The 48,152-nt window shown below is 38.8% G+C and carries 52 protein-coding genes; 14 read left to right on the top strand and 38 right to left on the bottom strand.

What is annotated here, in order from left to right:
• A partial coding sequence (locus ACERJO_RS19045) for a permease prefix domain 1-containing protein (protein WP_373648536.1) occupies positions 1-473 on the bottom strand: 473 nt, incomplete at its 3' end.
• Positions 470-1,444, bottom strand: a complete 975-nt coding sequence (locus tag ACERJO_RS19050; RefSeq protein ID WP_373648537.1) for a sigma-70 family RNA polymerase sigma factor — start codon at positions 1,442-1,444, stop codon at positions 470-472. The genes ACERJO_RS19045 and ACERJO_RS19050, both read right to left, overlap by 4 nt.
• Before the next feature lie 289 nt (positions 1,445-1,733).
• Between ACERJO_RS19050 and ACERJO_RS19055 the strand changes: the two genes are divergently transcribed.
• The 3 genes from ACERJO_RS19055 to ACERJO_RS19065 all read left to right on the top strand — a co-directional run bounded on the left by ACERJO_RS19055 (position 1,734) and on the right by ACERJO_RS19065 (position 4,118).
• Entirely contained in the window at positions 1,734-2,819 is a 1,086-nt protein-coding gene (locus ACERJO_RS19055) for a rhamnogalacturonan acetylesterase (RefSeq protein ID WP_373648538.1), read from the top strand.
• 146 nt (positions 2,820-2,965) lie between these two features.
• Positions 2,966-3,391, top strand: coding sequence for a MarR family winged helix-turn-helix transcriptional regulator (locus ACERJO_RS19060; RefSeq protein ID WP_373648539.1), 426 nt, complete (start codon positions 2,966-2,968; stop codon positions 3,389-3,391).
• Between the two features lie 100 nt (positions 3,392-3,491).
• Positions 3,492-4,118 (top strand): FMN-dependent NADH-azoreductase, encoded by a 627-nt coding sequence (locus ACERJO_RS19065; RefSeq protein ID WP_247104445.1) that lies wholly within the window; start codon positions 3,492-3,494, stop codon positions 4,116-4,118.
• Between the two features lie 255 nt (positions 4,119-4,373).
• Here the strand turns inward: ACERJO_RS19065 and ACERJO_RS19070 are convergent, their stop codons facing one another.
• The 3 genes from ACERJO_RS19070 to ACERJO_RS19080 all read right to left on the bottom strand — a co-directional run bounded on the left by ACERJO_RS19070 (position 4,374) and on the right by ACERJO_RS19080 (position 7,322).
• Entirely contained in the window at positions 4,374-5,396 is a 1,023-nt protein-coding gene (locus ACERJO_RS19070; RefSeq protein ID WP_373648540.1) for a DUF3231 family protein, read from the bottom strand.
• A gap of 47 nt (positions 5,397-5,443) precedes the next feature.
• Positions 5,444-5,962: a YetF domain-containing protein gene (locus ACERJO_RS19075; RefSeq protein ID WP_373648541.1), complete on the bottom strand. Its 519-nt coding sequence runs from the start codon at positions 5,960-5,962 to the stop codon at positions 5,444-5,446.
• A gap of 70 nt (positions 5,963-6,032) precedes the next feature.
• Positions 6,033-7,322: an ArsB/NhaD family transporter gene (locus ACERJO_RS19080; RefSeq protein WP_247104448.1), complete on the bottom strand. Its 1,290-nt coding sequence runs from the start codon at positions 7,320-7,322 to the stop codon at positions 6,033-6,035.
• Between the two features lie 146 nt (positions 7,323-7,468).
• On the opposite strand from ACERJO_RS19080, the gene ACERJO_RS19085 reads away from it, so the two are divergent.
• On the top strand, positions 7,469-7,843 hold the full coding sequence (locus ACERJO_RS19085; protein ID WP_373648542.1) for a TIGR04086 family membrane protein: 375 nt from the start codon (positions 7,469-7,471) through the stop codon (positions 7,841-7,843).
• Positions 7,844-7,939: 96 nt separating this feature from the next.
• On the opposite strand, the gene yajC is transcribed toward ACERJO_RS19085, so the two are convergent.
• From yajC to nadB, 12 genes are all read right to left on the bottom strand, one after another.
• Positions 7,940-8,203 (bottom strand): preprotein translocase subunit YajC, encoded by a 264-nt coding sequence (yajC, locus tag ACERJO_RS19090; RefSeq protein WP_247104450.1) that lies wholly within the window; start codon positions 8,201-8,203, stop codon positions 7,940-7,942.
• Positions 8,204-8,236: 33 nt separating this feature from the next.
• Positions 8,237-9,376, bottom strand: coding sequence for a tRNA guanosine(34) transglycosylase Tgt (gene tgt / locus ACERJO_RS19095; protein ID WP_247104451.1), 1,140 nt, complete (start codon positions 9,374-9,376; stop codon positions 8,237-8,239).
• 12 nt (positions 9,377-9,388) lie between these two features.
• A complete protein-coding gene (gene queA, locus ACERJO_RS19100; protein ID WP_373648543.1) occupies positions 9,389-10,414 on the bottom strand; it encodes a tRNA preQ1(34) S-adenosylmethionine ribosyltransferase-isomerase QueA in 1,026 nt (341 codons plus the stop codon).
• An 82-nt stretch (positions 10,415-10,496) separates the two neighbouring features.
• Positions 10,497-10,706: a DUF2905 domain-containing protein gene (locus tag ACERJO_RS19105; protein WP_247104453.1), complete on the bottom strand. Its 210-nt coding sequence runs from the start codon at positions 10,704-10,706 to the stop codon at positions 10,497-10,499.
• Complete coding sequence (gene ruvB / locus ACERJO_RS19110; protein ID WP_373648544.1) at positions 10,703-11,701, bottom strand: Holliday junction branch migration DNA helicase RuvB; 999 nt, start codon at positions 11,699-11,701, stop codon at positions 10,703-10,705. The genes ACERJO_RS19105 and ruvB overlap by 4 nt, the downstream gene beginning before the upstream one ends.
• Positions 11,702-11,719: 18 nt before the next feature.
• Complete coding sequence (gene ruvA, locus ACERJO_RS19115; protein WP_373648545.1) at positions 11,720-12,322, bottom strand: Holliday junction branch migration protein RuvA; 603 nt, start codon at positions 12,320-12,322, stop codon at positions 11,720-11,722.
• A 162-nt stretch (positions 12,323-12,484) separates the two neighbouring features.
• On the bottom strand, positions 12,485-13,024 hold the full coding sequence (locus ACERJO_RS19120) for a BofC C-terminal domain-containing protein (protein ID WP_373648546.1): 540 nt from the start codon (positions 13,022-13,024) through the stop codon (positions 12,485-12,487).
• A 202-nt stretch (positions 13,025-13,226) separates the two neighbouring features.
• Entirely contained in the window at positions 13,227-14,399 is a 1,173-nt protein-coding gene (locus tag ACERJO_RS19125; RefSeq protein WP_247104457.1) for a YhcN/YlaJ family sporulation lipoprotein, read from the bottom strand.
• Between the two features lie 251 nt (positions 14,400-14,650).
• Positions 14,651-15,769, bottom strand: a complete 1,119-nt coding sequence (safA, locus tag ACERJO_RS19130; protein WP_373648547.1) for a SafA/ExsA family spore coat assembly protein — start codon at positions 15,767-15,769, stop codon at positions 14,651-14,653.
• Positions 15,770-16,442: 673 nt separating this feature from the next.
• Positions 16,443-17,546, bottom strand: coding sequence for a quinolinate synthase NadA (gene nadA / locus ACERJO_RS19135; RefSeq protein ID WP_373648548.1), 1,104 nt, complete (start codon positions 17,544-17,546; stop codon positions 16,443-16,445).
• Complete coding sequence (nadC, locus tag ACERJO_RS19140; RefSeq protein WP_373648549.1) at positions 17,543-18,388, bottom strand: carboxylating nicotinate-nucleotide diphosphorylase; 846 nt, start codon at positions 18,386-18,388, stop codon at positions 17,543-17,545. The genes nadA and nadC overlap by 4 nt, the downstream gene beginning before the upstream one ends.
• 28 nt (positions 18,389-18,416) lie before the next feature.
• A complete protein-coding gene (gene nadB, locus ACERJO_RS19145) occupies positions 18,417-19,949 on the bottom strand; it encodes an L-aspartate oxidase (protein WP_373648550.1) in 1,533 nt (510 codons plus the stop codon).
• Positions 19,950-20,081: 132 nt separating this feature from the next.
• On the opposite strand from nadB, the gene ACERJO_RS19150 reads away from it, so the two are divergent.
• Positions 20,082-21,200: an IscS subfamily cysteine desulfurase gene (locus ACERJO_RS19150; protein WP_373648551.1), complete on the top strand. Its 1,119-nt coding sequence runs from the start codon at positions 20,082-20,084 to the stop codon at positions 21,198-21,200.
• Positions 21,201-21,213: 13 nt separating this feature from the next.
• The gene (locus tag ACERJO_RS19155) at positions 21,214-21,756 is read left to right on the top strand and encodes a transcription repressor NadR (RefSeq protein ID WP_247104467.1); all 543 of its coding nucleotides are present in this window, start codon (positions 21,214-21,216) and stop codon (positions 21,754-21,756) included.
• A gap of 380 nt (positions 21,757-22,136) precedes the next feature.
• Here ACERJO_RS19155 and pheA read toward each other — a convergent pair whose 3' ends face one another.
• The 4 genes from pheA to ACERJO_RS19175 form a co-directional block, all read right to left on the bottom strand.
• Entirely contained in the window at positions 22,137-23,000 is an 864-nt protein-coding gene (pheA, locus tag ACERJO_RS19160) for a prephenate dehydratase (RefSeq protein ID WP_373648552.1), read from the bottom strand.
• Positions 23,001-23,017: 17 nt separating this feature from the next.
• Complete coding sequence (locus ACERJO_RS19165) at positions 23,018-23,464, bottom strand: ACT domain-containing protein (RefSeq protein ID WP_260505878.1); 447 nt, start codon at positions 23,462-23,464, stop codon at positions 23,018-23,020.
• A gap of 350 nt (positions 23,465-23,814) precedes the next feature.
• Positions 23,815-25,098: a GTPase ObgE gene (gene obgE, locus ACERJO_RS19170; protein WP_247104471.1), complete on the bottom strand. Its 1,284-nt coding sequence runs from the start codon at positions 25,096-25,098 to the stop codon at positions 23,815-23,817.
• A 12-nt stretch (positions 25,099-25,110) separates the two neighbouring features.
• The gene (locus tag ACERJO_RS19175) at positions 25,111-25,632 is read right to left on the bottom strand and encodes a Spo0B C-terminal domain-containing protein (protein WP_373648553.1); all 522 of its coding nucleotides are present in this window, start codon (positions 25,630-25,632) and stop codon (positions 25,111-25,113) included.
• Between the two features lie 461 nt (positions 25,633-26,093).
• Between ACERJO_RS19175 and ACERJO_RS19180 the strand changes: the two genes are divergently transcribed.
• Genes ACERJO_RS19180 through ACERJO_RS19190 form a run of 3 tightly spaced genes read left to right on the top strand, consistent with a single transcriptional unit; the run spans position 26,094 to position 28,695 of the window.
• The gene (locus ACERJO_RS19180) at positions 26,094-26,939 is read left to right on the top strand and encodes an ABC transporter ATP-binding protein (RefSeq protein ID WP_247104473.1); all 846 of its coding nucleotides are present in this window, start codon (positions 26,094-26,096) and stop codon (positions 26,937-26,939) included.
• Positions 26,872-27,627, top strand: a complete 756-nt coding sequence (locus tag ACERJO_RS19185; protein ID WP_247104474.1) for an ABC transporter permease — start codon at positions 26,872-26,874, stop codon at positions 27,625-27,627. The genes ACERJO_RS19180 and ACERJO_RS19185 overlap by 68 nt, the downstream gene beginning before the upstream one ends.
• A 36-nt stretch (positions 27,628-27,663) precedes the next feature.
• The gene (locus ACERJO_RS19190) at positions 27,664-28,695 is read left to right on the top strand and encodes an aliphatic sulfonate ABC transporter substrate-binding protein (protein WP_373648554.1); all 1,032 of its coding nucleotides are present in this window, start codon (positions 27,664-27,666) and stop codon (positions 28,693-28,695) included.
• Positions 28,696-28,769: 74 nt separating this feature from the next.
• Here ACERJO_RS19190 and hemY read toward each other — a convergent pair whose 3' ends face one another.
• The 10 genes from hemY to ACERJO_RS19240 all read right to left on the bottom strand — a co-directional run bounded on the left by hemY (position 28,770) and on the right by ACERJO_RS19240 (position 39,506).
• Entirely contained in the window at positions 28,770-30,179 is a 1,410-nt protein-coding gene (gene hemY, locus ACERJO_RS19195; RefSeq protein WP_252120674.1) for a protoporphyrinogen oxidase, read from the bottom strand.
• A 5-nt stretch (positions 30,180-30,184) separates the two neighbouring features.
• Entirely contained in the window at positions 30,185-31,117 is a 933-nt protein-coding gene (hemH, locus tag ACERJO_RS19200) for a ferrochelatase (protein WP_247104479.1), read from the bottom strand.
• A gap of 12 nt (positions 31,118-31,129) precedes the next feature.
• On the bottom strand, positions 31,130-32,167 hold the full coding sequence (gene hemE, locus ACERJO_RS19205; protein ID WP_373648555.1) for a uroporphyrinogen decarboxylase: 1,038 nt from the start codon (positions 32,165-32,167) through the stop codon (positions 31,130-31,132).
• Between the two features lie 229 nt (positions 32,168-32,396).
• A complete protein-coding gene (locus ACERJO_RS19210; protein WP_483867213.1) occupies positions 32,397-34,544 on the bottom strand; it encodes a transglycosylase domain-containing protein in 2,148 nt (715 codons plus the stop codon).
• 475 nt (positions 34,545-35,019) lie between these two features.
• Positions 35,020-35,652 carry a response regulator transcription factor gene (locus ACERJO_RS19215; protein ID WP_247104481.1) on the bottom strand — a complete coding sequence of 211 codons (633 nt, stop codon included), beginning with the start codon at positions 35,650-35,652 and terminating at the stop codon, positions 35,020-35,022.
• Positions 35,649-36,701, bottom strand: coding sequence for a HAMP domain-containing sensor histidine kinase (locus ACERJO_RS19220; RefSeq protein ID WP_247104482.1), 1,053 nt, complete (start codon positions 36,699-36,701; stop codon positions 35,649-35,651). Before ACERJO_RS19220 ends, ACERJO_RS19215 begins: the two co-directional genes overlap by 4 nt.
• Positions 36,698-37,447, bottom strand: coding sequence for a cell wall-active antibiotics response protein LiaF (gene liaF / locus ACERJO_RS19225; protein ID WP_247104483.1), 750 nt, complete (start codon positions 37,445-37,447; stop codon positions 36,698-36,700). The genes ACERJO_RS19220 and liaF overlap by 4 nt, the downstream gene beginning before the upstream one ends.
• Positions 37,448-37,470: 23 nt before the next feature.
• Positions 37,471-38,340 carry a DUF4097 family beta strand repeat-containing protein gene (locus ACERJO_RS19230; RefSeq protein ID WP_373648556.1) on the bottom strand — a complete coding sequence of 290 codons (870 nt, stop codon included), beginning with the start codon at positions 38,338-38,340 and terminating at the stop codon, positions 37,471-37,473.
• A gap of 106 nt (positions 38,341-38,446) precedes the next feature.
• Entirely contained in the window at positions 38,447-39,094 is a 648-nt protein-coding gene (locus ACERJO_RS19235; RefSeq protein ID WP_373648557.1) for a PspA/IM30 family protein, read from the bottom strand.
• Positions 39,095-39,110: 16 nt separating this feature from the next.
• Complete coding sequence (locus tag ACERJO_RS19240; protein WP_373648558.1) at positions 39,111-39,506, bottom strand: LiaF transmembrane domain-containing protein; 396 nt, start codon at positions 39,504-39,506, stop codon at positions 39,111-39,113.
• Between the two features lie 325 nt (positions 39,507-39,831).
• Between ACERJO_RS19240 and ACERJO_RS19245 the strand changes: the two genes are divergently transcribed.
• Positions 39,832-40,548: a cytochrome c biogenesis CcdA family protein gene (locus ACERJO_RS19245; RefSeq protein ID WP_247104516.1), complete on the top strand. Its 717-nt coding sequence runs from the start codon at positions 39,832-39,834 to the stop codon at positions 40,546-40,548.
• Positions 40,549-40,614: 66 nt separating this feature from the next.
• Here ACERJO_RS19245 and ACERJO_RS19250 read toward each other — a convergent pair whose 3' ends face one another.
• The 6 genes from ACERJO_RS19250 to ACERJO_RS19275 form a co-directional block, all read right to left on the bottom strand.
• The gene (locus ACERJO_RS19250) at positions 40,615-41,184 is read right to left on the bottom strand and encodes an EAL domain-containing protein (RefSeq protein WP_373648565.1); all 570 of its coding nucleotides are present in this window, start codon (positions 41,182-41,184) and stop codon (positions 40,615-40,617) included.
• Entirely contained in the window at positions 41,159-41,308 is a 150-nt protein-coding gene (locus ACERJO_RS19255) for a hypothetical protein (protein ID WP_373648559.1), read from the bottom strand. Before ACERJO_RS19255 ends, ACERJO_RS19250 begins: the two co-directional genes overlap by 26 nt.
• 145 nt (positions 41,309-41,453) lie before the next feature.
• Entirely contained in the window at positions 41,454-42,203 is a 750-nt protein-coding gene (locus ACERJO_RS19260) for an EcsC family protein (protein ID WP_247104490.1), read from the bottom strand.
• Positions 42,204-42,217: 14 nt separating this feature from the next.
• On the bottom strand, positions 42,218-43,426 hold the full coding sequence (locus tag ACERJO_RS19265) for an ABC transporter permease (RefSeq protein WP_373648560.1): 1,209 nt from the start codon (positions 43,424-43,426) through the stop codon (positions 42,218-42,220).
• Positions 43,423-44,166 carry an ABC transporter ATP-binding protein gene (locus tag ACERJO_RS19270; RefSeq protein WP_247104492.1) on the bottom strand — a complete coding sequence of 248 codons (744 nt, stop codon included), beginning with the start codon at positions 44,164-44,166 and terminating at the stop codon, positions 43,423-43,425. Before ACERJO_RS19270 ends, ACERJO_RS19265 begins: the two co-directional genes overlap by 4 nt.
• Before the next feature lie 266 nt (positions 44,167-44,432).
• The gene (locus ACERJO_RS19275; protein ID WP_373648561.1) at positions 44,433-44,903 is read right to left on the bottom strand and encodes a PCYCGC motif-containing (lipo)protein; all 471 of its coding nucleotides are present in this window, start codon (positions 44,901-44,903) and stop codon (positions 44,433-44,435) included.
• A 136-nt stretch (positions 44,904-45,039) separates the two neighbouring features.
• Here ACERJO_RS19275 and ACERJO_RS19280 point away from each other — a divergent pair, with 136 nt between their 5' ends.
• Together ACERJO_RS19280 and serC are read left to right on the top strand one after the other, a co-directional pair.
• Complete coding sequence (locus tag ACERJO_RS19280) at positions 45,040-45,474, top strand: HIT family protein (RefSeq protein ID WP_373648562.1); 435 nt, start codon at positions 45,040-45,042, stop codon at positions 45,472-45,474.
• Between the two features lie 135 nt (positions 45,475-45,609).
• Positions 45,610-46,692 carry a 3-phosphoserine/phosphohydroxythreonine transaminase gene (gene serC / locus ACERJO_RS19285; protein ID WP_373648566.1) on the top strand — a complete coding sequence of 361 codons (1,083 nt, stop codon included), beginning with the start codon at positions 45,610-45,612 and terminating at the stop codon, positions 46,690-46,692.
• A 53-nt stretch (positions 46,693-46,745) separates the two neighbouring features.
• On the opposite strand, the gene ACERJO_RS19290 is transcribed toward serC, so the two are convergent.
• Positions 46,746-46,937, bottom strand: coding sequence for a hypothetical protein (locus ACERJO_RS19290; protein ID WP_247104496.1), 192 nt, complete (start codon positions 46,935-46,937; stop codon positions 46,746-46,748).
• Between the two features lie 89 nt (positions 46,938-47,026).
• On the opposite strand from ACERJO_RS19290, the gene ACERJO_RS19295 reads away from it, so the two are divergent.
• Together ACERJO_RS19295 and ACERJO_RS19300 are read left to right on the top strand one after the other, a co-directional pair.
• The gene (locus ACERJO_RS19295; protein ID WP_247104497.1) at positions 47,027-47,374 is read left to right on the top strand and encodes a YtxH domain-containing protein; all 348 of its coding nucleotides are present in this window, start codon (positions 47,027-47,029) and stop codon (positions 47,372-47,374) included.
• Between the two features lie 172 nt (positions 47,375-47,546).
• Positions 47,547-48,134: an HTH-type transcriptional regulator Hpr gene (locus tag ACERJO_RS19300; RefSeq protein ID WP_373648563.1), complete on the top strand. Its 588-nt coding sequence runs from the start codon at positions 47,547-47,549 to the stop codon at positions 48,132-48,134.
• Positions 48,135-48,152: the final 18 nt, after the last annotated feature.

Below are 48,152 nucleotides of genomic sequence, written 5' to 3' on the forward strand. Positions count from 1 at the left end.
CTTAAATAAAAAAAGAAAAAGGATAAAATAATTCCCACTACCAAAAGATACATCCAATATCTTTCCATTTTACGATAATCCAAAAACATAATCCCAGTCATTACAACCAAAGCAATGATGCTTGAAATGAGTTGAACTCGAACATAATGTAAACTTGAGATTCCAGAAAATGTTGGCAGAGAATATAAAGTCACCATTCCAATGCTAATAACAGCCAGCAATAACCCAATCGTCCACCAATCGATTTTAGGTTTATGAATTTGATGCATTTTCTTTCCAAGTGTTAACGGATTTCCTAATTGTTCAACTGCCTTTTTCTCTGATTCTATTTCAGATAACCCTTCTGTCAACATTTCTTGTTTACGCTCTATAAAGTGACTCGTCAATTCAGCCTCTACAAACTGTTGCGCTTCTTTTGAACGGATTTGTGCTTTTACTTCGTTTATAAATTGTTTGAACACTTGCCTACTCATCCTCTTAAACCACCTTCCCAATCTAGACGGAAAGATGTTTTATTTCCCTCTTCATTTTCTATTTCTACTAAACGTTTTCTTCCTTTGTTTTCGATATGATAGTATTTAATTTTTGCCCCTTTGTTATCTTCCCATTGTGATTGAATATATCGTTTGCTTTCTAATTGATGTAACAAAATGTACACGGAACCTTCATTGTTTTGAAAATCCTCTTTCCCTATTCTCTTCTTTAGATCGTTCAGAATCGCAAACCCCGTTTTAGTTGAATCATATAACGTTTGTAAAATCATAATTTCTATTTTTTTTTGCTTCAATGGATCGACTTGTATCAATGTTTTCTTTTTTTGATTTTCTGTAAATTGCACACGTTCAAATACCGTTTTGTCAAACGCATGTTTTACGTTCATTAGTGGATCATTCATTCGCTCTCCTCCTGCACTTAATAAATTTTTAATCAGCTTTCTAGCACGGTTTAATCTCGTTTTAATCGTATTTTCATTTTTTTGAGTCATTTGACTAATTTCTCTAGTCGTCCATTCCTCGTAATAATACAAATAAACAACTTCTCTATATGCTAAAGGTAGCTTCAATACTGCATTCGCAAGCCTTTTCTCTTCAGACTGTTGCATGAATCTTTGCTCAATTTGAACTTCATTGGCGATCGTATTATGAACGAAATCGTTATCTAATACAATTTGACGGTAATGCCAACTTTTCAAATAATCTTTGCAATGATTCATGGCAATCCGAAACAACCACGTTTTAACTGAAGCTTGATGCCGAAAAGTATGTAGCTTTTTAAAAGCTTTAATAAATATTTCTTGAGTTAAATCTTCTGCTGTTGCGTAATCTTTCACATATGTATACACAAGCTGCTGTATAGCTTGTCCGTAGCAATCCATCATTTCATCAAGTAGCTCATACTGTGATGAAACGGACTGATGATTCGTAAATCGTTCGACACGGTCCATTCTCTCACCCCTTCCTCACCACTTTGACGAGTCTATCTTGCTTTTCGTTTCATTATTTCCCTTTTTTCAAAGTTATTTCTCATCCCATTATGTCGATAGACGATCAAATGTCACTATGTTGAACAAAATATGTACTTTGACCCTTATTTGGATTCTTAGTAACAATTGTTTGGTTTGAAATGAGCATCTGCATAATAAGTTGATTATAACTTAACTAATTTAGGAAAATATTAAAAAATCAGTATAAATCAGTTATACTAATTGTAAGCACAAATGAGGAGGAATTTATATGGCTTTGTTAGAAGGCTTTGAACTAGCATGTAATAATAACGTTGTTTTTTTATCTCCAGATACACTCTTTTCCCCTTACAAAGGCTATGGGTTTCTATTTGATACACCTATTTCAAACAATGAAGACAAACATGACTCTTACCCAGGGAACTATACACTTCCGTTCGCTCCTAGCTTAATCATTCAAGTAGAAAACGGAAACTATCAAATGAAAATCACATTCGGTTCAGATCACTATGATTCGTGCACGACTGTTATTGCAGGAGCTGGTCAAAGAATTCATCATCTCATTCATGTTGATAAAGGGCAGTCGAAAACGATACTTGCCGCAGTTCCTGTTCATTCAAAAGAGCTCCGTCTCGCTTTTACAGGTATACACCCAGCTATCCGCTCCATTGAATTATCACGTCATCATGATATTCGCACGATTTTCCTTTGTGGAGATTCTACGGTTGTGAACCAACCATCCAGCCAATACCCCTACACAGGCTGGGGGCAATTTCTACCAAACTTCTTAACCGAACACGCCGTTGTTTCAAACCATGCCCGTTCAGGCAGAAGTACGAAAAGCTTTATTGAAGAAAAACGACTGGAAGAAGTCGAGAAGCAACTACAAAAAGGTGACATTATGATGATTCAATTTGGTCATAATGATGAAAAAGATCATGAAGGTGGAACACAACCTTATACATCCTTTACAGATCATTTGAATATGTTCGTACATATTGCTAAAAAGTATGGTGCACATCCTACCCTTGTAACTCCAGTGCATCGCCGTAAATTTGATCAGAGCGAAAAAGTTATAAACACACATGGTGAGTATTTGCTAGCTATGAAAGAATTTGCCTCTATGCAGCACGTTAGTTATATTGATCTTGCTATGAAAAGCAAATCTCTGTTTGAACGATTAGGACCACGCACCTGCAAGAGTCTCTTTATGTGGCTTGAACCTTCAGAATTTGGATTTCATCCTGAACGAGTAATGGACGATACTCACTTTTCAGAGCTAGGTGCTTTTCATATAGCAAAGCTTGTAGCAGAAAGCTTAAAAGAAATACATGACGACAAACACATCGTTGTTTAATTGAAAATGTAATTACGCATTTCTATTCAAACGCCTATTAGCTTTTTTATAATTGAGAATGATTCTATTTGACAATTCTATTCATTATTCGTTATACTAACTTTTGTTACTTAGTATGTATAGCAACCAAATAGTGAGGGATGCACATGAATCTAACCTTTCAGGATTACATTAGTATTTCCATTCATAGAACAGACTTAGTCCTAACAAATGTCATAAAATCTAAGCTTGCACCCTTTAACCTTGCACCAGAGCAGAACCTTATTATGATGCTGCTATGGGAGAAAGACGGCTTATCACAAAATCAACTAGTCGAAAAGCTAAATAAAGATAAAACGAATATTGCACGAATGGCGGCAAGTTTAGAGTCAAAAGGCTTTGTTAAAAGGGAGCACTGTCCTAATGATAGACGACTAATGAAGCTCTATTTAACAGCTTGTGGACAGAATTTAGGCAATGAAATCATTCCAATCGCCGAACAATTTAATAATCATGTCACAAATGGTCTGTCCCGAGATGAGATTCATGAGCTTGAACGGTTACTTTTGAAAATTAGAGAAAATGTTCAGTAATGAACGAGCACCTTACGCTCTTTTTTGTTGCTATAACAACTTAAACAATAAAAAAGGTTGCTACAACAACCATTTACATTCAGTTGGAGGTTTTTTATTCATGGCAAACGTATTATTTATTAAAGCAAATTCTCGACCAGTAGAACAAGCAGTTAGTGTACAATTATACGAAGCGTTTCTTCAGGAGTACAAGAAAACTCATCCCGAAGATGAAATCATTGAGCTTGATCTATTCAAAGAAAATTTACCTTATTATGACACAGATAAAATTAACGGAATGTTCAAATTAGGTAACGGAATCGAACTAACAGCAAATGAGCAAGAATCAGCAAATTTAGTAACCCACTACCTTAATCAATTTTTAGATGCAGATAAAGTCGTTTTTGCATTCCCTCTTTGGAACTTTACGGTTCCTGCCGTGTTACACACTTATCTAGATTATTTAGCTCAAGCAGGCAAAACATTCCGTTATACACCTGAAGGTCCAGTTGGGTTACTACCTGAGAAGAAGGTTGTTCTATTAAATGCTCGTGGTGGTGTTTATTCAGAGGGGCCAGCACAAGCAAATGAAATGGCCGTCAACTATGTTACAGCACTGCTACAATTTTGGGGTGTTACTGACCTTACAAAGGTTATTATTGAAGGTCACAATCAATTCCCTGATGAAGCTGAAACTATTATCTCTAAAGGAATTGAACAAGCGAAAAAAGTTGCTCAGCAATGGTAATTGTGCAATGCGTTACCTATTTTTAAAAGTTTGATACGATTTGGTTTTCCCGTAACAAGCGAGCAACTACAAAGACACTGAAAAAGTACTCATTTACTTTTTCAGTGTCTTTTTAATTTCTTTGTGTGGAGAGTCGTTACAAAAAGGCTAAGCTTTTCTAAGAAGTGAATTCCTATTTCCTATTTCCTATTTCAAAAATACGTGAACATAGGTAGGGATACAACACCCTCCTCAAAAAAAACTTACTTACATAAATTACTTTTTAGCAGCTAACTTATTGCGATTTACAGCAAGTGGTGGTTGCTCCATCCAGCCTTTTCCTATTAGTAACTTCATCCCATCCCCACCATACGTAGCAACCTCCATCATAATTCTAGCAAAATGAGTTGCTAAATCCTTTCTTTGGTCCGCGGCTAAAGCTGCTCCATAATTGCCAATTCCTTTTGTAATTAATAAGTTCGTTTGAATAAGCATAAAGCGATCTGAGAACGGCGAAACTTGACAATCTGTTATTTCATTATCATACGTTTTTACGGTTGAGATGTCTTCCTCCAATAGAATATCATTAAAGATGTGAATATATTTATGAGCAATCTCTTTTCCTCGTAGCAAATATTGTTTAACTTTCGTATCCTCTGCGACTTGCGAAAATGCCATCAATGTTGCCTTTCCAAGAGCATTAGCCTCCGCAACAGTAAATAAATTGGCAACTTCAGTGACATTTAATGGCCTACTCGAATGAATCATGTTTCCTATAAAGCTTTGATCCTTAACGAAATCAATCGTTTCTGGTACAGGGACCAATGGTGGATGTGTATATAATCCTTTAGACAGCATTAAATCCGTTGCTTGTAGCTCAAGCTTTTTCAAATTACTAATAAAATTACTAAATACCTTCTCTAAATCATCTCTTGTCACTTCTGTAAAAGAGTTCGTATATTCTAAAATCATAAATTTCGTCATCGTTTTAATATAATTAATATAATAGGCATCTGTAAATAATCTTGGTGCCTGTAGGTTGACATCTTCTAAAAGGATCGCTCTTGGATCTGGAAAATGTTCTTTTTTAAATAAGCTCTCATATAGCTCAACTTGCTCCTTCGTCATCTTGTGACAAGTTTGTATTAATTTCTTAATATCACGGTCTTCAACGTGCACAAGAAAATACTCAAACATGTAATGAGCCACCGTTTCAATCGTATAACCGCGCCAAAGACTCGACATTTCAACTGAATTTAATTTCGTATTTTTATGCGTAGTTGCGTATTTAGCCGCCATCCTATTCTCCTTTATTACAGACATCTTCTTTAACACTTTTATTCCTTTCATGAATAATCCTGAGAACTTTCTTCTATATAAAATGTGCCTTCATCCTTAAGCGAGCAGTAAGAAATATCCTTAACACTACGAAAACCAAGCTGTTTTAGCTGCTTTCTTAGCCAAAATTCTGTTTTTTTCAAGTCTTGAAGAGATTGAAACTGAATTTGACCATCAATGATTAGTACAACCGTTCGTCTTCTTACATCCTCTTTCATCGAATGACTGCTTTCGATCATTTGTTGGAGCAACTGCTGTTTCTCACCGTTATCTTGAAAACGCTCAACCATTTCCTCCTCTTTCTTCACAAGCCACATATATAATAAATGAATAAGAAGTAAGGTAAGAGTCGGAAGCAAAAAGAGTAATAGGGGCTTCTCAACATAAATAAGAAACACGACACCGAGCTGAGCGATCATAAAGACGACAACGATATTTAACCATTCACGCTTCTGACACAATCGTATCGCGAAAAGCACAATGAAATAAATGAACACTGCCCTAACGATGATTGTTAAATAATCCATCAGCACGCTCTCCTTTTAAATTGCCTTATAATTGTAGTATGACCTAATTTACATCTTATTCAGATGGTAGTTAAAGGAACTCAACTAAATAGCGAAAATATAAATAAATAGTCGAAATGAAAAAGGAAACAAAGGCAATCGGTGCACCGACCTTTAGAAATTCCCAATAACTAAATGGACATTTCGCTCTCAGTGCCATACCGGCAACAATTACATTAGCTGTCGCACCGATAATCGTTGCGTTCCCACCTAAGCAAGCACCTAACGCCAATGCCCACCAAAGTGGATCTAACTCATTCATCCCAAACTCTTGGAATTCCAATATGACTGGAATCATTGCGGCTACAAAAGGAATGTTATCAACAAAGCCTGATAATATTCCAGATCCCCACAAAATAAAAATCGCTGTTTTCGGTAAGTCCCCTTCTGTATAATAAATAATCGCCTTCGCCAGTTCATCTATAATTCCAACTTCCTTAAGACCACCAACAAGTAAAAAAAGGCCGACAAAGAAAAACAAGGTTACCCATTCAACCGAGCGAAATACATCCTCCATATCCTGTTCATCATGTGTGACAAGCATTAATAATAATGCCCCTACCATTGCAATGCTTGTTAAATCCACATGAATAAAAGGTTGAATGATAAAGCCAATCGTCGTAATCGTTAATATCGAGACAGATTTAACGAGTAACGTCTTATTTTTAATATAGAGAGCAGGATTAATCGCCATTAATTTCTTTCGATCTTGATCCGATACAAGCAATTGTTTGCGATACATCCAAAGCAGTCCAAACATTACAACGAAAAAGATCAATATGACAACAGGGCTTAAATTTATTAAAAAATCATTAAAGGTTAAATGTGACACTGCTTGACCAATCATTAAGTTCGGAGGATCACCAATGAGCGTTGCTGTCCCTCCAATATTAGATGCCATCACAACGGTTAGTAAAAAAGGAACTGGTGGCAACTTCAATAATGACGTTAATGTAAATATAATCGGTACTAGCAATAATACAGTCGTCACATTATTTAAAAATGCTGAACCGACAGCTGTTAGACTCGCTACAGCAAAAAGTAACGGAAGCGGACGACCTTGAACTTTCTTTGCTAAAGAGACAGCTATATATTCAAAAAAACCACTCTGACTCGTAATAGAAACTAAAATCATCATTGCTAATAGCAACGTAATCGTATGCCAATCAATATGATGTAAAAAAGCGATGTTAATATCATATACACCGAAAACGAGCATAAGAACTCCACCAAAACAAGCAATCACCGCTCGATTAAACTTTTCAATGATGATAAAAAAATAGCTCGCTAAAAAAATGACTAAGGCTAAGGTGACGGCCATGAAATGAACTCCCTTCCACTCATTTCTACCATCGTATGACTTGTCTTACTTAAACATGTCTACCTTTTCTTTTAGGAAATACGTCTATTTTGAACAAGCCTGAATAAGCTTTAATAAAATATAATCAGAAAGGTGTGTCTTACTTTATGAATAACCGAGGATTTTTCCCCGCAATTTTATTCGGTTTCATGACTATTCTCGTCCTTATCTTGACGACGAGCCTTGTTATTTCGCTTATTCTGTCATTTAGCTCGTTAACAGAAAAATCCGTACATTGGTTTATTATTACGATTGCCTTTTTAGCGATGTTTACTGGAGGCTTAATAGCTGGAGGACGTGCGAAAGAGAAAGGCTTATTAGTAGGGGCAATAACGGCACTTATGTTCTCTTTGCTCACATTTCTTATTCAATTTTTAGGTTTTGATGTTAGTTTTTCAAATGAACAATATCTATTCCATGGATTATATATATTAACAGGAGCAATAGGCGGAATCGTCGGAGTTAACCTTTCAAGTGAATAATCGAGCCATTATAATAAAAAAGATTCCCACCCGAAAAGGTTGAGAATCTTTTTTTGATTCATGTTCACACATGGTTTCGTTACCCCTTACTATGTATCAATCTGGGTTAACAATTTCACGAATAGCTGTGCGATCAAAAGTAAGCTTACGGTTGTCATTTACAAGGATCACAATACGATCTTCATCGATGGCATCAATTGTACCGTGTAAGCCACCAATTGTAATAATTTTATCTCCACGTTGTAATGCACTATGCATTTCATTAATCGCCTTCTGTTTCTTTTGCTGTGGACGAATTAAAAGGAAATAAAAAATCGCAAACATTAAAATAAGTGGTATGACTGTAGCCATTAGTTCCATTTTGTTCCCTCCCTTCATTCAGTTAATCATTCATTAGAAGTTTTTGGCATTTGGTTTATTAAAACCATATTGCTCAAAAAAATCTTCTCTAAAGTCAAGCAAACGATCATCTCGAATCGCTTGTCTTACTTGCTCCATTAAGTTTAACAGGAAATAGAGATTATGATAAGAGGTAAGTCTAAATCCGAACGTTTCTTCACATTTTATTAAGTGACGAATGTAAGCTCTTGTGTAATTTTTGCAAACATGACAATCACAATTTTCATCGAGCGGCCGGAAGTCACGCGCATATTTCGCATTGCGAACGACGAGTCTTCCTTCACTTGTCATTAACGTCCCATTTCGAGCAATTCGTGTCGGTAGCACACAATCAAACATATCAATACCTCGGATTGCTCCATCAATAAGTGAATCAGCTGAACCGACTCCCATTAAATAACGGGGCTTATCAAATGGTAAGTGTGGAGTCGTAAACTCCAATACTCGATTCATGACATCTTTCGGTTCACCAACCGAAAGACCTCCAATTGCATAGCCTGGAAAATCAAGCGAAACAAGATCACGAGCACTTTGCTTACGAAGCTCTTCGTATTCACCACCTTGAACAATCCCAAACAACCCTTGTGCATCTGGACGCTTATGCCCTTCTAAACACCGTTCAGCCCAACGGCTCGTTCGCTCAACAGACTCCTTCATATAATCATATTCAGCAGGATATGGTGGACATTCATCAAAGGCCATCATAATATCAGAGCCTAATGCATTTTGAATCTCCATTGCTCCCTCAGGACTGAGAAATAACTTGTCACCGTTCAAATGGTTTCGAAAATGAACACCTTCTTCTTCAATTTTACGCAAATCACTTAAACTAAATACTTGAAACCCACCGGAATCTGTTAAAATGGGACGATTCCAGTTCATAAATCGATGTAAGCCCCCTGCTTCTTGCACAATATCATGACCAGGACGAAGCCAGAGGTGATACGTATTACTTAAAATAATTTGTGCATTCATTTCTTTCAAATCTTCTGGACTCATAGTCTTTACTGTTGCCAGCGTCCCTACTGGCATGAAGATTGGCGTTTCAAAGGAGCCATGTGGTGTATGGACACGACCGAGGCGCGCTCCTGATTGTTTACATGTTTTTAGATGTTCATATGTTATGGCCGCCATCAACGTTCCTCCTTATATTATAAGCATCGCATCACCGAAGCTAAAGAAACGATAACGCTCTCGTATCGCATGAGCGTATGCTCTCATCATAAAGTCTTTTCCACCAAACGCACTAACGAGCATCATTAGTGTTGATTTCGGTAAATGAAAGTTCGTTAGCAAGCCATCGATTCCTTTAAATTCATAGCCTGGGTAAATAAAAATGGATGTCCACCCTGAGCATTCCTTAAAAGCACTATGCTCACTCATAATGGTCTCTAGTGTTCTGGCAGACGTCGTTCCAACCGCAATAATTCGTCCTCCCTGCTCATGAACAGAGTTTAACAATTGAGCGGTCTGTTCACTCATTTGGTAAAACTCAGCATGCATTTTGTGCTCTTCTATTGTACCCACACTAACAGGGCGAAATGTACCAAGTCCAACATGAAGAGTGACAAACGCGACATGTACACCCTTCGCTTTTACTTCTTCTAGTAGCTCATTTGTAAAATGAAGTCCTGCTGTTGGAGCTGCTGCAGAGCCACTATGTTTCGAGTAAACCGTCTGATAACGCTCTTGATCCGGTAGCGTCTCCTTAATATACGGTGGCAACGGCATTTCTCCTAGCTCTTCTAATACTTCATGAAAAATACCCTCAAATTTCATTTCTAACATCCGACCACCATGATCCGCTTCACCTACACATGTTGCTCGCAGTTGACCATTACCAAACATAATGACAGTGCCCTCTTTCACTCGTTTGGCAGGCTTCACCAACGTTTCCCACACGTGACCTTCCTCTTGCTTCAGAAGTAAAACTTCAATATGGGCACCCGTTTCGTGCTTTGTTCCATAAAGACGAGCAGGTAACACACGGCTATCATTTAATACTAAGCAATCACCAGCTTGAATTTCATCAAGTACATTCATAAACGTACGATCCTTCATGTCTTCTCGGTTGCGATCCAACACAAGCAAACGAGACGCCGTCCGATCAAGTAGCGGCGTCTGCGCAATTAATTCCTCTGGTAAATCAAAATCAAAATCTTCAACATTCATTAGTCTCTCACCTTTAATCTGTCTTCGTCATCTTTTCCTACGTTATCATATCGAAACCGAAGCAAAAGAGCAATGTCTTTCACTATCTTCGAAAAAGGAGGAAAAGCAGTGACAAAACAATACTAACAATAATGCTTGTCATAATTGGAAAATAAACAGTCATATTTTCTCTCTTTATAACAATGTCACCAGGTAGCTTCCCCAATGGTAAAAAACGTCCAATCAACATCCACAGCACACCAATGATAATAAACAAAACACCTAAGCTGATTAAGACTTTTGCTATATTCATTTTGGCTCCTCCAAATGAAAATGTTTATAGCAAATAGGACTAACGATACGTCCACGCGGTGTTCGTTGCAAAAAGCCTATTTGCAACAAATACGGTTCATACACGTCTTCAATCGTTTCCGCTTCTTCACCGATTGTCGCAGCGATCGTTTCTAAGCCAACGGGACCTCCTCTAAACTTTTCGATCATCCCAAGCAGTAGCTTATGGTCAATATGATCAAGTCCTAACTCATCAACTTGGAGCTGTTCAAGTGAATGTGCAGCTATCGCCAATGAAATCGTACCATCACCTTGAACTTGCGCAAAGTCACGGACTCGACGGAGCAAGCGATTAGCAATACGAGGTGTTCCACGTGAGCGGCGCGCAATTTCAACAGCTGCCTCCCCATCAATATCAGCTTGAAAAATCTCGGCCGTTCTTAGGACAATCTGTGTTAACTCAGATTCTGTATAATACTCTAACCTTGCCATCACGCCAAATCGATCACGTAATGGTGCAGAGAGCATCCCTGCTCTTGTTGTCGCCCCCACTAATGTGAATGGAGGTAAATCAAGACGGACAGACCTCGCTGTCGGACCTTTTCCAATGACAATATCGAGACAGAAATCCTCCATCGCAGGGTATAGCACTTCTTCTACCATCCGGTTTAAACGATGAATTTCATCTATAAAAAGGACATCCCCGGGCTCTAAACCAGAAAGAATAGCTGCTAGATCACCGGGACGTTCGATTGCTGGACCAGATGTTGTCCGCATATTCACACCCATTTCACTAGCTATGATCGCTGATAACGTTGTTTTTCCTAGCCCTGGAGGCCCATAAAGTAAAACATGATCCAAGCTTTCCTCACGCATTTTCGCAGCTTCCATAAATACGTTTAGATTTTGCTTTACTTTTTCTTGTCCAATATATTGAGCAATCTGCTGTGGGCGGACTTGTTGATCAAGTGAATCCTCATAACCTTGCTCCTCCGCTGAAACGACTCGTTCCTCCACCAACACTTCCTCCCTTCCCTAGCTTTTTAACATATATTGTAGCGCTCTTTTAATATAACCATCTGTTGTAAGCTCTTCGTTCTCTAAATACGGTCGAACCTTTTTAAGCTCTTTCTCAACATAACCTAATGCCCGTAATGCTTCTAAAGCCTCTTCTAGCTCAGAAGGTGCTGTGCTTACTCGTTCAATAACTTCCTGATTAGATGTTAAATTAGTTGTTAGTTCTTCAAGCTTTCCTTTCAAATCAAGAATCATTTGTCGAGCTGTTTTTTTACCGACACCAGGAAAACGAACGAGAAACGCCTCATCCTCTTGCTCAATGGCAGCAATGACATTTTCAGGCTCCCCTGAGGCTAATATAGCCAATGCTCCTTTTGGACCGATACCTGAAACATTTAAAAGCTTCTCAAATAGTATCCGCTCTTCCTTAGCAGCAAAACCGTATAAACGCAAAACATCCTCACGAACATAATGATATGTATAAATTTGAATCGCTTCACCTACATTAGCTTGAAATCGAAACGGATTCGGACAATAAATTTGATAACCTAAACCTTGATGATCAATGACAATATAAGACAATTCTATTTCAACCAACGGACCACGAATGTAATCAATCACTTTCATATTCCCCTCTCAACACAGTACATTCTATTTTACCATAACTTACTTGTAGTCTCTATGAAGATATAAGAAAAACTGCTCAGTGATCTTTTCTTATTTTGCACTATACTGAATAAACAAAAAAACCAAAGGAGAAATCAACCTTCCCCCCTTGGTTTGTCATATTTCCTTCGCCTTATATTGACTAAATACTTGCAACACTTCTTCATAGTTCCGTAAATCCTTTACAGGTATCCCGTTTTCAAGCTCCGTATAATGATGACTTTTTAATTTTGATGTATCGATATAGAAAAATGTTTGAATCACCTTCTCGTGACTAGGCTCTCCCTCAAAAATGGTCAATACACCTTCCTCCGTCAAACCAAAATAGCCGTTTATTTTTAACAGTGGTGAAATATCATACATCTCTTTTCGAAAAATAATTTCTTCACCGCTTTGATTAATTAACTCCCAATCTTCATAGAAAGCCCAAAAGTCCTCCATCGATAATATCGTTTCTTCTACATATTCCTTGCTTTTTTCTCCATCTAAATAAACTCTTTCTAAAACAACTTGGACTGTTTGTGGAGCAAGAACCTCATATGCTTCTGACTCACTTTCAACATGTTCTTCTTGAATGGTACCTGTTGAATTCTTCATATAGAAAAAAGTTCCGATTAAAACAGCTAATAATATGAGCTGATAAGATTTTATTCTCATACGTGTTCACCACCGTATTTTTCTTAAATTGTGTATACAACATAAGCATTACCAAAGTAGTAATTTTTTATTCAGTAAGAAAACCTTAAAAATTGCTTCATGCTTTGCCGTTGTCTTTCAACCAACCTTCTCTCTATGATGTTAATTCACAAAATTAAAAGGCTACTGAACGTATCTTCAGTAGCCTTTTTAAAACATATACTTAACGCGAACGTTCAAAAGGACGTTGAACAGCATTTCCTAAATCACGTAACATATCTTCGAAGGTTGCTCCGACTTCTTCAAATGCAGCTCCTCCACGAAGCTCATCATCCATCGTACGAATACGACCAAACGCATCAGAATCAGATACAACACGAACATTCTTTCCATCTGCGATATCGTTTACTCGATCCTCTACACGATCACGTACATCATCGCTATTGCGTTCAGCTTGTACACCGACGACGATATCATCATCATGAACAATAACACGTGAATCATTTAATCCTTTAATTCCTCTTAATTCTTTATTAATCTTCTCGACTGTTTGACTATCGTAACTACGGTGGTAGTTGGCCTTTTGACCTTGATTATTTTCTGTCGCACGAGTCGTTTGTTGACGATCTTGACGATTTACACCAGTTTCAACACCAAATTCATTATTAAGCGCATCGCGATAACCACGGGTAGCACTATTTTCCATACCAACAGCTCTCGAACGCTCTTGCTTATGTCGAGGGTTTAAGTTTAAAGCACCCATTCCTTGACGTTGATTCGATTGATGACGGTTTTGCATTCCTACACGATTGCCTCCACGTTCACGAAGAACACCATCCTCATCAACCATCCCTGGACGATCATTTCCAGTAATTCCTCTTGCTCCAAACCCACCTTGTGTTGCTTGGGCTCCCATTCTTCCTTCATTTAAGCCAGTTCTCCCCATACCTGGAGTACGTCCTTCTTGCGTACCAAAAAACCCTCGTTCATCACCTAGTGTATGATAATTATTTAAGTGAGTACGTCCTTGACCTTCTCCAGCGTTTAACCCATAGCCACCACCACGTTGTTGATTGTCGAGTGTGCCATGATAATTCGTATGGCCTTGAGCACGGCTTGTTCCATAAGTTCCTCGCTCACCTTGACCACCAAAGTTCTGGTTATGATTCGTTGTACCAAATCCGCCTCGATGTCCACGGTCTGGTGTCATCATATCTGTTATAGGTCCTTCACCGTGGTGACGACCAGTTGTACCAGTTGCTCCCATATCTTGAGAATGAATACCCGTTCGATTATTTTGTGCATTCATTCCTGTTTCTTGATTATCAGTACCACAACCTGCAAAACCACCTAAAAGTATCGTAGCGGTTGCGACTGTCATCGCTATTTTCTTCAAATGAAATTCCCCCTTTCACCATTTAGAATGGCTTAGAGAACCTCATTTTAGTCTGTTAAGTCTTGGATATGAAAACGCATTAGCCGAGATCACTAAAAAGTTTGGTTTTTAACTTTTTGTCCCCCCTTAACAGGCTTTTTTAATTGTGTCGTGCACAGCTGAGTTTTTTGAAAGGTGTCTTTTTCAAAAATACGTTTAACCATATACTATAAGAAAAAAGCCGATACATTTGTACCGGCTTTTAAATATAATTAGTCATCATAATCGTCTGTTTCCTGATAAGGATTTAATTGAGCAAGCTGTTCAGTCATATTATTGTTATTATAAGGCATTGACATTTGGTCTGGATATGGTGGTGCTTGTGGTGTCGGTTGCTGTGGTTGCATCGGTGAAGCTTGCATTTGACTTGGCTCTTGCATCGGTTGTTGCTGATACATCGGCTGCTGATATGGATCAAGCATCTGATGTTGCTGAGTCATTTGTTGTGGCTGTGGTACTGACATCATTGGTTGCTGTTGCATCATTGGATCGAAAAATGGCTGTGGACCAGGACCACAATCTTGACATCCCATATTCATTTGATGAGTTTGCTGAGGATAATAAGGCATCGGTTGTGGCTGGGTCCCATGCATTGGCTGCACCTGTTGAAATGGCCCATGCTTAGGTGCACACCCAGGCACCATTGGACTAATTGGTGTTGGGCCACAATCAATTGGCATCATCATTGGTTGGTGGTGTTGTGGCTTCATCGGTTGTTGATGCATTGGTTGTAGTTGCGGCTGCATTTGTGGTTGTGCTTTAGGTTGTATTTGTGGTTGCATTTGTGGTTGGGTTTTAGGCTGCATTTGTGGTTGGGTTTTTGTCGGTTGCGGTTTTGTCACTTCTGGTTTCTTTAGTTCTGGTTTTATTTTTTCTTTCTTTACTGGTTTTTCCTTCATAGGTGGTGCCGGCTTTTTAATCGGTTGTGGTTGCGGCTTATAAAAATGAATATTTGTTTCGTACACATTCTTCTTATAATCAAATTTCTTTGAAGGTGGCTGCGGTGGAGGTTGTGGTGCCGGTATTTCCTTCGTTGGCATCTCCATAATTGGTGGCTTTTCAATTGGCTGTTCTTTTGGTATCGGTTGCTCTTTCTTTGGCTGCTCTTTCGGTTGCATTTGAATAGGCTGCTCTTTTACAGGAGCCATTTGCGCCGGTGATTCTTTTTTGACCGGAACACTTCCAGTTGGGATTTTAATTTTCATTCCTGGCATGATCATATTCGGGTTTGATAATTGGGCATTAGCAGCCTTCAGTTGATCAAAGTCCACACCGTACTTTTGTGCAAGCTTCCAAAGAGTGTCGCCTTTTTGGACAATATGAATTTTCACTTTCCTTCCCCTCCTCTTGTTCTCTATATCATCCTATGTGAATGTAGGCGAAATGACACGAGCCCTTTCACAAAAAATAAGAAGAATTCGAATAGAAAACGGCTTTTAGCACATTTTATGTTATAAAAAAAGGTTTATGCCTAATTAGAAAATCGCTTAGTACCTTTTCTTAAAGAGATTGTTCAAAAATGGTAATTTCCCCCTCTTTAAACATCTAGTGTAGTCGCTACAGCTTTAAAGTCATGTGGTGAATGCTTTTCTCGCAACATGACGAGTAGCGAACAGGCCATTGCTATATTTTTTTGGTACCTTTGAACATACGCTTAAAACTTTTTACCATAATTCAGATCCAACACTCATATTAGACGAGGTCACTGAAAAACTGCGATTTCGAGGCCACTGAAAAAGTTTGGTTTTAACTTTTTCAGTGGCTTTGAAGTAATGTGCGTAGCCGTTGCCCGATTTTGAAAGCCTTGCAATGAGTGGGTTTCTCATAGCAAGGCGCGCAACGAGCGGAGCCATTACTCTTCCTTGAGTTACTAGAAAGGACTTTTTCAGTGACCTCGCGATTTCCACTTTTTCAGTGGCCTTATATTAGACAGCGCAGGAGTCTAATCATTCTCACCTAAAAAAGAGCGAAACCTCCATAGAAGATCTCGCTCTAATACCCTATTTACTTACGTTCAAGCATCCGTTCTAATGCTAAACATGCCTCCTTCGTTGTATTGGACTCGACAGTAATTGGATAATGAAGATTGCCCTTTTCTAACTCCTCCAATGACCAAAGTAAATGATCAATATCAATGCGATTCATTGTTAAGCAAGGACACATAGTCGGATTTAATGATACAATTTTTTTATCTGGAAATTGTTGAGCAAGTCGATTAACTAAATTCATTTCAGTACCAACTGCCCATGATGTACCTGATTTAGCTTTGCGAATCGTTTCGATAATATAATGCGTAGACCCATTTAAGTCAGCCGCCTGTACAACTTCATATGGGCATTCTGGATGAACAATAACGCTCGTGTCAGGTGAGTTTTGGCGGAATTGTTCAATTTGTGGTACAGTAAATTTTTCATGAACAGAGCAATGCCCTTTCCAAAGAATAACCTTTACCCGTTCAAAGTCACCTTCAAATTCTAGCTTTCGATTAATTGGATCCCACACAGCCATCTCATCTAATCTAATTCCTAGGTCGTAAGCCGTATTGCGTCCAAGGTGTTGATCTGGTAAGAAAAGCAAGCGTTCTTTCTGTGTAAACGCCCATTCGACCATTTTCTTCGCATTTGAAGAAGTCACAGTCGCACCACCGTATCTACCACAAAACGCTTTAATTGCTGCTGTGCTATTCACATATGTTAGTGGAAGAATCGTGTCACTGAACATATCTTGCAGAATCGTCCATGCATATTCCGTCTGGTCGATATCTGCCATATCAGCCATTGAACAGCCAGCCTTCAGATCAGGCAAAATGACATGTTGCTCATCGGTTGTTAGCATATCAGCAGTTTCAGCCATGAAATGCACACCACAAAAAACGATATATTCGGCATCCTTATTATCTTGAGATAATTGAGCAAGCTGCAAAGAATCACCTGTCGCATCTGCAAATTCAATGACTTCATCTCGTTGATAGTGATGTCCAGGAATGAACAAACGCTTACCTAACCGTTTTTTAATGGCCCAAATCCGTTCACGCTTCTCATCAAGCGCTAATTCTCGATAATGTTCTGGTACTCGATCCATTTTTGTTAATTGTTCTAATATGCTCATCGTTGTTCCTCCTCTATTAGCAAAAAGCTAATATCTGTTGATTGAACGGAATGGGTTAGACAGCCAAGTGAAATATAATGGCAACCACAACCAGCATATTCCGCTAACGTATTTAAATTAATTCCTCCTGAAGCTTCTGTCACAATATGTCCCGGTACAAGCTGCTGGTAAGCTTTCACCTCTTTTGGTGTTGCATTATCAAACATGATGACATCAACGTTTGCCGTTACGGCCTCGAGTACTTCCTTCTCATTTGTCGTCTCCACTTCTACCTTCACCATGTGACCAATTCGCTCACGTACAGCTTCGACCGCTTTTTTCACTCCACCGCTAGCTAGAAGATGATTTTCCTTTAAAAGAACCGCATCACTTAAGCTACGACGATGATTATAAGCCCCACCACATCGAACAGCATACTTCTCAAACATACGTAAACCTGGTGTCGTCTTTCTCGTGTCACAAATCCGAATTGAATCATCGTTTAATACCGATTTCGCTCGTCTAGCCATTGTTGCAATACCGGACATTCGTTGTAATAAATTTAAAATGACTCGCTCACCAGCTAATAAATCATTAACCTTACCAGCAACAGTTGCCAAAACTTCTCCTTTTTCAAATGCTTCTCCATCTTTTTTAAAAAGCTTAACGATCATGTCATTATTTATAACTTCATAACCGGCATTAATCACGTCAGTTCCCGCCAACACTCCTTCTTCCTTTGCTACAATGTTGGCGCGTCTATATTCACCACTTACGAGCAATGACTCTGTTGTCACATCTCCTTCACCAACATCTTCTAGGAAAAACTCTTCTAACTTTCTCTTCAGCAACAGCTGATTCATGTTCCTCATCCCCTTACCCTATATCTCCTTATATGACATGGGTTTCTCTTTTTTTATTTTCATTTAAATCATGCTTGACATATCTTTTTAACCAATAATCCTTCTGATTTGGAAAATCTGAACGGTAATGTCCTCCTCGGCTTTCTGTCCTTTGTAAAGCAGCATGAACAATAAGGCTAGCTGTCAGAAGCATATTTTTTCGTTCAATCCGTTCTTCGTCCTCATATCCAACTTCTAGAAACTTCTCTTTAAATCGATCTAACCAATTTTTTAATGTCAGTAAACCAATAGCGGTTCGTTCAATTCCAGCATGTTTCATCATTTTCTGTTGAATCTCTTCTTTTTCTGGCAACTGATCAGAAACGTGACGATGATTCCTTGATATCAATATAGATACCAGTTTGACCGTTTGCACCTCTTCTTTTACAGCTTCACTCAGCTTTTGGGCAAAAACGAACCCTTCTAACAATGAGTTGCTTGCCAATCGATTTGCTCCATGAACACCTGTACAAGCTACCTCGCCCACCGCATATAAACCTGCCACAGTCGTTTTACCGTAAAGGTCTACTTCGACTCCACCACTACAAAAATGAGCTCCAGGCGCTACCTGGATCGGCGTCGTTGTAAGGTCAACACCAACTTTGCCTGCTCGTTTTGCTAAACCAGGGAAACGAACCTTTATATTTGCAATAGATCGGCAATCAAGATATACGTTTTCTCCTTGTTCGATCATCCTATAAATGGCCCGGCTTACGACATCACGTGGAGCAAGCTCACGTTCAGGATGGTGCGCCATAATAAACTCTCCAGCTTGATTGATTAACCTTCCTCCTTCACCACGCACTGCCTCACTCACTAACCCTTGAGATTGATCATTATGAATGAACAATGTCGGGTGAAATTGAATAAATTCCATATCCTTCAACGTAGCTCCGGCTCGATAAGCAATAGCATAGCCATCCCCTGTTGCTTCACGTACATTGGAGGAATACGAATAGATCTGACCTAAACCTCCTGTTGCAAGCACTGTTGCTTTGGCAAAAATAGCTCCCTTATTTGTCTGAACCCCAATCACTCGCTCCTTCTTTTTCAGTAACGAGTAAACATGGGTTTGCTCTTCTATTTGGACACGCCCCTTTACAGCATGTATTAATGCATGAGTAAGCGCCTTTCCAGTCTGGTCTCCATTTGCATGGACAATTCTTCTTCGTTGATGAGCTCCTTCCATTCCAAGGACAAGCTCACTCTCATTATGATCAAAAGTTACACCTAGCTTCTGCAATTGCTTAACAATAGTAGGGGCATGTTTGACTAGGTGTTCGACATGCTGTTCGTCATGATGATTTAATCCTGCTCGTAATGTATCTGCATAATGCTGTTGCCACGTGTCATCTTTTCCGAGTGATGCAGCCATTCCACCTTGTGCCCAACTTGAATTACTTATTTCGACATTTGACTTTGTGATAATCATCACATTTAATTCGTCAGCTAATAAGTGAGCAGTCATTAATCCAGCTACACCACTACCTATGATGATGACATCAGCTGTCCTATCAGCCATGCCTTCACCTCCATTTAAACTTAACACTTGTCTTGTCACCTATCTTTACATAAAATGATTAAAGTGACAAGACGTTATTTTGGGAAGTTGTATTGTTTTTTTTAGATTTATATAGAAAGTGGTGGAAAATGAATGATATATTTCGATTACAGCGCAACAACTCCTATGTCTGACATTGCGATTGAAACGTATAATCGAGTGGCGAGTGAGTTCTTTGGAAATAGTCGTAGCTTGCATACTCATGGTCAAGAAAGTGCTGATATCATTGAATACAGTCGTCAATCATTGGCGCAAATATTAAGTTGTCGACCACAGGAGCTTTATTTTACAGGTTCAGGATCAGAATCGACCTTTCTCGCTTTAACCGGACTAGCCTTTGCACATCAACATAAAGGGAGTACGATTTTGACCACGAGAGGAGAGCATCATTCTGTTCATCAAGCATTGAACTACTTAGAAGGTTTCGACTTTAAAATCGATTATATTTCAGTCGATGAATTTGGGCGTATTCAAATGGATCATTTGGAACATCTACTCAATAGTGATGTCATTCTTGCCTCCATTGGACATGCCAATAGTGAAGTAGGAACTATTCAAGACCTTAGAGCAATTGGTCAACTGTTAAGAAAGCATGATGTCCTTTTTCATAGTGATTGCGTACAAACATTCGGAAAACTACCTATACCATTAGCTTTGTTATCGAGTATGAGCGCTTCAGCACATAAGTGTTATGGTCCAAAGGGAGTTGGTCTAACGTTTATTCAAAGCCGACTTCCATGGAACCCATTCTTTGAAGGAACGACTCACGAGGGTGGCTTTAGAGCTGGTACGGTTGATACTCCAGGAATCGCTGCATTTGCTGCTACCGCTGAAGAATCTTTCCAAAAACAGGATGAAGAAATGAACCGCTTATCAAAACTTCGCCTTCATTTTTTACAGGCGTTTGAGCAGGAGAAGCGTATCATTCTTGAAGGACATCCGATAAAGAGACTTCCATTTCATTTAGCTCTTCGGATCAAAGGGATAGAAGGACAGCTTCTCATGCTTGAATGTAACCGGAGAGGCCTTTCTATTTCAACTGGATCAGCCTGTCGTGTCGGTGATACAAATCCATCTTCAACGTTAATGAGTATTGGGAGGTCGAAGGAGGAGGCATTCGAGTTAATTCGAATTACATTTGGACGATGGACAACGTTACAAGATATCGATAAACTAATAGTAGCCATACATGAGATTCTCGAACGGTATTAAAGGAGCAATGCATATGAGCAATGGTAAGAAATTATTAGGAGAAGAACGCAGAAAGCAAATTATCAATTGGTTAACATCGACTCATACTCCAATCACGGGTAGTGAATTATCAAAAAGATCAAATGTGAGTAGACAAGTCATCGTTCAAGATATTTCGATATTAAAGGCAAAAAAGCATCCGATCATTGCTACAGCTCAAGGGTATCTATACAACCAAATGAAAGAAACAGTACTAGCTAAACGAATGATCGCCTGCAAGCATTATCGTGAACAGGCAAAAGAAGAGCTATTTATTCTAGTCGATCACGGACTAACGGTGTCACAAGTGATGGTTGAGCATGCGATTTACGGAGAAATAACAGCATCCCTTATGGTGTCATCACGCCATGAGGCCGAGCAATTTTGTAAACGTGTTGAAGAGACCAACTCATCGTTGCTCTCAGAATTAACCGATGGTGTGCACCTTCATTTAGTTGAAGCGGCAACAGAAGCTCAAATTGATAAAGCCGTACTAGAACTTAGTAGGAAAGGTTTTCTATTGGATGAATATGAATAATCGAGAACGTCCTATAACCAAACAGGTGAAACAATAATGAGTAGAGGTTTCAAGCTACTTTTCTATTCGTTTATTATCTTCGCCCTCTTTCTTCTACTAGGATACCGTCAATACACTTCCGTGGTAGCTATCGTTCTTGTTATACTGATTATCGGTTACTTGATCCATTCCCTATTTAACATGTACAGAAGGTATAAGCGACATAATCCTAATACAAAGAAAAGGCGTTAAACGAGGTTTAATGCCTTTTTTTGTATAGAGAGCACAGCCGCTTCGAATCCCATCTTATGGAGAGCAGGCACGCTGTACATTAAATCACCATGTAGGCTTTACTTTGGCTGTACTTTTTTGTCCCATTCTTTTATCCTTCTTTTTTCTTTCTACGCTTCCGTCTTTACGATCGCCAAGTCATAGCAAGGATAGCTACCAAGTATCTCTACTCCACACCCAAGTGCTTCTAGCTCAGAAATAACTCCTGGAATTAGCACGTTGTCTTGCTTCTCTTCGACATCAATGATAAAGAAATAATTCCCTAAACCTGTTTTCATAGGTCTTGACTCTATTTTTGTTAAATTTAACTTCCTCCATGCAAATGCTGATAATACTTGATGAAGTGCTCCAGAAAAATCTGAAGGTAATGTCACCATTAATGTCGTCTTATCCTCAGAGCGTTCTGCTCCATCAATTGAAATGGCTTTTGTCGTCTTACGAAGAACGATGAAGCTAGTGCGGTTTTGCTGATAATCATGCACATTCGCATGAGCAACCTTTAATTCATATTCTTCGGCTGCCAAATCGTTGGCAATAGCCGCAACAGGTAATTCTGGATGATTAGCGACATATTCGGCTGCTGCTGCTGTTGAATTCATATATTCCCACTCAGCATTTGGATGCGTTTGTTGTAGAAAGTCATGACATTGAGCTATAGCATGTGGATGAGAGACAATCTTTTCTATATGCTTTTCTTTATTTTGTGGATGGATTAAACAATGTTGCACAATTGGTAATGTCACTCCACCAACAATTGGTAGGCGTTGTTTATGAATTAAATAATCTAGCGTCAAATTAACAGTACCCTCAATCGCATTTTCAATTGGTACAATAGCAAGCTCTACTTCTTCTTTTGCAACGGCATCCATACATGCAGGAATCGTTCGGTATGCTATGAGATCTTCCTTAACAAACAAGCCCCGTGCTGCCATTTCTGTGAATGTTCCTCTAGGTCCTAAATAGCCAACCTTCATATTGTCCTTCGCTCCTTTTATGATCCAGTTCCCACCAATTCTACCTTTTCAACTGCCTCTAATTGTTCAATCCAATCAATTAAATCTCCAAGCTCAAGCTGCATTGGAGCTGTATCAATCGTAATGGTCATTTGTGCACGGCCTTGTAATGGGATCGTTTGATTAATCGTTAAAACGTTCGCTCCTGTTTCAGCTACTTTTCCGAGTAACTGAGACAAAGAGCCAGACCGATCAACTAAAATGATCGATAAGGTGACAATCTTTTCACGAACCATCGTATGAAATGGGAATATCCCATCTTTGTATTTATAAAACGCACTACGGCTCATGCCAACCTTATGAACCGCTTCGTTAATTTTTGTTACTTTACCAGAATGAAGCAGTTCTTTTGCTTGCAATGTTTTCTCCATTGCCTCTGTTAACATATCAGCGCGAACAAGATAAAAATCTTTCCGTGATGTCAAAATCAGCACCTACTTTCACCACTACATTATCTTTCCTATTATAAGAGTGCAACCCCTATTTGACAATATGAAAAAAGCTCTTTCATGCAAACAGCCTACACAACATACGAGAAGATCGTACAATCGTGTAGGCTATTTCAAATTAAGCAAAAGCATTTAAGAAAACTGCTACGCGGTTTTCTGATTTTGTCAAAAGCTTAAAACCTTAAACAAAGAGACTTTTGTGATTTCAATGGAGAGCGTCAGCTTCGCTCATGACACGGTAGACAGAAAGAAGACCATTTTCAGTCTACCTACAACCTTGTCATGGCTTTGCCCGACGCATTTAAGAAAACTGCTACGCGGTTTTCTTAGTCAATAAATTCAAATTCGAAGCTTAGTAAGCGAACGATGTCACCATCTTTTGCACCGCGCTCGCGTAATGCTTCATCAACACCCATCCCTCGCATTTGTCTTGAAAAACGACGTATCGATTCCTCACGTGAAAAGTCTGTCATCTTAAACAGCTTCTCGATTTGAGCACCTGATAATACATAGGCTCCATCGTCATCACGAGTTATAACAAACGGTATGTCCTCTTTCGTATGCTTATACAACACACGAGTGGATTCCTCTGTTTCCTCATAAAGCGGAAATTCAGGAGTTTCTTCAATTTTATCAGCAATCGTAAGCAATAATTCACGTAAGCCTTGCTTGGTCACAGCTGATATTGGATAAATCGAGTAATCCTCCGTAAGTTTCTCTTTAAATTTCTCTAGATTTTCTTCTGATTCAGGCATGTCCATTTTATTCGCAACGATAATTTGTGGACGTTCTAGCAGACGCAAATTGTATTGCTTTAACTCATCATTAATGAGCAAGAAATCCTCATAAGGGTCTCGCCCTTCAAGAGCAGACATATCAATAACGTGTACAATGACTCTCGTTCGTTCAATATGTCTTAGGAATTGATGACCAAGACCAACTCCTTCATGTGCCCCTTCAATTAAGCCTGGCAAATCGGCCATAACGAAGCTTCGTTGATCATCCGTTTCAACGACACCAAGGTTAGGAGCAATCGTCGTAAAATGATAATCAGCAATTTTCGGCTTTGCAGCTGATACAACAGATAATAACGTTGATTTCCCTACACTAGGAAAGCCAACTAATCCAACATCCGCTAATACTTTCAACTCAAGAATGACATCACGCTCTTGCCCGGGTTCTCCATTTTCAGCAATTTCCGGTGCTGGGTTCGCCGGGGTAGCAAAACGCGTATTCCCGCGACCTCCGCGACCTCCTTTTGCAATCACCGCACGTTGACCATGCTCCGTTAAATCAGCTAATACTTGCTCGGTCTCAGCATCCATTACCGTTGTCCCAGGTGGCACCTTCACAATCATATCCTCAGCATTCTTTCCATGCTGATTCTTCGGCCTACCATGGTCACCTCTTTGGGCTTTAAAGTGACGTTGATAACGAAAATCCATTAACGTTCGTAATCCTTCTTCCACTTCAAAGACAACACTTGCTCCGCGTCCACCATCTCCACCTGCTGGCCCGCCATCAGGAACATACTTTTCACGACGGAACGAAACTTGACCGTTCCCGCCATCTCCGCCTTTTACATACACTTTTACCTTATCAACAAACATCGATGTTTCACCTCATTTTTTCCAAAAGGATGCAGATAACAGACATTCATGTTCATGGAATTCTTCAACTTGAAGATTAAACGGTTCTAATGTCTCCCACTCATCTTCATTCATTTTCACAACTCCATGAAAATCAAACGTTATGTGACAAGTCTTTTCTTTAAAAAGAAAAGAAATAAGTACATTATGCTCTGCATCTTCGGTACACGTATCATTTAGTTTTTCCAATACTGACTGACATAATCGAAAAAGACGATCTTCTTCATGCTTAAGAGAAAAAGGCTCCCCAATGACCTCTAGTTCCAATTGAACAGGATGTTGATTCCAATGATAAGTAAGAAGATAATATTCGACTTTCGTCACATACAAGGACGATAGTCGACTTTCACAAAAAGCTTGCTGAGCCGCTTTCTCGATAATGTCTTCAATTCGATCATACCGCTTAAGTGCTACGTTAGCTTTAATTAATTGGATAATATTTAACCAATCATGTCTAGCATGACGTAACGCATTAATGACATCTTTTTCTACCATTGCTTCCTCGTTCCCCTATCGTAATTAGTTCGTTCAATCTTTTTCTATCGATATCTTACCACAAACTAATTGAAATAAGGGGAGGACATAGAGATTCGTAGTGGATTTCTTTATATATTGATGAAAGATTGCCAATTCCATCCTTCTTCACCAGCAAAAAAGTGAATTTAGAGGACACTGAAAAAGGACCAATCAACTTTTTCAGTCCCTTTTATTTGAGTAGCCATGACTACACTCGTTGCGTGCTTGATACAAAAAACCAATCGTATCAAGCTTTTCAAATAAGACAACTTTCCGCTCATTACTGAACATTCACTAAAAAAAGTTAAAAACCCAACATTTCCAGTGAACTCGGGAATTGACAGCATTCACGAATCTGTTATACTAAAACAAGTTAAAACCGACAAGAGAAGTATGAATTATCAATTTTATAGCTCAACGAAGAGAGGAGGAGCTTATAAATGGCTAATGTCAAAATTGAAAATGTTGGTAAAACATTTGAAAATAAAGAAGAAAAAACATCCTATACCGTTTTTAATGATATTCATTTAGATGTTCAATCAGGTGAATTCGTATCCTTACTCGGTCCTTCTGGGTGCGGAAAGTCAACCTTATTAAACATTGTTGCTGGACTTGATCATGCAAGCAATGGTGTCGTCTATGTTGGAGACACTGCAGTTAAGGGGCCTGGTGCAGACCGTGGAGTCGTCTTCCAAGAAGCAGCACTTATGCCATGGATGACCGTACTGGATAATGTTATGTTTTCGATAAAGAAGCGATATGGCAAGAAAAAAGCGAAGGATCGCGCCATCGAATATTTAAAGCTGGTTCATTTAAGTAAATTTATTAACTCTTATCCTCATGAATTATCTGGAGGAATGAAGCAGCGTGTATCGATTGCCCGAGCTCTTGCTATGGACCCAGAAGTGTTATTGATGGATGAGCCATTCGGTGCTCTTGATGAGCAAACCCGCTCCATGCTTCATAAGGAAGTGCAATATATTTGGCAACAAACAAAGAAAACGATTCTGTTTGTGACTCATAACATTCGTGAATCGATTTTACTATCTGATCGAATTGTCTTAATGGGAACAAGACCTGGAGGAATTATTGAAACCTATGATGTTCCATTACCTCGTCCACGTAAAACAAGTGATGAAGCTTTTACTTCATTAGAGGAACGAATTAGTCAGCGTCTAGCTGGAGAAATAGATAAAGTGATGAAGGAGGAGATGGGAGATGATTACCGTAGTCAGAAGGCTACTCTTCTTTACAGTTCTCATCGGGATATGGGAGATCGTATATAGATTAGACGTTTTCGGAACGCAAATGTTTCCGTCTCCCTTTCTTTCGTTCGTAGAACTTTATAAAGGATTTTTTGAAACAGGGATTTTAACCGCCGCACTGACAACAAGCTTAGGCCGAATCTTGCTCGGGTTTGCACTTGCTATCATTATCGGTTCTATTTTAGGAATTACCCTTGCAACGTCAAAGCTGGCAGATGAAACACTTGGTTCACTAGTTGTTGCCCTACAATCCGTACCAAGTATTGTTTGGCTACCACTTGCACTTGTCATGTTCCAAGGTGGACCAATGGCGATTTTGTTCGTCGTGATTCTCGGGGGAACATGGCCGATGACGATGAACGTAAGAATGGGTATGAAGAATGTTCAGCCCATTCTCATTCGGGCCGCGAGGACGATGGGCTACCGCGGCTTTGAGCTTATTTGGAAGGTCATGATTCCTGCGTCTATTCCATCCGCTTTAACAGGTATTCGCCTTTCTTGGGCATTCGGTTGGCGAGCTTTAATGGCCGCTGAATTGTTAGGTCGTGGTGGATTAGGAAGGACATTAATGGATGCACGTGATTTCTTTAATATGGAGCTCGTAATTGCGATTATGATTATTATTGCGGTTATCGGACTTATTGTTGAATATTTCATATTCAATCCAATCGAACGAAAAGTGTTAACTCGTTGGGGATATGCAAAATAATAATAGATTTTATAAGTAAAAGGAGAGAGAAACATCATGAAAAAATGGATCTTACTGATCACTTCAGCTACACTATTGACATTCATTGCAGCATGTGGAACAGCGAATGAAAGTACAACAGGGGAGAATTCAGACGAAGAAGCTCAGGGTGAAGATGTTAGGATTGGCTACTTTCCTAACTTAGATCACGCAGCAGCGATTATCGGCAAGGAAAAAGGGTACTTCGATGAAGAATTAGGCAATCGTGGTTCAGAATATACTCACTTTCCAAATGGAAATGACTTTATTGATGCACTTTCAACTGGTTCATTAGATATTGGTTATGTTGGACCTGGTCCTGCCATCAACTATTTCTTAACAGGTGGCGATGTTGTTGTTCTTGGAGCGGCCGCAAATGGAGCAACATTAATCGTTTCCCGTGAGGATTCTGGAATAGAATCATTAGATGACTTCGACGGAAAGTCATTTTGTACTCCAGGGAATGGATGTACACACAACGTTCAGCTTGAAATTATGTTAAAAGAACTTGGACTCGAATCAAATCGTGTCGGTGGTACAGTTGAACACCAATCACGTATACCACCCGCAAACATGGTGGCGATGTTCGAACAAGGACAAATTGATGCCGCTGCAGCACCTGAGCCTTGGGGAACCTATTTAGAGCTAGAGTTAAATGCGAATGTTGTCGCTGAATGGGATAATGTATTCATTGGCGAAACGTTACCAAGTGTCGTCATTGTCACAACGAATGAATTTCTAGAAGAAAATCCTGAAGCTGTAGAGGCTGTTCTTCGTGGACATAAGCAAGCCGTTGAATATACGCAAGAAAACACAGGAGACACGTTAAGCGCGATTAATGATCATTTATACGAGCTCACACAAAATCGCTTACCAGAGGCTGTTTTAGAAAAAGCTTGGACACGTATGGTTGTAACAACCGAAACGCATCCAGAAGCGTTGCAAGATTGGGCTGATGCTTCTTATGAGCTGAAATTTATGGATGTTGATCCAAATCTAGATGGATTTGTCGATACGTCAAAGCTTGATGCAATTTTAGAAGCAGAATAAGTCAAAATACAGAAAAAACACGGCACCTCAATTCACATGGGCCGTGTTTTTTTATTCTACATTCAATGTAACGATCATAACGATCCCTTCACAAACATTAAAGCATCTTTGGCAGCTGCTTCTCCTTGATCAATACAGTCCGGCAAACCAATTCCTTTATACGCTCCACCAGCTAAATAAGCACCTGGATATAATTTTTCGATATCTTCCGTTAGCTTCTCCACTTTGAAAGAATGGCCTACCTCATACTGAGGCATCGCTTCCTTCCATCGAGTCACATAGAAAAATTCAGGTTCACCTTCAATATGTGTGATCGTTTTTAAATCATCTAATGCGGCTTTCACAATTTGTTCATCCGATTGATCGACAATATTTGAATCATTCGGTCTACCGACATATGCTCTAAGTAATGCATATCCTTCCGGTGCAGTATGCTTCCACTTCTTATGAGTCCATGTACATGCTGTAATCACGTGATTACCTTTCTTTGAGACAACAAATCCTGTTCCGTCATATGGTAAAATAACCTGTTCCTCTCTAAAAGCCATCGCAACCGTTGCGACAGATGTTGCTTTCATCTCGTTCAAATAAGAGAAATGCTGATCATCGTTAAACAACTGTCCTGCGACCGGAGCAGGTGTTGAGACGATAACCGCATCATATCGTCTAGAGTTATTCATCAAATGTACGTTATAGCTGTTTTCAGTCTTTACAATTTCGTTAATGTGAGCATTTTTATAAATCCTTCCGTTCTGTAAATAAGCTTCAATTCCATCTACAAATGACTCTAATCCCCGTTTAAACGATAGAAACATCCCTTGCTTTTTCTCATTTGACTTTGTGAATGTTTGATTCTTTGCACGTTGCTTAGAAATGCCTTTAATGAGACTACCATGCTCCTCCTCCATCTTTTGAAACTGGGGGAAGGTTGATTTCAAGCTTAATCGATCAAGGTCTCCCGCGTAAATTCCTGATAATAGAGGCTCTATCAGATGATCGACTACTTCATCCCCTAATCTCCTTCGAAAGAAATGACCTAACGAAATATCCTCATCCGACTCTGTAACAGGGGGTAGCATCAAATCTTTTAAAGCAACAACCTTCCCGATAGGAGATAGTAAGCCTGTCTTCAAAAAAGGCTTTAATTGTGTAGGAATGCCCATAACAGCTCCTTCAGGCATTGGGTGTAACGTCTCACCCTTCAAAATAAAAGCTTGTCCTGTATCATTGGCAAGGAGCTCATCCTCCATCCCAATTTCCTTAGCGAGACGGGCCATACTTTGCTTTCGTGCTAAAAAAGAATCGGGCCCTCGTTCAATGATGAAGCCATTGCGATATTCCGTACGGATTTTTCCACCTAATCGATTAGTAGCTTCATACAAGTCATATTCAATGTTCGCTCCTCTAGCAATGGCTTGCTCTAAATGACAAGCAGCTGCTAGCCCGGTTATTCCTCCACCAATGATTGCGATTCGTTTCTTCAACGTCCTCACTCATTTCCAAAAAGCTTTTTTTCAACAACTGTTGCTAAACAATCAAGAAACTCCTGCTTTGCATTAGGCATTTCAGGTCGATAATAATCAACACCAAGCTCATCCGTTACGACCTTACATTCGTAATCATTGTCATATAAAACTTCGAGGTGATCCGCCACGAATCCAACTGGGCAATAAACAAATGAAGTATACCCATGCTGTTCATACAAGCTTTTCGTTAAGTCTTGTACATCAGGTCCTAACCAAGGGTCAGGTGTATTTCCCTCACTTTGCCAGCCTATTTCATAGTGCTTAACCCCTGCCTGCTTCGCAATAAGATCTGCCGTTTCTCGTAATTGATGAGGATAAGGATCCCCAACTTGTAAGATACGTTCTGGCAAACTATGTGCAGAAAAAATGACGCAAGATTTGTCATCATCCTTTATAAGCTTCATTGTTTCTTTGACTTGCCTTACCCAATAGTCAATGAATAGTGGTTCATCGTACCAACTTTCTACACTCGTAATACGTGGACCAGCTATTTTCTCTGATTTTTCATGAGCACGTCCATTATAAGATTTCACACTGAATGTAGAGAAATGTGGCGCAAGTACAATACTAACAGCTTCTTCAATGCCATCTTGCTTCATTTGTTGTACCGCATCCTCAACAAATGGATCTATATGCTTTAACCCAAGATATGCCTTAAATTCAATATGTTCAAATCGTTCATTTAAAGTTCGTTCAAGACCATATGCTTGATCCTCTGTAATTTTTGCTAATGGGCTAATCCCACCAATGGCTTCATAACGTTCTGTTAAATCATCTAGCGCTTCCTGTGATGGTTTTCGACCATGTCTAATGTGCGTGTAATAAGGTTCAATTTCTTCTTTTTTTCTTGGTGTACCATAAGCCATTATAAGTAGCCCAATTTTCTTCTTTGTCATATAGATATCCTCCTATTTCGTCGTTGTATATTCATGAACAAATGCAGTTAATTTTCTTAACGTATCTGGGTTAACATCAGGAAATACACCATGTCCTAAATTGAAAATAAAGTTTGGTGTTTGCATTCCTTCATCTAAAATTACTTTCGTTCGCTCTTCAATTACATTCCAAGGTGCTAATAAAATCGCTGGATCTAAGTTACCTTGAACGGATTTTGTTACGCCTAACCCCCGTGCCTCTTGAATCGATAGTCGCCAATCAAGACCAACGACATCTAAAGGTAGTTCGTTCCACTCATGAATGAGGTGACTCGCGCCGACTCCAAACATAATGAGTGGAACACCCTGCTCTTTTAAAGCGGTGAAAATTTTCGTCATAACTGGCTTTACGTATGTACAATAATCTGCCACATTAAGGGTTCCAACCCACGAATCAAAAATTTGAATCGCTTGCGCACCAGCAGCAATTTGTGACTTCACATATGTAATCGTCATTTCTCCAAGCTTGTCCATGAGTAGATGCCACGCATTAGGTTCAGCATACATAAAAGCTTTTGTTTTATTGTAATTTTTCGAAGGCCCTCCTTCAATCATATAGCTCGCAAGAGTAAAGGGGGCTCCTCCAAAGCTAATTAATGGTACAGAAAGCTGTTTTCTTAAAAGCTTAATCGTATCTAATACGTAAGGTACATCTTCTTCAGGACGTATGAAACCTAATCGTTCCACATCGGTTATAGAACGAATTGGGTTGTCAATAACCGGACCAATGCCTGACTTAATATCAACATCGACTCCAATGGCCGGAAGTGGTGTCATAATATCTTTGTATAAGATTGCAGCATCATTGTTATATTGATCGACCGGCAATTTCGTCACATATGCACATATCTCAGGATCATGAGTAATTTCAAATAAAGAATATTTTTCTTTCAATGCTCGATATTCTGGCTGTGACCGTCCTGCTTGCCTCATATACCAAACAGGTACATGATCATGCACCTCGCCTCGGCATGCCTTTAAAAACGCGTCATTAAAATTAGATTGTGTCATTTCGCCACTCCTTCACCTATTCATCCGTTCTTTTAATTACTACTTCTACTATAATCACCCAACTGTTAGCTGTATACACATTCCAACACAATGTCAAAAAATCGCCTAAGAAATACGCAATAGCGCCTTTTCTTAATAACGTCGCGCGTAACCGTTACAGTGGTATGAGCATTTCTGAAAATGGGGTACTTTCAGAAATGCGTGTAACGAGCGAAGCCGACGCCCATATCTAATGAAATCCAAACTGAAAGGTTGCTTCAACCAAATTAGAAGCTTCACCTGATTGCTCTGTTTGATAATTGTACGATACAACTTGATAGGTCTTTGTTATAAATGGATTATAGATGGGCAATGTATATTCATGAATACCCATAACAGTCGCAACCTCTTCCTTACTCTCTTCATTTATTTCATAGATCGTATACTGTACCCGCCCATCTTCCGTTTCAGTCCAATTTAATCGTACACTAAATGGGGCTCGGCCACCAAACGCCTTGGAAGCTTGCAATTCAAGAGAAGTAGGCATTCTTAGAGGTCGTTCTAATTCATTAACATTGATCGGCTTATTAAATGTAAGTAAGCTATTCTCACTTCTGTGTTCACTAATAATATCCTTAAACAATACCGTAGGATACTGACTACCACCATTGAAGTATTGATCAGTTGTCGTTACATCATACCCCATCCACACTGCTCCGACCGCTTTCGGAGTGTATCCAACAAACCATGCATCGCGAGTAGCACCCTGAACATCAGGAAAGGATGTCGTACCTGTCTTTCCTGCTAAAGACCACTGAGTATTTCCAACAGCTGCTGTCCCCTCCTGAACAACAGATTCAAGCATCCTTGTCATATCCCAGGCTAGCTGTCGATTTACAACTGCTCGTTTTTCCTGACTTGCTTCACCTAATTTCTCTCCATCACGCGAGTAAATTTCTGAAATAAAAGACGGCTTCACATAATAACCACCATTCGCAAAGATTTGATAAGCAGCCGCCAATTCAAGCGGAGATACACCTTCACTTAATCCACCTAAAGCTATTGCTAACCCTCGATCCTCAATTTCAATTTGAACGTCATTGAGTAGTGCTATGGAATCGTCTAACCCTATTTGATCAAGTAACCAAACAGCCGGCGCGTTTGTCGATTGTATGATTGCTTCATAAAGGGAGATTTCACCTTGATAGTGATCATGATAATTTCTCGGAGAGTACCCATCATAATCGATTCGCTCATCCTTTAACAGTGAATAAGGCTCATACCCATTCATCATTGCTGGAGCAAAGACAGCAATCGGCTTAATGGACGATCCTGGCTGACGTTTAACATTAACACGATTCAATCCTTTCCTTACATACTCACGACCACCATGAGCTGCTAGTACGCCACCTGTTTGATGATCAATTAGGACAAATGCCGCTTCAGCATGAGCGTCTTCAGAAGGAAAATAGTGATCAGCTTGTAGTTTTGTATAAGCATCGATTAATAGTTGCTCATCCATCGGGACGACGATCGTATAACCTCCAGTTAGAAGCTCTTCATTTGTCAGCTGATAACGCTCTTCCGCTTCATTCATGACCATATCGATATACGTAAAATATGGGTCGAGATTAAGATCCTTGCGCTCGGCAACCGCGACAGTTCTTCCTTTCAGACGAACAGCCTCATCAGCTGATAAGAACCCATTTTGTTGCATAACAGATAATACAAGGTCACGACGCTCTTTACTACGCTCAATATCAACAAGTGGTGAATAGGCATTAGGAGCTTTCGGTAAGCCTGCTAACAACGCTCCTTCATCCACCGTTAATTCTGAAACATTTTTATTAAAGTAAAGTGTGGCTGCTGCTTGAATACCATACACACCGTGCCCAAAATAAATTTGATTTAAATACATCTCTAGTATCTCATCTTTGCTATACCGTCTCTCTAAATTCATCGCAATTGAAACTTCCTGTGTCTTTCTTAACCATGATTTCTCATTTGACAAAAAGACATTTTTGGCAAGTTGCTGTGTAATCGTGCTACCACCTTCAACCTTTGCACCTGCTGCAATATCTCGATACAAGGCACGGCCAATTGCTCTCATATCAAACCCTTGATGCTCATAATAGCGGACATCTTCTATGGCCACAAAGGCATCTCGAACATATTCTGGTACATCTATTATTGAGATTGGTTCTCTATTTTCACGATATAATTGAGTAATTAATTCGCCATTTTGATCGACTAATGATGTCGTTGATTTCATAACGAGCTTCTCTTCATCAATGACATATTGGCCAGTTAATAGAAAAGTAAGATATATAATAAAAGCTAATAATATAAGTGTGATAGAGCCTCCAAACCAGAGAACTATCCGCTTTTTCATTGTCATGTATACACCCCCTTTAACGTACATATGTTTCTTTTTATCATAACGATTATTATTTAATAATGCGAATCATCAGCTTTAGCTTTATGCAAATTTTATCATAAAATGTCGATGGAATCTTCAAATCGCTACATCTCTTTCACGCTAAAAAATACTCACATAAAAGTGAGTATACTCAAGCCTATCAACTATTTAATTATACCTTCATAACGTTTGTACTTTGAAAGATGCCTCAGAAACAGTTGAGATAAATACTGAATAATATATTCCGCAATGAGACCTGTTACTTGCGAAGATGGTGTAAATAATGAGGTCTGCATGAATGTAGCTCTTTACACCTTCCTTTTTTAATATTAGCTATGTACACCAAGATCCATACGAATACCCATAAAAACAATTCAATTAACATATGAATCCATCCTAAAGAGGATAACACTAGTCTACTCCATAGAATGATTCGTAACATCTATATCTTAATTTATTCAACTAACCCAAATCGATGAGCATATACAGCAATTTGCGTCCGATCTTCAAGCATTAGTTTCTGAAGAATATGGCTTACATGTGTCTTCACGGTTTTTATCCCGATAAAAAGCGTATCAGCAATCTCCTGATTGCTCTTTCCTTCACCTATGAGCAGCAACACCTCATGCTCACGTCTCGTTAAGCTGTCGTGAAGGGGTTTCTCCTTCGCACTTCGCATCCTTTGCATCATTTTATTCGTTACTTGAGCCTCTACAATTGCTTCTCCCTTAGCTGCACTTCTTATCGCCGTTGCTATTTCATTGGCAGAGGAGGTCTTTAACAAATAGCTAAATGCTCCAGCTTCAATAACAGGATATACTTTTTCATCATCAATAAAGCTTGTCAAAACAATCACTTTAACATTTGGCAGCTTTTCTGTAATGGCTGATGTGGCTGTTATTCCATCCATCGTTTCCATTACTAGATCCATTAATACAACGTCAGGCTTTTTGTTTAATACTAAATCAACTCCTAGTTGGCCATTGCTAGCCTCTCCGACAACTTCAATATCAGCTTGTGTTGATAAAAAAGCGGACAGTCCCATACGTACCATTTCGTGATCATCAACTAATACGACTCGAATCATTGTTCGTCCCTCCATGTGACTGGAATGTTTGCCTCTATTTGTGTTCCTTTATTCGGTACGGAAACGATATGTAATGTACCACCAATTTCATTCATTCGTTCTTTCATTGTTTGCAAACCATAAGAGCTCTGCTGAACGTCCTTCTCAGAGAAGCCAACACCGTTATCAATTAACTTTAATTTGACTTCTTTATCCGTTTGTTTCAAATCAAATTCGAGCTGTGATGCTTTTGCATGCCTAAGAACATTCGAAATCGCTTCCTGAACCATACGAAACAATTGATCTTCTATTCCTTTTGGCATCAATAAACCGTCTGCTATTTTCACTTGAATTCGTATTTGATATTTTTGCTTTAACTCAGTAAGAAGCTGCTCAACTCCCTCATGAAGACTCTTTCCTTCTAAATGAGCAGGACGCAAATGAAGCAATAATGCCCTCATTTCAGCCTGTGCCGTATTAGCCATTTTCTCCACTACCTTCACTTGCTCAACAGAAGAATCCTCTTTTTCCTCAAGGCTTTGTTTAATCGCTGCAGTCATCATGGAAATCGCAAATAATTGCTGACTAACAGCATCATGTAACTCCCGTGCTAATCGCTGCCTTTCCTCCGTAACAGCGGCTTTCTTCATTGAATCCTGCATACGAGCTCGTTCGGCTGATAAACGTTGCAAAGATGCTACTTGCTCCTCAATATGAGCCGCCATTCTGTTCATACGATCAGCTAGCTCTGACACTTCATCTTCACCACTTATTTCTGTTCGGTAAGCAAAAGTTCCCCTCTCATATTTCGCGGCAGCATGCACAAGTTGATCCATTCTTCTCCGCATCGGTAATGCTTGAAGATAGCCACTTACAATTCCTGTCATAATAATAACGGCAATACACAATACTAACACTGGAATGCCTGCAAGTGAATAATCAATTAACAATAGAAAACCACGGCTGCTTTCATACGTAATCATAAAAATAAGGAAAAATGAAATAAGAAACATCGCAACTAAATTATGTCGAATGAACTGCCATTGAATACGCGCAAGCCGTTTTCTCATAGTGAACGCACCTTCACTTCCCCAATCGAGGTTGACAATATGAGCTTGACACGTCGAGAGGATTCTTTATATCCTTTCGTTGTAATACTTAAGTTCGGATTAATACCGCTATGCCGCTCATGAAGAACAGCTACTTCCCCTAGGATCGTGGAAGCTTGCACTGAAACAGCTAGGTCGTCAGGAATATAAATCTGAACTTCGCCAATCAACCCTTGAACAATAACAACCGTCTCACCTTCTGGTATAATAGCCCTTGATAAATCTAGACGAACTTCTCCTATACCGTTCCACACTGTCATATCTCTTAGTTCGAATGATTCACGATAATCAATCTCACCAATAATACTTCTACGAATAAGTGGCGCATCATCATGATAAGCGCTATGCTCTTGTCGTGGTTCTATTTCCTTCTGATCATTTTCATCCGTTTCCCATTTTGTTTCGTAAATGTTTTCTTGATTACCATTGTTGTTAGAGCGCAATAAACGAATCCCAAAATAAATTGCCACACCTGCAATGAAAAGGGAAAAGAAATTGATCGAAAAAATGAAATCAAACACAACTGTTAAAAAAATGATAAAAAATAGCAAGCTTAAGAAGCGATGACCCTTTTGGTAAAAGAATATCGCCAACAATATAAAAATGAGCGGTCCAATTAAAGAACCAATTGAAAGATGAAAGGAATTAAACAGAAGATTTAATCCGATAATGGCAATAATAATTCCAATTAATGTTTGTTTCTTCATGAGAACCGCTCCTTTCCAACAATTTATTTAATTACAATATCTCCGGAGGTCGTAGTAACCGAGACTGGATATTCCCCCTCACCAATCTTACCAGAAATTTTACGATTGGAAAGCTGCTGATTTGACAAACTCGGTACAACCATTAAATCGCCAGAGGTCGTCTTTAATGATAAATCTGCATTCGCATTGGCCAAGTCTACAAGTACATCGCCTGAAATCGTTCGTAGTGCCGCTTCCTTATGCTCATTCTGAAATTCTGCCTGAATATCTCCTGAAGTCGTCTTGGCAACTAGAGCTCCCTGAATAGTTAGGATACCAATGTCTCCTGAAACTGTCTCAGCCTTCACTTCTTCTGCCAATATACTCTCTATTAAAATATCGCCAGAGGTCGTTTTGAAATCCGCTTCCGAGTCAATAGTAAGAGAATCAGCCTTTATATCACCTGATACCGTTTTTAGAACAATAGAATTTACGCTTGACGATTCACGCATGAGTATGTCACCTGAGACAGAATGAACTTCAATAGAATCCATATAATCTGCTGGAATTCTAGCAATTGCTTGCTCTTGCTGAAAAGAAAAATCAAATGATAGAAAGGCAAAGCGTTGTTCTCGTTTAACCTCTACTGTTAATGCACCATTTTGCACAGAAGAATACATATTCGTACGATTATGCTTATTTACTAACTCAACTTCAATATATGAGCTATCTGACTCTTCAATTTCCCAATCCACTGACACACCAGAAAGCTTCACCTGATTCAATTGATCCGTGGATTCCTGTAAATAGTCCCCTTCCTCATCCTTGTTCATTGTTGACCACGCTGGCCAAACAGCAGACACAACGATGATTACACCAAAGATAATTAAAGCGATCCCCAATAAAGATTTCATGATAAGTCCCCCATTCACTTAAGAAAACCGCGCAGCGGCTATTCTTACATGCGATAAAGTCGTGAGGGAAGGAAAGAAAAATACTCCAATCCCCACACGACTGTACTCATAATCTCTGTTCGTTTAATTTAGCCTTTAATTGCTTTAACTCATCCATTACTAATTGATTTACCTGAAAGGTTTCGTGCTTATGCGTCTTCCCTTGGTGTCGTTCCATTTCCGTTATTCTCTCTTCCCATCGTTCAAATGGATCTTCCTGTATTTGCGAGCGACGGATGCCTTGCTTCTCCAACTGTTCAACATGGCGTTTTGATTCAACTGCTTCCATTCGTAATAACAGATCAAGCTTACGTTCCTTTAGCTTTTGATACTTCACAAGTAACTGCTCTAATTCAGCCTTTTGTTCAACAAGCTGCTCCTCATTACGCTCAAATAAAGCATCATAACGATTTTTCTGCTCATACGCATCATGCTTGTTGTTTAATAGCTTTTTTGCTAGTTCCTCATCCTCATTTTCTAAGGCGATTTTCGCTTGCTTTTCTCGCTTCGCAATTGTTTCCTTCAACTGCTCAGCATCCTTTCTTAACGTTTCAGAAAGCTCTTGCTTCTTTTCAATTAACTGTGTCATTCGTTTTATTTCTACATTCACATCTCGCATATATTGCTTCACCATTATAACAGGATCTTCCATCTTTTCTAACCCTTCATTTACATAAGCCTTAAAAAATTGCTGAACTCGCTTTGTCATATCCATCTTTAGCATCCTCCTACTATTTCTTTTCTAATAAGCGATCGATTTCTTCATCTAATGAATCATATGTTGATTTCGAGTAATCCAAGCTTTCCTCTTCCGCTTCCTCGTCCTTATTCATATCATTTTTTGTCATAAATTGATAACCAACATAAACTAAAAACCCACCAATTAATAAACTAATGACACCTCCTATGCCTCCGAATAAAAAGCTTATTCCCAGAACAACCAGAATAATGCTAGATAATGACCAGCGTCCACGCTCTTGGTAGCGGCAGTACCCCCAATACACCAGAGCAGCTCCAATTGCAAGTCCTAGCAATCCTCCAAGATGTATTCCAATCAAGCTTAGTAGCATACTTGCTCCAATAAAAATAAGTAAAAAACCGACAAACACTTTTCCTGTTATTTTCATTGCTATGTCCTCCTTCTTGAATCTACTCTTATCATACAGGACACTCGATTTACTGTAGCCACTCTCAAGATTGTTTTTCTCTCAGACTTTAGACTGAGAGAACACTCAGTCTCTTGTCCTTTCCGTGAACTTTCATGGATCATCCTATTTTTAATGAATAATTGCGATATAATAGACTGAGCTATAAGTATTCCACACGAATATCTCGTGGAAAGTTCCCATACTCCTAATATTAAATATCAGTTTTTCAATTATTTGATTTATAAAATCGATTTGTTTTAGAATACATTTAAATGAACGTTCGTTGTATAAATGAGGAGGTTTCATAATGGAAGTTTCAATCTGGCTCGCTTTTTTTGCTGGAATTATATCTTTTTTATCACCATGTATTTTCCCACTCGTACCAGCTTACTTAGCTCAATTAACTGGTACTTCAGTTACAGATAATCAAATTCAAGTAGATCGACGTTTTATTTTTTCACGTAGTATCGGCTTCATTATCGGATTTACAACGATCTTTTTAATGCTTGGTCTATCATCAACGTTCATTGGACAGCTCTATTCAGGGAATCGTCAATTGATTGAACAGCTCGGTGGGATTATTATTGCAGTATTTGGGTTACAAATGATGGGAATCATATCAATTCGTATGCTTATGAGTGAGAAACGGTTAAATGTAAAACCAAGGAAATCAAAGAGCTTTGCTAACTCGATTTTAATTGGCTTTTTGTTTGGTACAGGCTGGTCACCATGTATAGGACTTGTCCTTTCATCGATTCTTCTTCTTGCAAGCAGTTCAGAAACAATGATGACAGGAGTTTTTATGTTATTCGTCTATTCGATTGGTCTTGGAGTTCCATTTCTCCTCGTCTCTCTTATTTGGTCAAAATCACTTGATAAAGTACGCCGCTTAAACAAATGGCTCCCTAAAATTCAAAAAGGGAGTGGTGTTATTATGGTCATATTAGGAGTTCTATTATTCACCGGACAATACAGTACGATCTCGGCCTATTTAGCCAGGTTTGTCCCATTTGGAATCTAACTAAATTGAAACATATCCATTAAGCAACTTTAACGAACAGATTACGTCATCAGCCTTACGTTTGTTTTACGATTGATGGAAAAGCACTCCTTCAATCAATTTGGAATCAAGTGGCTTACTGTAATAATATCCTTGAAGGATGTCACACTTGGATTTTTTTAGAAATGCCACTTGTTCTTTCGTTTCAACTCCTTCCGCAATAACCTTCATCTTTAGATTATGGCCTAAAGCAATGATAGTAGTGATAATATCCCGATCATCATCTACTTGTATATCTTTCACAAAAGATTGATCTACCTTTAAATGATCAATAGGAAATCGTTTTAAATAGTTTAACGAACTGAATCCTGTTCCAAAGTCATCGATTGCAATCTTCACACCTAATTTCTTTAATTCTTTGAGAATGACGATTGCCGTATCGGCATGCATCGCCATCGATTCAGTAATTTCCAATTCAAGAAAGCATGGATCTAACTGTGTTTCCTTTAAAATAGCATCTATTTTTTCAATTAAGTCTGATTGATAAAATTGACGAATAGACAGGTTCACAGATACGACAATCGGGGATAACCCTTTTTGCTGCCACTCTTTATTTTGCTTACAAGCTGCTTCATTTACTTCTACAAAACCTTCTATATTTTAATTCCTTGTTTAATGCAATAACAAAAATAGCATCATGAACGTTACGTAATACATCTATAAGTTCTTCCTTTCTCAAACGAGAATCCATGCGCACCCGATCTTCCTTATCAAATGTCATAAGAACAATCTCCCTCTATGTTGAACTTAGAATCATCATGACCAGTTTATATAGACTTCATTATATAATCATATGAAATGAGTTTATATACCCACTCTAAAATAACCATATATAAGTACAAAAACCGTAAAAAGCTCCTCACTTTTTACGGTTTCCCTCTGGATTCTTTCTTATCCTTTAACAATCTGATCCGATAACCATTCATCGCTGTTTCACCTAAAATCTCTAAAAAGCGATAATTAGCAGTTGCTCCAACAATGGCTCCAAATCCAGGGATAAGCTGTAGCATCTTAGGTAAATCAATATAATCGCGATAATCTAGTTGAAATGACTTCCAATCAACTTCTGCCAAATAGACATCCTTTGAAGGTAATTTCTCTTTTTCTTCTTCCCAATTCTCAATCCGCTCAAGTAACGCAGGTCGCTTTTCTTCACGAGCAAATGCGAGCTGAAATAAATATAGGACGAATAACCGCTCACGATAATCCCGAACATCATAGCCATAAGTTGAAGCTGTATCAAACAAAAATTTCATTTTAATACTTAATAACAGGGGAAAATCAACCATACCAAGTATAATGCCCCCAGCTCCTGTACCAGCCCCTTCAAGTGCCGCGGTTCGTTTATACGAAGTGAGAATTTCCTTGAAACTTTTATCACGTTCAGAAAGACTCAACCCTTGTTTAGGTTCTATTTTCGTTGTGTACTCTGACCCAATTAACGTAGCATGTGTCATATTTTTTATACTTGTGGTCACAAATGTATGCACCTTTTCTGGGATTAACCCATTAACCTTAGCCTGTAAACCTTTTGTATAACGCCCCATCATTGATTGACGCTTCGTCAGTTTTCGTTTCCATCGATCAAGTTCTTCGTAAACCGTTTCTTCATACACAGCGTGTCCCTCCTTTACGACTTTCTCCTTTTATGAATGAGTGTATGACTACCCATATAGCTATAGAACACACCGATCAGTAGGGCCGTAACCGTAATCAGCCACTCTGATGTAAGTAATAGAATGAATACTTGAACGGCAGTTGCCCCTAATAATAAGCGAAAGCACAGTTGCGTTAACGCCTGTCTCTTAACAGATTGTTCAATGGGATAGAGATCTACCCATAAGCTCGTATCATAATGATACCAAATCGTTGACAATTGCGTTGTAATCATATGCATAAATAACAGCATAATCGCCAGTTGTAACCAGCCAGTTGGTAAGACAGCCAATATGATCGCAAGAATAACAACTAACCGAATATAAATACCCGCATAATCATTTGCGCGTAGAAAAGTACGAGTAAATAAATAGTGGTAGACAGACGGACTCGGTTTAATCGAATGTAAGAACCATTGTAAATAACGACGTTCACGGACTTTATTTTTCAATTGAGGAACATCCGTAAAAGCATTGGCAATTCGATAGAAAAAGGTCACCATTCCACGCTCAACATCTAATAAATGCTCCCACTTAATCGTTTGTTTGTTCGCTATTTTAGCAAAATAAAAAAAGTAAAGGATCGCCATTAACGCTAGTAATGCAAGTATTAAAACCAAATCAGCACCTGAGAAAAGCAAGTAAATAAAAGCAACATTAATAACTCCACGTAAAGCAAAATGAGAATGACGTTCTATTGCATGTTGGAACCTCTGCTCCTCAAAGCTTGTTAAGACATTCCAACCTTTTACGATAATTAGCATACCTATTATATAAATAATAGGACCTGCATAACTAGAATAATTCATATATAAAGGGGATAACAGAACAAATGCAACTAGAACGAATACACTTTGAATGGCATATGAATACCATTTACAAGCTTGAAAGTAACCAGATAGCTGTGATTCATATGGTAATAGAAAAACTAGATCACCAGGCTTTACAAAAGTACGCACACCACTTCTAGTTAATAAATGCCCAAACACGAGAACATACACCCATATTGCCGGGAAGTCCGCTGGAAGCCAATGTAAAAAGAGGCTATAATAATAACTTCCAATAATAATGAGAAAGTAAACTGTAAATAGAAAACCACTGTTTCCGATTAAACGTAAATAACGAATCGCTTCATTCCAGTAAACAGTCAGCCTTTCTCGCCACAAAGTTAATCCATCTTTCATACGCGTTCTTCCTTCGTCATTTCGATATAAATATCATCCAACGTTGCATTCTTCATCCCTGTTTGCTCTTGCATTTGCTGTAAAGTACCTTCAAGTAACACTTTCCCTTCATGTAACATAACAAACCGGTCACAATAACGTTCTGCTGTCGCTAGAATGTGAGTCGACATTAAGACCGCAGCCCCTTTGGTTTTCATCGTATCTAACCAGGTTAAAAACGATTGAATGCCAATTGGATCAAGTCCAACGATCGGCTCGTCTACGATGTAAACAGGTGGTTCAACTAAAAAAGCACTCATGATCATCACTTTTTGGCGCATTCCTTTTGAAAAATGACTAGGAAACCAGTGTCTCATCTTTTCCATTCGAAATTCAGTTAATAATGTATTCGCACGTTCTTCAAACGTATCCATTTCAAGATCGTAAGCAAGTGCTGTCACTTCTAAATGCTCCCACAGCGTCAGTTCATCGTATAAAATTGGCGTTTCTGGAATATAAGCAAGTGAACGACGATATGTATGTAAATCATCTTGTAAAGTCATTCCATTCACATGAATTGTCCCTTGATCTGCTTGTAATAAACCCAGAATATGCTTAATAGTCGTGCTCTTCCCAGCCCCATTCAATCCAATTAATCCAACCATTTCAGCAGGCTCTACTGAAAATGAAATATGATGTAAAACAGGCTTTCGTGGGTGGTACCCTCCTGTTAAATCTTGAATTTGCAACCCTTTTGACATAGCGTCACCACTCCTTCCCTTCTATATTACCAAAAATGGACATATATTCTCTACTATCTTGACAAAGCTTTTGCTCTTTCGACTTGACCTCTAAGCAAGTAGTGTAGTCGCTATATCTTTTAAAATCTTGTAGTGAGTGGTTTCCTCGCCACAAGACGCGTAGCGAACGAAGCTATCGCCATATTTTTTTGATGCTTTTTGAACAGGTTTATATAGAAAGTAAGCCGAAAGATCACGCATCTTTTGGCTTACTTATTTAACCCTTTCTATAAAACAGGTGTAGGTGTCGGCTCAGGATATCCTTGTTGATACGCGTCATCCACAATTTGACGAATCTCATCAACAGACAAACCTTGATCTGTTAATACCATTGACATGTGAGCAATTTCTAAGCACACTCCACATTTTGCTCCATGGTCGTCCCAAACAACTGATTCTTCTTCGCGCTCATAAATGAAGCAATCGTAAGTATGTCGATGACCGACGAACTCTCCGCACCCACAATAGCAAGGAATATGAACGAGTACATCCTCATAATGAACGGCTCGACTGTATATATCTGCAATCGTGTCTGAATAATGATCTAAAAATTGTGGTAATTCTTCAACTGCTGTTTCTTCACGTAAATCTCCATTTATTTGATGACCGTTATGAGGAGAAGCTTTCTCTGTTTCTTCTCCATCAGTACACCCTAATAATAAGAACGTCAATGCGAATCCAATAAATATCTTCTTCATTCTATCACCTCTACGAACTCTTTCCTTCAGTATATCATTTCAAGTAGCAGACAAGTATAGCAATCCGGTGAAGCTTCACTTGCAACAGCGTCTTTAAGTCGGTATAGTGAAAGAAAAATATGGAAGGATGATCACATTGACCTACGATTCAAATTGTATTTTTTGCAAAATTATAAGAGGAGATATTCCTTCTTACAAATTGTATGAAGATGATCACGTCTACGCCTTTTTAGACATTAGCCAAGTAACGAAAGGACATACATTGATCATTCCAAAAGAACATTACAAAGATGTATTTGAGTTACCAAGCGACATCGCTAGTCACCTTTTCTCCGTTGTCCCTAAAATCGCTAACGGTTTAAAGCATGCTCTAAATCCAATAGGAATGAATATGATTAACAACAACGGTGAAAAAGCAGGACAAACCGTTTTCCATTATCACATTCACTTAATCCCCCGTTTTGGAAAAGGAGATGGCTACGGAGCTGTATGGAAAGACCATAGCTCTGAATATACACAAAATGAATTACAGCAAGCTGCAAAAGCCATTTCCACTTTTATAAAAAGCTAACGTTTGCACATTTTTTTTATGAAACTTTCGGAAAATACAAAAAACACAAAACATATTTCACTCTTTTTATGATAGGATAAAGTTAATGACGTACTATCATATTTAAGCTAAGGGAAAAAGGAGATGGATGAAAACATGGTAGCTGTTTACAATTTTAATGCTGGTCCTTCAGCATTACCTAAGGAAGTTCTTGAGCGTGCTCAGCAGGAACTAACAAATTTCTCCAATACAGGTATGTCCGTGATGGAATTAAGCCATAGAAGTAAAGAGTATGAGGCTGTTCATCAAGAAGCAATTGATCATTTGAAGGAGCTATTAAACATTCCTGATAACTATCAAATTCTCTTGCTTCAAGGTGGAGCAAGTCTACAATTTGCTATGATCCCGTTACAGTTTCTACTAGAAGGAAAAATCGGAAATTACATTTTAACAGGCTCTTGGTCAGAGAAAGCGATAAAAGAAGCTAAATTAATTGGCGAAACGTTTATCGGTGGTTCAGCAAAAGAGAATCAGTTTCGCTCAATTCCTGACATTCAATCATTGCAATATAACGAAAATGATGCTTATGTTCATCTTACATCTAATAATACGATTTTCGGCACGCAATGGCATGAATTCCCAACGATCACTCATGCCCCGTTAATTGCTGATATGTCTAGTGATATCCTTTCACGTTCGCTTAATGTCGATCAATTTGGAATTATTTATGCAGGTGCTCAGAAGAACCTTGGACCATCTGGTGTAACAGTTGCGATTGTCCGCGAAGACTTATTAGAAGCAGATGTTTCGCATGTACCAACTATGCTTCAGTACAAAACTCACTCTAATGCGAATTCTCTTTATAACACACCACCGTCTTTTTCCATCTATGTGCTAAACCAAGTTCTAAGATGGGTGAAAGAGCAAGGTGGCGTCGAGATACTCGAGAAACGAAACGAAGCTAAAGCAAAGCTTATATACGATGCAATCGATGAAAGCAATGGTTTTTATAGAGGTCATGCTGAAGAAGAAGCACGTTCGAATATGAATATTACCTTCAACCTTCCTAGCGAGGAACACAATAAAGCCTTCTTAGCAGAAGCAAAGGAACTAGGTTTTGTCGGTTTAAATGGTCACCGTTCTGTTGGCGGCTGTCGCGCTTCAACGTATAACGCTGTTCCAGTTGAAGCATGTGAAAAGCTTCGTGACTTCATGAAGTCATTCCAAGAAAAGTCATAAAGTACATGCTAGGTATCTTATAGGAGTGAACATCTCCAATAAGATACCTCCTTTTATAACATAAGTAAACAATAAATAACCATACAACCACTAATAAAAAATGTTATCACAATGTAACTAAATGAACGATAGAAAACCTTCTTACTTTCCTTTTTCTTTTCCTTTATAAGTCGAATACTTATGTATATAAGACTATAGGTTGTTAATAGAAAAATTGAAACAAACAATAACGTCAGCGCCTCCATCTGTTTTCCCTCCTTACCTATGTATATGAAGGGTGGAAAGGAAATAGACTATAGGCGAAAGACGTTCAGAAAATAGAAGGAGGGATAGAATGAACGTGAAGTCTTTATCAATCGGTCTAATTGCTGGTTCACTTATTGCAAGTGGTATCACACTATTCATCACACCGACGTCCGGTAAGGAATTACAAGCACGATACGCCAAACGATTAAAAGCCGGAAAAGGATCTTTTCAGCAACTAAAGCAACAATGCTCTGACACAACAGCCAAATTAAAACAAACCATTCACATTACAAAAGAACAAGGCCAAGAATTAGCCCATGAATCAAAAGAAATCATCGAGAACTATCGTCAGGATATCGAACCATCACTAGAACGATTGAAAAACGATATTAATAGTTTGCAACAGCAAGTAAATAACTTGAAAGATTGTGACTAAGCTGAACTTGCAAGAACAAATTAAATTTTCGAAAAGTTTGAAATAAACACATATTTACCTTTTCTTTTTCTATGAACCTTGTCATAATATAAGGAAGTTATATTGTGATAGAGATAAATAAGAAGCTAGGTTCTATTTTGGAGGAAGAGATCTATTCGTTAGGGGGAGGATTATGGAACAGTCGACAGAAAGCTCCTTAAAACAGTCCGTTATTTTTAGTCACAAAGTTGCACAATTAAGTAAAGCATTGTGGAAGTCCGTAGAGAAAGATTGGCAAAGTTGGATTAAACCATTTGATTTAAATATTAATGAGCACCATATTTTATGGATTGCCTATCACCAGGACGGTGCATCGATTTCGGATATTGCGAAGTACGGAGTGATGCACGTGTCTACCGCCTTTAATTTTTCGAAAAAACTAGAAGATAGAGGCTTGCTGCTATTTTCAAAGAAGGAAAACGATAAACGAAATACGTATGTCCAATTAACAGAGGAAGGCAAGGCTCTCTTCCTTCAAACATTGGAATGCTATCAGCCTGATACGTATGGTGTCTTTCAAGGAGCTTTACCAATCAAAGGATTGTATGGTAAATTCCCTGAATTCTCTGAAATTATGAGTATTCTTCGTCATATTTACGGAAACGAGTTTATTGATATGTTTGAAGAAACACTACAGAAATTTGATGAGAGTTTCTATGAAGAAGATGGTCAACTTCAATCAACCACAAAAGAAAAAGAATATGTAACAGAAGGAGTTTAGCTTATTAAGCTAAGCTCT

Source organism: Halalkalibacter sp. AB-rgal2 (genome assembly GCF_041821005.1).
GTDB lineage: Bacteria > Bacillota > Bacilli > Bacillales > Bacillaceae_D > Halalkalibacter.

Coding starts and splice junctions, on each gene's coding strand:
- ACERJO_RS19240 (WP_373648558.1), bottom strand. CDS start 39,506: ATGAAAATAACAGGAAAAGTGTTTGTCGGTTTTTTACTTATTTTTATT.
- nadC (WP_373648549.1), bottom strand. CDS start 18,388: ATGAATCAGCTGTTGCTGAAGAGAAAGTTAGAAGAGTTTTTCCTAGAA.
- ACERJO_RS19265 (WP_373648560.1), bottom strand. CDS start 43,426: ATGAAAGATGGATTAACTTTGTGGCGAGAAAGGCTGACTGTTTACTGG.
- serC (WP_373648566.1), top strand. CDS start 45,610: ATGGTAGCTGTTTACAATTTTAATGCTGGTCCTTCAGCATTACCTAAG.
- ACERJO_RS19220 (WP_247104482.1), bottom strand. CDS start 36,701: ATGAGAAAACGGCTTGCGCGTATTCAATGGCAGTTCATTCGACATAAT.
- ACERJO_RS19275 (WP_373648561.1), bottom strand. CDS start 44,903: ATGAAGAAGATATTTATTGGATTCGCATTGACGTTCTTATTATTAGGG.
- ACERJO_RS19270 (WP_247104492.1), bottom strand. CDS start 44,166: ATGTCAAAAGGGTTGCAAATTCAAGATTTAACAGGAGGGTACCACCCA.
- tgt (WP_247104451.1), bottom strand. CDS start 9,376: ATGGCGGCCATAACATATGAACATCTAAAAACATGTAAACAATCAGGA.
- ACERJO_RS19105 (WP_247104453.1), bottom strand. CDS start 10,706: ATGAATATAGCAAAAGTCTTAATCAGCTTAGGTGTTTTGTTTATTATC.
- ACERJO_RS19180 (WP_247104473.1), top strand. CDS start 26,094: ATGGCTAATGTCAAAATTGAAAATGTTGGTAAAACATTTGAAAATAAA.
- ACERJO_RS19085 (WP_373648542.1), top strand. CDS start 7,469: ATGAATAACCGAGGATTTTTCCCCGCAATTTTATTCGGTTTCATGACT.
- ACERJO_RS19055 (WP_373648538.1), top strand. CDS start 1,734: ATGGCTTTGTTAGAAGGCTTTGAACTAGCATGTAATAATAACGTTGTT.
- ACERJO_RS19080 (WP_247104448.1), bottom strand. CDS start 7,322: ATGGCCGTCACCTTAGCCTTAGTCATTTTTTTAGCGAGCTATTTTTTT.
- ACERJO_RS19210 (WP_483867213.1), bottom strand. CDS start 34,544: ATGACAATGAAAAAGCGGATAGTTCTCTGGTTTGGAGGCTCTATCACA.
- ACERJO_RS19300 (WP_373648563.1), top strand. CDS start 47,547: ATGGAACAGTCGACAGAAAGCTCCTTAAAACAGTCCGTTATTTTTAGT.
- ACERJO_RS19255 (WP_373648559.1), bottom strand. CDS start 41,308: ATGACATTTGATAAGGAAGATCGGGTGCGCATGGATTCTCGTTTGAGA.
- ACERJO_RS19060 (WP_373648539.1), top strand. CDS start 2,966: ATGAATCTAACCTTTCAGGATTACATTAGTATTTCCATTCATAGAACA.
- liaF (WP_247104483.1), bottom strand. CDS start 37,447: ATGAAGAAACAAACATTAATTGGAATTATTATTGCCATTATCGGATTA.
- pheA (WP_373648552.1), bottom strand. CDS start 23,000: ATGAAGGTTGGCTATTTAGGACCTAGAGGAACATTCACAGAAATGGCA.
- hemH (WP_247104479.1), bottom strand. CDS start 31,117: ATGACAAAGAAGAAAATTGGGCTACTTATAATGGCTTATGGTACACCA.
- ACERJO_RS19190 (WP_373648554.1), top strand. CDS start 27,664: ATGAAAAAATGGATCTTACTGATCACTTCAGCTACACTATTGACATTC.
- ACERJO_RS19120 (WP_373648546.1), bottom strand. CDS start 13,024: ATGAGAATAAAATCTTATCAGCTCATATTATTAGCTGTTTTAATCGGA.
- ACERJO_RS19295 (WP_247104497.1), top strand. CDS start 47,027: ATGAACGTGAAGTCTTTATCAATCGGTCTAATTGCTGGTTCACTTATT.
- ACERJO_RS19175 (WP_373648553.1), bottom strand. CDS start 25,632: ATGGTAGAAAAAGATGTCATTAATGCGTTACGTCATGCTAGACATGAT.
- nadA (WP_373648548.1), bottom strand. CDS start 17,546: ATGAGCATATTAGAACAATTAACAAAAATGGATCGAGTACCAGAACAT.
- hemE (WP_373648555.1), bottom strand. CDS start 32,167: ATGACACAATCTAATTTTAATGACGCGTTTTTAAAGGCATGCCGAGGC.
- ACERJO_RS19215 (WP_247104481.1), bottom strand. CDS start 35,652: ATGATTCGAGTCGTATTAGTTGATGATCACGAAATGGTACGTATGGGA.
- ACERJO_RS19185 (WP_247104474.1), top strand. CDS start 26,872: ATGATTACCGTAGTCAGAAGGCTACTCTTCTTTACAGTTCTCATCGGG.
- nadB (WP_373648550.1), bottom strand. CDS start 19,949: ATGGCTGATAGGACAGCTGATGTCATCATCATAGGTAGTGGTGTAGCT.
- yajC (WP_247104450.1), bottom strand. CDS start 8,203: ATGGAACTAATGGCTACAGTCATACCACTTATTTTAATGTTTGCGATT.
- ACERJO_RS19235 (WP_373648557.1), bottom strand. CDS start 39,094: ATGGATATGACAAAGCGAGTTCAGCAATTTTTTAAGGCTTATGTAAAT.
- ACERJO_RS19050 (WP_373648537.1), bottom strand. CDS start 1,444: ATGGACCGTGTCGAACGATTTACGAATCATCAGTCCGTTTCATCACAG.
- obgE (WP_247104471.1), bottom strand. CDS start 25,098: ATGTTTGTTGATAAGGTAAAAGTGTATGTAAAAGGCGGAGATGGCGGG.
- ACERJO_RS19290 (WP_247104496.1), bottom strand. CDS start 46,937: ATGGAGGCGCTGACGTTATTGTTTGTTTCAATTTTTCTATTAACAACC.
- ACERJO_RS19075 (WP_373648541.1), bottom strand. CDS start 5,962: ATGGATTATTTAACAATCATCGTTAGGGCAGTGTTCATTTATTTCATT.
- ACERJO_RS19065 (WP_247104445.1), top strand. CDS start 3,492: ATGGCAAACGTATTATTTATTAAAGCAAATTCTCGACCAGTAGAACAA.
- ACERJO_RS19230 (WP_373648556.1), bottom strand. CDS start 38,340: ATGAAATCTTTATTGGGGATCGCTTTAATTATCTTTGGTGTAATCATC.
- ACERJO_RS19155 (WP_247104467.1), top strand. CDS start 21,214: ATGAGCAATGGTAAGAAATTATTAGGAGAAGAACGCAGAAAGCAAATT.
- ACERJO_RS19070 (WP_373648540.1), bottom strand. CDS start 5,396: ATGGCGGCTAAATACGCAACTACGCATAAAAATACGAAATTAAATTCA.
- queA (WP_373648543.1), bottom strand. CDS start 10,414: ATGAATGTTGAAGATTTTGATTTTGATTTACCAGAGGAATTAATTGCG.
- ACERJO_RS19150 (WP_373648551.1), top strand. CDS start 20,082: ATGATATATTTCGATTACAGCGCAACAACTCCTATGTCTGACATTGCG.